Origin of the sequence: Agromyces sp. SYSU T00194 (genome assembly GCF_040496035.1) — a bacterium.
GTDB classification, from domain to species: domain Bacteria; phylum Actinomycetota; class Actinomycetes; order Actinomycetales; family Microbacteriaceae; genus Agromyces; species Agromyces chitinivorans.
In genome coordinates, this window is the sequence record NZ_JBEPJZ010000001.1 from 2,098,965 (window position 1) to 2,155,858 (window position 56,894).

The 56,894-nt window shown below is 73.3% G+C and carries 54 protein-coding genes, 1 tRNA gene and 1 other RNA gene (2 of these 56 cut by a window edge); 34 read left to right on the forward strand and 22 right to left on the reverse strand.

Annotated features, from left to right (window positions below; all coding sequences use genetic code 11):
- From ABZK10_RS09680 to ABZK10_RS09715, 8 genes are all read right to left on the reverse strand, one after another.
- Positions 1-176, reverse strand: partial view of an ABC transporter permease gene (locus tag ABZK10_RS09680; RefSeq protein WP_353808981.1) — the 5' portion only. Its footprint begins 709 nt before the window's first position; only the first 176 of its 885 coding nucleotides appear in the window; the start codon lies at positions 174-176; the stop codon falls past the left edge of the window.
- Positions 166-891 carry an ABC transporter ATP-binding protein gene (locus ABZK10_RS09685; protein ID WP_353809648.1) on the reverse strand — a complete coding sequence of 242 codons (726 nt, stop codon included), beginning with the start codon at positions 889-891 and terminating at the stop codon, positions 166-168. Before ABZK10_RS09685 ends, ABZK10_RS09680 begins: the two co-directional genes overlap by 11 nt.
- Before the next feature lie 119 nt (positions 892-1,010).
- Positions 1,011-2,393 carry a sulfate adenylyltransferase subunit 1 gene (locus tag ABZK10_RS09690; protein WP_353808982.1) on the reverse strand — a complete coding sequence of 461 codons (1,383 nt, stop codon included), beginning with the start codon at positions 2,391-2,393 and terminating at the stop codon, positions 1,011-1,013.
- Complete coding sequence (gene cysD, locus ABZK10_RS09695; RefSeq protein WP_353808983.1) at positions 2,393-3,352, reverse strand: sulfate adenylyltransferase subunit CysD; 960 nt, start codon at positions 3,350-3,352, stop codon at positions 2,393-2,395. The genes ABZK10_RS09690 and cysD overlap by 1 nt, the downstream gene beginning before the upstream one ends.
- Entirely contained in the window at positions 3,349-4,191 is an 843-nt protein-coding gene (locus ABZK10_RS09700; RefSeq protein WP_353808984.1) for a phosphoadenylyl-sulfate reductase, read from the reverse strand. Before ABZK10_RS09700 ends, cysD begins: the two co-directional genes overlap by 4 nt.
- Positions 4,188-5,957 (reverse strand): nitrite/sulfite reductase, encoded by a 1,770-nt coding sequence (locus tag ABZK10_RS09705; protein ID WP_353808985.1) that lies wholly within the window; start codon positions 5,955-5,957, stop codon positions 4,188-4,190. Before ABZK10_RS09705 ends, ABZK10_RS09700 begins: the two co-directional genes overlap by 4 nt.
- 140 nt (positions 5,958-6,097) lie before the next feature.
- Positions 6,098-6,928, reverse strand: a complete 831-nt coding sequence (locus ABZK10_RS09710; RefSeq protein WP_353808986.1) for a sirohydrochlorin chelatase — start codon at positions 6,926-6,928, stop codon at positions 6,098-6,100.
- A gap of 220 nt (positions 6,929-7,148) precedes the next feature.
- Positions 7,149-7,775: a hypothetical protein gene (locus tag ABZK10_RS09715; RefSeq protein WP_353808987.1), complete on the reverse strand. Its 627-nt coding sequence runs from the start codon at positions 7,773-7,775 to the stop codon at positions 7,149-7,151.
- Positions 7,776-8,055: 280 nt separating this feature from the next.
- Between ABZK10_RS09715 and ABZK10_RS09720 the strand changes: the two genes are divergently transcribed.
- From ABZK10_RS09720 to ABZK10_RS09820, 21 genes are all read left to right on the forward strand, one after another.
- A complete protein-coding gene (locus ABZK10_RS09720; RefSeq protein WP_353808988.1) occupies positions 8,056-8,979 on the forward strand; it encodes a DUF6807 domain-containing protein in 924 nt (307 codons plus the stop codon).
- Positions 8,976-9,761 carry a cupin domain-containing protein gene (locus tag ABZK10_RS09725; RefSeq protein WP_353808989.1) on the forward strand — a complete coding sequence of 262 codons (786 nt, stop codon included), beginning with the start codon at positions 8,976-8,978 and terminating at the stop codon, positions 9,759-9,761. The genes ABZK10_RS09720 and ABZK10_RS09725 overlap by 4 nt, the downstream gene beginning before the upstream one ends.
- Positions 9,758-10,849 carry a Gfo/Idh/MocA family protein gene (locus ABZK10_RS09730; RefSeq protein ID WP_353808990.1) on the forward strand — a complete coding sequence of 364 codons (1,092 nt, stop codon included), beginning with the start codon at positions 9,758-9,760 and terminating at the stop codon, positions 10,847-10,849. Before ABZK10_RS09725 ends, ABZK10_RS09730 begins: the two co-directional genes overlap by 4 nt.
- Positions 10,846-11,892 (forward strand): family 43 glycosylhydrolase, encoded by a 1,047-nt coding sequence (locus ABZK10_RS09735; protein ID WP_353808991.1) that lies wholly within the window; start codon positions 10,846-10,848, stop codon positions 11,890-11,892. The genes ABZK10_RS09730 and ABZK10_RS09735 overlap by 4 nt, the downstream gene beginning before the upstream one ends.
- Positions 11,893-12,177: 285 nt before the next feature.
- Positions 12,178-13,476, forward strand: a complete 1,299-nt coding sequence (locus ABZK10_RS09740) for an ABC transporter substrate-binding protein (protein WP_353808992.1) — start codon at positions 12,178-12,180, stop codon at positions 13,474-13,476.
- Between the two features lie 189 nt (positions 13,477-13,665).
- A complete protein-coding gene (locus tag ABZK10_RS09745) occupies positions 13,666-14,580 on the forward strand; it encodes a carbohydrate ABC transporter permease (protein WP_353809649.1) in 915 nt (304 codons plus the stop codon).
- On the forward strand, positions 14,577-15,488 hold the full coding sequence (locus ABZK10_RS09750; protein ID WP_353808993.1) for a carbohydrate ABC transporter permease: 912 nt from the start codon (positions 14,577-14,579) through the stop codon (positions 15,486-15,488). The genes ABZK10_RS09745 and ABZK10_RS09750 overlap by 4 nt, the downstream gene beginning before the upstream one ends.
- Positions 15,489-15,490: 2 nt before the next feature.
- Positions 15,491-16,150 (forward strand): hypothetical protein, encoded by a 660-nt coding sequence (locus ABZK10_RS09755; RefSeq protein WP_353808994.1) that lies wholly within the window; start codon positions 15,491-15,493, stop codon positions 16,148-16,150.
- Between the two features lie 73 nt (positions 16,151-16,223).
- Complete coding sequence (locus ABZK10_RS09760) at positions 16,224-18,197, forward strand: beta-galactosidase (RefSeq protein WP_353808995.1); 1,974 nt, start codon at positions 16,224-16,226, stop codon at positions 18,195-18,197.
- Between the two features lie 65 nt (positions 18,198-18,262).
- Positions 18,263-18,970 (forward strand): ThuA domain-containing protein, encoded by a 708-nt coding sequence (locus ABZK10_RS09765; protein ID WP_353808996.1) that lies wholly within the window; start codon positions 18,263-18,265, stop codon positions 18,968-18,970.
- Positions 18,967-20,097, forward strand: a complete 1,131-nt coding sequence (locus ABZK10_RS09770; RefSeq protein WP_353808997.1) for a glycerate kinase — start codon at positions 18,967-18,969, stop codon at positions 20,095-20,097. The genes ABZK10_RS09765 and ABZK10_RS09770 overlap by 4 nt, the downstream gene beginning before the upstream one ends.
- Before the next feature lie 180 nt (positions 20,098-20,277).
- Positions 20,278-21,552 carry a multidrug effflux MFS transporter gene (locus tag ABZK10_RS09775; protein WP_353808998.1) on the forward strand — a complete coding sequence of 425 codons (1,275 nt, stop codon included), beginning with the start codon at positions 20,278-20,280 and terminating at the stop codon, positions 21,550-21,552.
- Between the two features lie 93 nt (positions 21,553-21,645).
- A complete protein-coding gene (locus tag ABZK10_RS09780) occupies positions 21,646-22,410 on the forward strand; it encodes a phosphatase PAP2 family protein (RefSeq protein ID WP_353808999.1) in 765 nt (254 codons plus the stop codon).
- A 69-nt stretch (positions 22,411-22,479) separates the two neighbouring features.
- Positions 22,480-23,775, forward strand: a complete 1,296-nt coding sequence (locus ABZK10_RS09785; protein ID WP_353809000.1) for an aminotransferase class V-fold PLP-dependent enzyme — start codon at positions 22,480-22,482, stop codon at positions 23,773-23,775.
- On the forward strand, positions 23,772-24,239 hold the full coding sequence (gene sufU / locus ABZK10_RS09790) for a Fe-S cluster assembly sulfur transfer protein SufU (protein WP_353809001.1): 468 nt from the start codon (positions 23,772-23,774) through the stop codon (positions 24,237-24,239). Before ABZK10_RS09785 ends, sufU begins: the two co-directional genes overlap by 4 nt.
- A 55-nt stretch (positions 24,240-24,294) precedes the next feature.
- The gene (locus tag ABZK10_RS09795) at positions 24,295-25,329 is read left to right on the forward strand and encodes a LacI family DNA-binding transcriptional regulator (RefSeq protein WP_353809002.1); all 1,035 of its coding nucleotides are present in this window, start codon (positions 24,295-24,297) and stop codon (positions 25,327-25,329) included.
- Positions 25,330-25,465: 136 nt separating this feature from the next.
- Entirely contained in the window at positions 25,466-26,977 is a 1,512-nt protein-coding gene (arfA, locus tag ABZK10_RS09800; protein ID WP_353809003.1) for an arabinosylfuranosidase ArfA, read from the forward strand.
- Positions 26,978-27,075: 98 nt separating this feature from the next.
- Positions 27,076-28,338 (forward strand): FAD-binding protein, encoded by a 1,263-nt coding sequence (locus tag ABZK10_RS09805; protein WP_353809004.1) that lies wholly within the window; start codon positions 27,076-27,078, stop codon positions 28,336-28,338.
- A 16-nt stretch (positions 28,339-28,354) separates the two neighbouring features.
- A complete protein-coding gene (locus tag ABZK10_RS09810) occupies positions 28,355-29,182 on the forward strand; it encodes a hypothetical protein (RefSeq protein ID WP_353809005.1) in 828 nt (275 codons plus the stop codon).
- Positions 29,182-30,306 (forward strand): o-succinylbenzoate synthase, encoded by a 1,125-nt coding sequence (gene menC / locus ABZK10_RS09815; RefSeq protein ID WP_353809006.1) that lies wholly within the window; start codon positions 29,182-29,184, stop codon positions 30,304-30,306. Before ABZK10_RS09810 ends, menC begins: the two co-directional genes overlap by 1 nt.
- An 84-nt stretch (positions 30,307-30,390) precedes the next feature.
- A complete protein-coding gene (locus ABZK10_RS09820; protein WP_353809007.1) occupies positions 30,391-30,792 on the forward strand; it encodes a DoxX family protein in 402 nt (133 codons plus the stop codon).
- Between the two features lie 21 nt (positions 30,793-30,813).
- On the opposite strand, the gene ABZK10_RS09825 is transcribed toward ABZK10_RS09820, so the two are convergent.
- Genes ABZK10_RS09825 through ABZK10_RS09835 form a run of 3 tightly spaced genes read right to left on the reverse strand, consistent with a single transcriptional unit; the run spans position 30,814 to position 32,443 of the window.
- A complete protein-coding gene (locus tag ABZK10_RS09825; RefSeq protein WP_353809008.1) occupies positions 30,814-31,107 on the reverse strand; it encodes a YgaP family membrane protein in 294 nt (97 codons plus the stop codon).
- A complete protein-coding gene (gene trxA, locus ABZK10_RS09830; RefSeq protein ID WP_353809009.1) occupies positions 31,104-31,484 on the reverse strand; it encodes a thioredoxin in 381 nt (126 codons plus the stop codon). The genes ABZK10_RS09825 and trxA overlap by 4 nt, the downstream gene beginning before the upstream one ends.
- A gap of 47 nt (positions 31,485-31,531) precedes the next feature.
- Entirely contained in the window at positions 31,532-32,443 is a 912-nt protein-coding gene (locus ABZK10_RS09835) for an aminoglycoside phosphotransferase family protein (RefSeq protein WP_353809010.1), read from the reverse strand.
- 102 nt (positions 32,444-32,545) lie between these two features.
- On the opposite strand from ABZK10_RS09835, the gene ABZK10_RS09840 reads away from it, so the two are divergent.
- A complete protein-coding gene (locus ABZK10_RS09840) occupies positions 32,546-33,190 on the forward strand; it encodes a GNAT family N-acetyltransferase (protein ID WP_353809011.1) in 645 nt (214 codons plus the stop codon).
- Positions 33,191-33,199: 9 nt separating this feature from the next.
- On the opposite strand, the gene ABZK10_RS09845 is transcribed toward ABZK10_RS09840, so the two are convergent.
- A complete protein-coding gene (locus ABZK10_RS09845) occupies positions 33,200-33,823 on the reverse strand; it encodes a hypothetical protein (RefSeq protein ID WP_353809012.1) in 624 nt (207 codons plus the stop codon).
- 183 nt (positions 33,824-34,006) lie between these two features.
- Here ABZK10_RS09845 and ABZK10_RS09850 point away from each other — a divergent pair, with 183 nt between their 5' ends.
- Positions 34,007-35,032: a phosphotransferase family protein gene (locus ABZK10_RS09850; RefSeq protein ID WP_353809013.1), complete on the forward strand. Its 1,026-nt coding sequence runs from the start codon at positions 34,007-34,009 to the stop codon at positions 35,030-35,032.
- Between the two features lie 374 nt (positions 35,033-35,406).
- Here the strand turns inward: ABZK10_RS09850 and ABZK10_RS09855 are convergent, their stop codons facing one another.
- The 3 genes from ABZK10_RS09855 to ABZK10_RS09865 form a co-directional block, all read right to left on the reverse strand.
- Positions 35,407-35,934, reverse strand: coding sequence for a hypothetical protein (locus ABZK10_RS09855; protein ID WP_353809014.1), 528 nt, complete (start codon positions 35,932-35,934; stop codon positions 35,407-35,409).
- Positions 35,935-36,021: 87 nt separating this feature from the next.
- A tRNA-Ser gene (locus ABZK10_RS09860) sits at positions 36,022-36,109 on the reverse strand.
- Positions 36,110-36,203: 94 nt separating this feature from the next.
- Positions 36,204-36,854, reverse strand: a complete 651-nt coding sequence (locus tag ABZK10_RS09865) for an SDR family oxidoreductase (RefSeq protein ID WP_353809015.1) — start codon at positions 36,852-36,854, stop codon at positions 36,204-36,206.
- A gap of 85 nt (positions 36,855-36,939) precedes the next feature.
- Between ABZK10_RS09865 and ffs the strand changes: the two genes are divergently transcribed.
- The 4 genes from ffs (at position 36,940) to lepB (ending at position 41,209) form a co-directional block, all read left to right on the forward strand.
- Positions 36,940-37,036: signal recognition particle sRNA small type (ffs, locus tag ABZK10_RS09870), an RNA gene on the forward strand.
- A 60-nt stretch (positions 37,037-37,096) separates the two neighbouring features.
- Positions 37,097-39,235, forward strand: a complete 2,139-nt coding sequence (pta, locus tag ABZK10_RS09875; RefSeq protein ID WP_353809016.1) for a phosphate acetyltransferase — start codon at positions 37,097-37,099, stop codon at positions 39,233-39,235.
- The gene (locus ABZK10_RS09880) at positions 39,232-40,440 is read left to right on the forward strand and encodes an acetate/propionate family kinase (RefSeq protein ID WP_353809017.1); all 1,209 of its coding nucleotides are present in this window, start codon (positions 39,232-39,234) and stop codon (positions 40,438-40,440) included. The genes pta and ABZK10_RS09880 overlap by 4 nt, the downstream gene beginning before the upstream one ends.
- Before the next feature lie 55 nt (positions 40,441-40,495).
- Positions 40,496-41,209, forward strand: a complete 714-nt coding sequence (gene lepB / locus ABZK10_RS09885) for a signal peptidase I (RefSeq protein ID WP_353809018.1) — start codon at positions 40,496-40,498, stop codon at positions 41,207-41,209.
- Positions 41,210-41,412: 203 nt separating this feature from the next.
- On the opposite strand, the gene ABZK10_RS09890 is transcribed toward lepB, so the two are convergent.
- Genes ABZK10_RS09890 through ABZK10_RS09900 form a run of 3 tightly spaced genes read right to left on the reverse strand, consistent with a single transcriptional unit; the run spans position 41,413 to position 44,713 of the window.
- Entirely contained in the window at positions 41,413-42,402 is a 990-nt protein-coding gene (locus ABZK10_RS09890) for an NAD-dependent epimerase/dehydratase family protein (protein ID WP_353809019.1), read from the reverse strand.
- Positions 42,399-43,328 carry a bile acid:sodium symporter family protein gene (locus tag ABZK10_RS09895; protein ID WP_353809020.1) on the reverse strand — a complete coding sequence of 310 codons (930 nt, stop codon included), beginning with the start codon at positions 43,326-43,328 and terminating at the stop codon, positions 42,399-42,401. The genes ABZK10_RS09890 and ABZK10_RS09895 overlap by 4 nt, the downstream gene beginning before the upstream one ends.
- Positions 43,325-44,713 carry a flavin-containing monooxygenase gene (locus ABZK10_RS09900; RefSeq protein WP_353809021.1) on the reverse strand — a complete coding sequence of 463 codons (1,389 nt, stop codon included), beginning with the start codon at positions 44,711-44,713 and terminating at the stop codon, positions 43,325-43,327. The genes ABZK10_RS09895 and ABZK10_RS09900 overlap by 4 nt, the downstream gene beginning before the upstream one ends.
- Positions 44,714-44,884: 171 nt before the next feature.
- Here ABZK10_RS09900 and ABZK10_RS09905 point away from each other — a divergent pair, with 171 nt between their 5' ends.
- Positions 44,885-47,260, forward strand: a complete 2,376-nt coding sequence (locus ABZK10_RS09905; protein ID WP_353809022.1) for a DNA polymerase III subunit gamma and tau — start codon at positions 44,885-44,887, stop codon at positions 47,258-47,260.
- Positions 47,261-47,263: 3 nt separating this feature from the next.
- Positions 47,264-47,860, forward strand: coding sequence for a recombination mediator RecR (gene recR / locus ABZK10_RS09910; RefSeq protein ID WP_353809023.1), 597 nt, complete (start codon positions 47,264-47,266; stop codon positions 47,858-47,860).
- 35 nt (positions 47,861-47,895) lie between these two features.
- Here the strand turns inward: recR and ABZK10_RS09915 are convergent, their stop codons facing one another.
- From ABZK10_RS09915 to ABZK10_RS09925, 3 genes are read right to left on the reverse strand one after another with little or no spacing between them, the layout of a single operon-like run.
- Positions 47,896-48,651 carry an ABC transporter permease gene (locus ABZK10_RS09915; RefSeq protein WP_353809024.1) on the reverse strand — a complete coding sequence of 252 codons (756 nt, stop codon included), beginning with the start codon at positions 48,649-48,651 and terminating at the stop codon, positions 47,896-47,898.
- Positions 48,648-49,379, reverse strand: coding sequence for an ABC transporter ATP-binding protein (locus ABZK10_RS09920; protein ID WP_353809025.1), 732 nt, complete (start codon positions 49,377-49,379; stop codon positions 48,648-48,650). The genes ABZK10_RS09915 and ABZK10_RS09920 overlap by 4 nt, the downstream gene beginning before the upstream one ends.
- Positions 49,376-49,978, reverse strand: coding sequence for an acyl-CoA-like ligand-binding transcription factor (locus ABZK10_RS09925; RefSeq protein ID WP_353809026.1), 603 nt, complete (start codon positions 49,976-49,978; stop codon positions 49,376-49,378). The genes ABZK10_RS09920 and ABZK10_RS09925 overlap by 4 nt, the downstream gene beginning before the upstream one ends.
- Positions 49,979-50,197: 219 nt before the next feature.
- Here ABZK10_RS09925 and ABZK10_RS09930 point away from each other — a divergent pair, with 219 nt between their 5' ends.
- Both ABZK10_RS09930 and ABZK10_RS09935 read left to right on the forward strand, forming a co-directional pair.
- Positions 50,198-51,475, forward strand: coding sequence for an aspartate kinase (locus ABZK10_RS09930; protein ID WP_353809027.1), 1,278 nt, complete (start codon positions 50,198-50,200; stop codon positions 51,473-51,475).
- Between the two features lie 11 nt (positions 51,476-51,486).
- Entirely contained in the window at positions 51,487-52,551 is a 1,065-nt protein-coding gene (locus tag ABZK10_RS09935) for an aspartate-semialdehyde dehydrogenase (protein WP_353809028.1), read from the forward strand.
- 28 nt (positions 52,552-52,579) lie between these two features.
- Here the strand turns inward: ABZK10_RS09935 and ABZK10_RS09940 are convergent, their stop codons facing one another.
- On the reverse strand, positions 52,580-53,212 hold the full coding sequence (locus ABZK10_RS09940) for a MerR family transcriptional regulator (protein ID WP_353809029.1): 633 nt from the start codon (positions 53,210-53,212) through the stop codon (positions 52,580-52,582).
- A 142-nt stretch (positions 53,213-53,354) separates the two neighbouring features.
- Here ABZK10_RS09940 and ABZK10_RS09945 point away from each other — a divergent pair, with 142 nt between their 5' ends.
- From ABZK10_RS09945 to ABZK10_RS09955, 3 genes are all read left to right on the forward strand, one after another.
- Positions 53,355-54,833: a malate:quinone oxidoreductase gene (locus tag ABZK10_RS09945; RefSeq protein WP_353809030.1), complete on the forward strand. Its 1,479-nt coding sequence runs from the start codon at positions 53,355-53,357 to the stop codon at positions 54,831-54,833.
- A gap of 50 nt (positions 54,834-54,883) precedes the next feature.
- Positions 54,884-55,939 (forward strand): Rv2578c family radical SAM protein, encoded by a 1,056-nt coding sequence (locus ABZK10_RS09950; RefSeq protein ID WP_353809031.1) that lies wholly within the window; start codon positions 54,884-54,886, stop codon positions 55,937-55,939.
- A 66-nt stretch (positions 55,940-56,005) separates the two neighbouring features.
- On the forward strand, positions 56,006-56,894 hold the start of the coding sequence (locus ABZK10_RS09955) for a hypothetical protein (RefSeq protein ID WP_353809032.1). The gene runs 1,073 nt beyond the window's last position; only the first 889 of its 1,962 coding nucleotides appear in the window; its start codon is at positions 56,006-56,008; its stop codon lies off the right edge, out of view.

A 56,894-nucleotide genomic window follows, 5' to 3' on the forward strand; every position in this document is an offset into this window, starting at 1 on the left:
AGCACGACCGCCGCCTGCCAGGCGACGAGCAGCAGGGCGACGAACACGACCGGCGGCAGCGCCGACGCGGTGAACCGGCCGAGCGCGCTCGACGTGGCGGGCGCGCTCGTCTGCAGCCGGTCGAGTCCGGCCTCCAGGCGCCGATGGTCGTCGACCGTGGGGGTCTCACGCGGCATTGCGGCGGATCTCCCTGCGGAGGTGGTCGGTGATCTCGGCCGCGATCGCGCCGACCTCGGGCGACTCGATGCGCCGTCCCTCGGTGCGCCCGATGCGCCACTCGCGCTCGACGCGGCCCGGTCGGCTGCCGAGCAGCACGACCCGCTGGCCGAGCCGCGCCGCCTCGCGCACGTTGTGCGTGACGAAGACGATCGTGCGCCCGGTGGCGCGCCAGACCCGCTCGAGCTCGTCGTGCAGCACGTCTCGGGTGATCGCGTCGAGCGCCGCGAACGGCTCGTCCATGAGCAGCACGGGGCGGTCCTGCGCGAGCGCGCGGGCGAGCGCGACGCGCTGTCGCATGCCGCCCGACAGCTCGTGCGGCCGACGGTCGGCGGCGTCGGCGAGGTGCACCACGTCGAGCAGGTCGAGCGCGCGCCGGCGTCGCTCGGCACGGGCGACGCCACGCAGCTTCAGCGCGAGCTCCACGTTGCGGCGCGCGCTCAGCCACGGCAGCAGCGCGGACTCCTGGAACATCGCCGCCGCGCCGCCCGCAGGGGTCGAGACGGTGCCGACGGACGGAGCGTCGAGGCCCGCCAGCAGTCCGAGCAGGGTCGACTTGCCGCATCCGGATGCCCCCAGCAGGCAGACGAACTCGCCCTGCGCGACCTCGAGCGAGACGTCGTCGAGCACCAGCGGGCCGCGCCCGTAGCGCTGCGAGACGTGCTCGACGCGGATCGCGACCGGAGCCGGGCCGGCCTGCCGTGCGGGCGCGCCCTCGTCGAAGCTCGGCGTCAGCCGCACGGCCGCCGCGCCGCCGGGCGGCGACTGGGCCTGCGTCTCGGGGGTGCCCACGGTCAGTCCCGCACGGTGCCCGCGGCGAGGGTCGCGCCGTCGGCCGGGTGGATGACGAGGAACGACCCGCCGGCGCGGTGCCGGGAGTACGGCTCGACCGGCAGCGGCGCCGCGAGCACCAGCCGGGCGCGGCCGATGTCGTTCTGGGCCAGCGCCTCGGCCGGCTCGTGGGCCAGGGTCTCGAGGTCGCGTCGGGAGCGGACCTCGGCGACGATCGCCTGCACCGTCGTGGTGCCGTGCTTGACGAGCACCCGTGCTCCGGTCGCGAGCGTGCGCGGGTCGAGCTGGAACAGGTCGGCGTCGAGCTCGCGGCGCGGTTCGGGCAGGGTGCCGGCCACCGCGAGCAGCGTGCCGCGGGCGAGGTCGACGTCGTCGGCCAGGCGCAGCGCCACCGACTGCGGCGCGGTTGCCGCGCCGACGGGCGCACCCGCCGACTCGATGCCGGTGACGGTCGTCTCGATGCCCGACGGGAAGACCGCGACCCGGTCGCCGACGCGCACGGTGCCCGACGCGATGCGTCCGGCCGCCGCCCGGTAGTCGCGGTAGCGCTCGGCGGTCTCCGGGTCGTCGGCGAGGTCGGGCGCGAGCCCGCCCTGCGGGCGCAGCACGAGCTGCACGGGCAGGCGGAACGGCTCGGCCTCGGCCGCGAGCTCCTCGCGCGGCGGCAGCGACTCGAGCAGTTCGAGCAGCGCCGGGCCGTCGTACCACGGCGTGCGAGCCGAGCGCTCGACCACGTTGTCGCCCTCGAGCGCCGACACCGGCAGTACGTCGACGGCGGCGACGCCGAGCTCGGCCGCGACCCCCCGCACGTCGTCGGCGACGCGGGTGAACGCGCCCTCGTCGTAGCCGAGCAGGTCGATCTTGTTCACCGCGACGATCACGTGCGGCACGCGCAGCAGCGCCACGACCGCGAGGTGCCGCCGGGTCTGCTCGAGCACGCCCGAGCGTCCGTCGACGAGCACCACGACCGCGTCGGCCGTGGTCGCGCCCGTGACCATGTTGCGCGTGTACTGCACGTGGCCGGGGCAGTCGGCGAGGATGAAGCTGCGCTGCCCGGTCGAGAAGTACCGGTAGGCGACGTCGATCGTGATGCCCTGCTCGCGCTCCGCGCGCAGCCCGTCGGTGAGCAGCGCGAAGTCGAAGCCCGTGCCCTGGCCGAAGCCGCGCTCGCGCGAGGTGCGGGCGACCTGCGCGAACTGGTCGGCGAGGATCGCCTTCGAGTCGTGCAGCAGCCGCCCGACGAGGGTCGACTTGCCGTCGTCCACGCTGCCCGCGGTCGCGAAGCGGAAGAGCGTGGTCGTGCCGGCGCCCGGTGCGGCGGCCGCGGCGCTCGCCGGGGCATCCGTCGCGCTCGCGGGTGCGAGCACCGTCGTGGCATCCGTCATCAGAAGTACCCCTCCTTCTTGCGGTCCTCCATGGCCGCCTCCGAGAGGCGGTCGTCGGCGCGGGTCGCGCCGCGTTCGGTGATGGTCGACGCGGCCACCTCGCGCACGATGGCGGCGAGATCGGATGCATCCGACGCGACCGCGCCCGTGCAGCTCAGGTCGCCCACCGTGCGGTACCGCACCGTGCGGCGCTCGACCTGCTCGCCCGCACGGGGCGCCGACACGTCGCTCACCGCGAGCCACATGCCGTCGCGCGCATAGACGTCGCGCTCGTGCGCGAAGTACAGCGGCGGCAGCGCGATGCGCTCGCGCTCGATGTAGCGCCAGACGTCGAGCTCGGTCCAGTTCGAGATGGGGAACGCGCGCACGTGCTGGCCCACCGTGTGGCGCCCGTTGTAGAGGCTCCAGAGCTCGGGGCGCTGGTTGCGCGGGTCCCATTGGCCGAACTCGTCGCGCAGCGAGATGATGCGCTCCTTGGCCCTCGCCTTGTCCTCGTCGCGCCGGGCACCGCCGAAGACCGCATCGTGGCGGCCCGCGGCGATCGCGTCGAGCAGTGGCAGCGTCTGCAACGGGTTGCGGGTGCCGCCGGCGCGCTCCTGGAGGCGGCCGTCGTCGAGGTAGTCCTGCACGGATGCCACCTCGAGGCGGATGCCGTGCCGCGCGGCGGTCTCGTCGCGGAAGCGCAGCACCTCGGGGAAGTTGTGGCCGGTGTCGACGTGCAGCAGCGGGAACGGCACCCGTCCGGGCCGGAACGCCTTCGCCGCCAGGTGCAGCACGACGACCGAGTCCTTGCCTCCCGAGAACAGCAGCACGGGTCGCTCGAACTCCGAGACGACCTCGCGGATCACGTGGATCGCCTCGGCCTCGAGCGCGTCGAGGGTGTCGAGCGCGGGCGCCGCAGGCGGGGCGTCCGCTCGGGTCTCGGCATCGGCCGGCCGGGCGGTGAGCGTCTCGGTCATAGGTGCAACCCGCATTCCGTCTTGGCGAGGCCGGCCCAGCGGCCCGACCTCGGGTCGTCGCCCGCGGCGACGGGCTTCGTGCACGGCTCGCACCCGATCGACGGGTAGCCGTGCGACATGAGGAGGTTCACGGGCACCGCGTGCGCGCCCGCGTAGTCGAGCAGGTCGTCGAAGCTCCACGCCGCGACGGGGTTCACCTTCACGAGCCCGTTGCGCTCGTCGAACGTGACGAGCGGGGTCTGCGCGCGGGTCGGCGACTCATCGCGGCGCACGCCCGTGAACCACACCTCGTAGCCCGCGAGCGCCCGCTGCAGCGGTGCCACCTTGCGGCGCGCGCAGCACAGGCCCGGGTCGCGTGCGAACAGCTCGGCGCCGAACTCGGCGTCCTGCTCGGCGACGGTCTGCTCGGGGAGCACGTCGACGACCCGCACGTCGAGCTGCCGGGCGACCTCGTCGCGCGTGACGCGGGTCTCGGCGAAGTGGTAGCCGGTGTCGAGGAAGAGCACGTCGACGCCCGGCAGGTGCTCGGCGACCAGGTGCGGCAGTGCGGCGTCGGCCATCGAGCAGGCGACGGCCGCGGCATCCGTCGCGAAGTGCCGGGCGGCCCACGCGACGACCTCGGCGGGGGAGGCCTCGCGGTCGGTCAGGCTGCCGAGCGCGGCGTTCCCCGCCTCGGCGAGGGCGCGCAGGTCGTCGGGGGAGCGGCGGGCGGACGCCCCGGGCGCGAGGTCGGCCCAGGGGACATCCGCTGCTCGCGCCGGGGCGGTGGCGGATGCCGCGGGCGCGACGCCGGGCTCACGGGCATCCGTCGCCGTGCCGCCCAGGTTGCGCGCGCTCATCGCAGCGACTCCTGGTCGGCCCGGTGCGCCCACTGGGCGAACGTCTCGTCGGCTGCCGCGTCGCGCTCGTCGAGGAACCGCGTGACGACCCGCTCGACGTAGTCGGCGATGCCGTCGGCGGCGACCTTGAGGCCGCGCACGGTGCGGCCGAGTCCGGCCTCGTCGCGATCGCGCGACGCCAGCCCGCCGCCGAGGTGCACCTGGTAGCCCGGCACCTGCTCGCCGTCGATGGTGACGAGCTGGCCCTTCAACCCGATGTCCGCCGTCTGGATGCGCGCGCAGGAGTTGGGGCAGCCGTTCACGTGCAGGCTGATCGGGTGCGGCAGGTCGAACGCGTCGAGCCGCTCCTCGAGCGCGAGCACGGCCGCGGTCGCGTTGCCCTTGGTCTCGACGATCGCGAGCTTGCAGTACTCGATGCCGGTGCAGGCGATGGTACCGCGGCGGATCAGGCTCGGCCGGGCCTGCAGCCCGAGCGCGTCGAGGCCGGCGATGAGCGACTCGACCCGCTCCTCGGGGATGTCGAGGATCACGACCTTCTGGTGCGGCGTGGTGCGCAGGCGGCTCGACCCGTGCGCCTCGACGAGTTCGGCGAGCGCGGTGAGGGTCTCACCCGAGATGCGCCCGACGATCGGGGTCGCGCCGACGTAGTACCGGCCGTCGCGCTGGCGGTGCACGCCGACGTGGTCGCCGGTCGTCGACGGGGTCGGCGCGGCCGGCCCGTCGGGCAGCGGGGCGCCGAGGTACTCGGTCTCGAGCACCTCGCGGAACCTCGCCGCACCCCAGTCGGCGAGCAGGAACTTCAGCCGCGCCTTGTTGCGCAGGCGCCGGTAGCCGTAGTCGCGGAAGATCTGCGCGACCCCGTGCCACGCATCGGCGACCTGCGCGGGCGCGACGAAGACGCCGAGTCGCTCCGCGAGCCGGGGCGCGGTCGAGAGACCGCCGCCCACCCAGAGGTCGTACCCGATGCCCAGCTCGGGGTGCTCGACCGCGACGAACGCGACGTCGTTGATCTCGTGCACGATGTCCTGGCTCGGGTGGCCCGTGATGGCCGACTTGAACTTGCGCGGCAGGTTCGCGAGCGACTCGTCGCCGATGAAGCGGCTCGTGATCTCGTCGATCTGCGGGGTCGGGTCGATCAGCTCGTCGGCGGCGATGCCCGCGACCGGAGAGCCGAGCACGACACGCGGCACGTCGCCGCACGCCTCCGTGGTGCCGAGGCCCACCGCCTCGAGGCGCCGCCAGATCTCGGGCACGTCCTCCACGCGGATCCAGTGCAGCTGCACGTTCTGCCGGTCGGTGAGGTCGGCGCTGCCCCGCGCGAACTCGGTCGAGATGCCGCCGATGACCCGCAGCTGCTCCGTCGTCAGCTGCCCGCCGTCGATGCGGACCCGCAGCATGAAGTACTCGTCCTCGAGCTCGTGCGGCTCGAGCGTCGCCGTCTTGCCGCCGTCGATGCCGGGCTTGCGCTGCGTGTACAGCCCCCACCAGCGGAAGCGGCCGTGCAGGTCGGTCGGGTCGATCGACGCGAAGCCGCCCTGCGCGTAGGTCGTCTCGATGCGCTCGCGCACGGCGAGGCCCCCGTCGACCTGCTTCCACTCCTCGTTGGCGTTCAGCGGCGCGGTGCCGTCGACCTTCCACTGCCCGTGCGGGCGCGATGCCGGGCGCGGCGGGCGGGCCGGTCGATCACCCGCCGGCGTCCGGTCGCCGGGCGCGGGACGCGCCTCGCGCGGCGTGCGCCCCGCGGCATCCGTCGTCTCGATCGTCACGTTCACCCCTCCTGCCTGCGACCCCCGTCCGGGGGTGCGGTCCCGACGGTACGTAAGGTCGAGCGGATGCCGGTAGGGCGCCGTGTCACGCCGGGTCATGCGGGGTCACGCAACGCGTAACACACACGTCGCGGAGCGCGTCACGCGAGGGCGGCGGCGCCCGCGGCGTAGCGATCGAGCACGATCGCGACGAGCTCCGGCGGCGCGGGTTCGTCGTGGCGCAGCAGCGGCGCGGCCATGACGTCGGGCCCGCCGGCGGCGGCGAGGTCCTGGAAGTACCCGGGTGCGAGCAGGTAGCTCGCGACGGCGACCCGGCCCCCGGGGCGGGCCGCGTCGCGCGCCGCCCGCACCGCGTCGTCCAGCCGCGGCTCCGCCGCCGACAGGAACCCGATCGACACCGGGTGCGGTTCCAGACCCGTCGACTTCCTGCGCTTCCGCACGCGGAAGCGCAGTCTCCTGACGGGTCTCGGGGGTTCGGGCGCGGGAGCGGGGGAGGCCTGGGCGAGGCGGGCGGACATCACGCGGCACGCGTCGACCGCGCGGGCGTCGCTCGAGCCGGCGGCGGCGAGCACGACCGCGTCGTCGCCGCGGGCGCCCGCGGCCGCCAGGCGCCGTCGCAGCACGGGAACGAGCCGGTCGTCGGGCCCGAGCGCGTCGGCGACGGCGACGGGGCGGCCGTCGGCCCGGGACTCGGCGGCGGCCTCCGCGAGGTCGACGTGCACGTGGTACCCGGCCGAGAGCAGCAGTGGCACGAGCACGGCGGATGCACCGTCGGGCAGCGTCGCGAGCGCCGACGGCACGTCGGGCTGCTCGACGTCGACGTGGCAGAGACGCGCCTCAGGGGCATCCGCTCCCCATCGTTCGCGGGATGCCGCGACGACCGCGTCGAACAGCGCCCGCACCGCGGCGCGCCCCTCGGGCGACGACGTGCCGTGCGACACGGCGACGAGCGCGGGCGGACGTGGACTCACGCGCCCATGCTCGCACCACCGCCCGCGCCGCGGTCCAGATGTCTCGCCGCGTGACGCGCCCGCACCGCGCCGCCCCGACCGACCGAGTACGCAATGCGCGGAAACGCACGCGCGGTTTCCGCACGTTGCGTACTCGGTCGTGCGGCACGGGCGCCACCGAGTACGCGAAGTGCGGGTATAGGGGCGGGATTTCCGCAGTTCGCGTACTCGGAGCGTCCGCTCAGTCGTCGGAACGCAGGTCGACCGCCGCCGCGCCGAGCTCCACGCACTCGGCGAGGTCGCCCTCGAAGAACCAGATCGCGTATTCGTCGGCAGGACGGACCACGCGCGAGGCGCCGCTCGTCTCGACGCGCACGGCGACGGGGTTCCACCCCTGCGATCCGCACTCGACCATCTCGGCGCCGCCGTCGTAGCTCACGAGGGCGGTGAAGACCTGCGAGGTGCCGGCGGGAACGACGAGCCCGCCGAGGATCTCGAAGTGCGCGTCGAAGGCGTCGGGGGCCCGCGAGGACTGCTCCGGCCCGTTCGGGGAGACGTGCTCGACCCGCAGGCCGAGCACGTTGCCGCTCCCCATTCCGCTGAGCGAGATCTCGCGCACGGTCACGTCGGTCCAGCCGCCGTTGACCACGTGCACGCGCAACTCGCAGGTCATGCCCGGCGTGAGCTCGGCCATCGGCTGGAGGAACTCCGAGTTCCACGGGTCGGACGTCAGGTGCACCGCGCTGCCCTCGCAGCGCAGCGGCTCGGCGTCGGTGACGACCCGCACCCCGGCGAGGGCGCTCGCGCCGAGGCCGGCCCAGATCGCCCATGCCGCGAGTGCGGCGACGGCCAGGGTGCCGATGATCACGCCGGCGATGGTGCGGCCGCGGCCGCTGCCAGTGCCAGGGGCGGTGCGACCGCCGGGGCCGCCGCGACTGTCGCGTGGGGCGTCCGGCTCATCGCCCGATTCGGCGTCGCGCCCGGCCGGTTGCGCGCCCGCTTCGGGGGCGCCGATCATGGTCATGCGGTCATCATGGCAGTGCGGCGAACGCTCGACGGGCATTGCGCACAACGCGCGGGCGTGTACGCTGGATAACGCTTTCCCAACGGCGCGGACACGCGCGGATCGACACGAACCGAGGAGCCCGATGCCCGACCTCCGCATCGACCAGGCCGACGACCGCCTCACCATCGCCGACGGCGACGTCAACCTCGCCGAGTACGTCTTCCGCCCCGCGCACCCCACCTACGAGTCGCCCCGCCCGTACCTCAGCCCGATCCGCACCCGCGCCGGTCGCACGGTCTCGCTCTACCGCCCGCACGACCACGTCTGGCACAAGGGCATCGCATGGTCACTCCCGGTCGTCGGCGACGAGAACTTCTGGGGCGGCCCGACGTTCGTGCGCGGCGAGGGGTACGTGCAGCTGCCCAACAACGGCAGCCAGCTGCACCGGGGCTTCGAGCGAACGGATGCCTCCGGCGCCGGCCCGCGCGTCGTCGAGCGCCTGAGCTGGGTGACCGAGGCCGGCGAGGCGATCTTCGACGAGGAGCGCACGCTCGCGGCATCCGTCATCGCCGACGACGCCTGGCTCCTCGGCTTCGCGACCCGCATGACCAACCGCGCCGACCGGTCGATCCCGATCGGCTCGCCCACGACCCGCGGGCGCGAGAACGCCGGCTACGGCGGGCTCTTCTGGCGCGGGCCGCGCTCGTTCACCGGCGGCGACGTGCTCGCGCCCGGCGTGGTCGGCGGCGACGAGCTGCGCGGCACGCGCGCGCCGTGGATGGGGTTCTCCGGCCGCCACGACGAGGTCGACGGCGCCTCGACCGTGGTCATGGTCGACGACCCGGCGAACCTGCAGCATCCGCCGCAGTGGTTCGCGCGGAGCGCGGAGTTCGCCTGCCTGTGCCCGGCGCCCTTCTTCAGCGAGGAGCACGAGATCGCTCCGGGCGCGGCGATGTCGCTCCGCTACGGGGTCGTGATCGCCGACAGCGCGTCCGATCCCGAGCGGGCGGCGTCGCTCGCCGCAGCGGCGGGCGCACGGCTCGACGACCTGCTGGGGGAGCGATGACGACGGATGCTCCCGCGGGGGGCGACGCCCGCCCCCGCCCCGACTTCCCCGGCGGCACGTCGGTCTCCGAGCTCGACGTGTACGACGGGGTCGCGCCCGACGGGCTCGCGGGCGGCACGCCGCACCTGCACGCCGTCTCCACCGAGGCGTACGTCGTCGTCGCGGGCGAGGGTGCCGTGCAGACGATCGACGCGTCCGGCTTCCGCGAGACGATGCTCGCGCCCGGTTCCGTCGTCTGGTTCTCGCCGGGCGTGATCCACCGAGCGATCAATCGCGGGGGGCTGTCGGTTCGCGTGATCATGCAGAACGCGGGCCTGCCGGAGGCGGGCGACGCCGTGATGACCTTCCCCGACGAGGTGCTCGCCGACCCGTCCCGCTACGCCGAGGTCGCGGCGCTTCCGGGAGCGGATGCCCCCGAGGCCGACCGGATCGCCGCCGCGATGCGCCGCCGGGACCTCGCCGTCGCCGGATTCGCCGCGTTGCGCAGGACCGACGGCGGGGTCGACGCCGACGCACTCGCGCGCCTGTACGAACGGGCGGGTGAGCTGGTCGCACCGCGCGTGCCGGCCTGGCGGGCGCTCTGGGAGGCATCCGTCGCCCGCATCGCCGCGGCCAGCGAGGCGCAGTTCGACGCCCTCGCGGTCGGGTACGCCGACCATCTCGCCGACGGCCGCGTCGCGACCGTGCCGACGACGCCCGCGTTCGGCATGTGCGGCCGGCTCCGCCGCTTCGAGCCCGCCGAACTCGTCGACCTGACCGACCTCGAAGGGAACCACGCATGACCACGCTGCTCCGCGCCGCCATCGTCGGCACCGGCGCCATCGCCCACGCCCACGCGGAGGCGCTCCGCGCGCTCGGCGTGCCCATCGTCGGCGTCGCCGACCACGTGCGCGAGGCGGCCGACGCGTTCGCCGAGCGGTTCGGCGCCGAGGCCGTGTACGACGACCTGGCCGCCATGCTCGCCGGTGCGCGGCCCGACGTGCTGCACGTCTGCACCCCGCCCGGCGTGCATGCCGAGCAGGCGATCGCCGCGCTCGACGCGGGCGTGCACGTGGTGTGCGAGAAGCCGGCAGCGCTCTCGCTCGCGCAGCTCGACGAGATGACCGCCGCCGCCGACCGCAACGACCGGCGCCTCGTCGTGGTCTTCCAGCAGCGCACGGGCACGGCCGCCGCCCACGTGCAGTCGTTGCTCGCCTCGGGCGTGTTCGGCCGCCCGCTCGTCGCGACCTGCCAGACGCTCTGGTACCGCGACCCCGCGTACTTCGCCGTGCCGTGGCGCGGGAAGTGGGCGACCGAGGGCGGCGGTCCGACGCTCGGGCACGGCATCCACCAGATCGACCTGCTCGCCTGGCTGCTCGGCGACTGGACGAGCGTGCGCGGCGACCTGTGGCGCCTCGACCGCGAGACGCAGACCGAGGACGTCTCGACCGCGACGATCGGCTTCGCCAACGGGGCCGTCGCGCAGGTGATCACGAGCGCGGTCTCGCCGCGGGAGACGAGCTCGATCCGCATCGACACCGAGCGGGCGACCATCACGGTCGACCACCTCTACGGCCACGGGCACGAGCACTGGCGCATCACGCCCGCGCCCGGCGTCGACGAGGCCGAGGTCGCCGCTTGGGCGCTCCCCGACCTGGAGGAGGCGAGCGATCACCTGCCGTTCCTGCGCGACGCGTACGCGTCGTTCGCGCCGGGCGCCGCGCCGGCGGCGACGCTCGCCGCGCCCGCGCGCTCGTTCGAGCTCGTCACCGCGATCTACTCGTCGGCCGCGCACGACGGGGCGCGGGTCACGCCCGCGACCCTGAGGGAGGATGCCGCGCGGCTCGCGAGCCTCGAGAGCCACGTGACCGAACGCCGACCGGGACCGTGAGCGTGGGGCCGGGCGAGGCGACGGGCGGGACGCGGGGCGCCGGGCGCGGCGGGAGCGCGTCGTCGGCGTCGGCGGCCGGTCCGGCATCCGCACCGGGCGTGTTCCCGGGCGAGCCGCTGTCGTACCACGACCCGGTCACGGGCGGCCCGACCGATCCGGCGGTGATCCGCCACGAGGCATCCGGCCAGTGGTGGATGTTCACCACCCAACGGCGCCCGTGCGCCGACGAGCCCGGCGTCGCCTGGGTGCACGGCAGCCGCATCGCGGTCGCGCACTCCGACGACGGGGTGCACTGGGCGTACGTCGGCACGCTCGACGGGCTCGACGCGCCGGGCGATCCGGCGGGCCCGAACACGCATTGGGCGCCCGAGGTGATCTTCGACGGAGAGCGCTATCGCATGTACCTCACGGTCATCGCGGGCGTGCCCGATCGGTGGGAGGGGCATCCGCGGCGCATCCGCGAGTACCGCAGCGACGACCTGCGGCACTGGACGGCGGTCGGCGACCTCGCGCTCTCGAGCGACCGGGTGATCGACGCCGCGGTCGCGCGGTGCCCCGACGGCCGCTGGCGGCTCTGGTACAAGGACGAGGCCGACGACTCGACCACGTGGGCGGCCGTCAGCGACGACCTCGGCACGTGGCGCGTCGAGGGCCGGGCGATCGGCGGTCGACCGCACGAGGGCCCGAATGTCTTCGCGCTCGGCGGCTCGTGGTGGATGCTCGTGGACGAGTGGCGCGGCATGGGCGTGTACCGGTCGGACGACGCGGTGGACTGGGAACGGCAGGGTGGACTCGACGCGGTGATCCTGGCCGAGCCCGGGCCGCACCCGGAGGACCGCACCGTCGGCCGGCACGGCGACGTCGTCGTCGACGGCGACCGCGCGCTGCTCTACTACTTCACGCATCCGTGGTGGGACGGCGGCGAGGTGGCGGCTGCGGATGCCCCTGCGGCGCGCCTCAGCACGGTGCACGCCGCGACGCTCACCGTGGTCGACGGGCGGCTGGAGTGCACCCGCGGCCCGGTGCATCCGCTCATCGGCTGAAGACGGGATGGGCGATTGAGGGCGGGCTCTTCGGCCGAGGGCGGAATCTTCGGCTGAGGGCGAAGATTCGTGCCTCAGCCGAGGAATAGGGCCTCGAACGGCCCGGCCGCGCCTCGCGCGACGCTCACGGCTCGGCAACGAAACCGTGAGCGTTCCCAATTCGCGGTTGACCGTTTGAATCGTCTCAGCTACCGTAGGGGAAACGCTTTCCCACAAGCGTTCCGACCGGACCGAACCGGTCGGATCAGGCACCAGGCAGACAGAGACGTTTCCGGGAGGACAACGATGTTCAGCATTCGCAAGCGCCGCGGGGTGTTGGCCGCAGCGGCCATGACCGCCGCAGCCGGCCTCGCACTGACGGGCTGCTCCAGCGACGACGGCGCAGGGGAGTTCGACCCGAACGAGGAGGTCACCCTCGACTTCGCGTTCTGGGGCAACGACGTGCGCGCCGACCTCTACGACCAGGTCCTCACGGCGTTCGAGGAGGAGTACCCGAACATCACGGTGAACTCCACCTTCCTCGGCTTCCCCGAGTTCTGGGAGAAGCGCCAGACCGAGGCGGCCGGAGGCGGCCTGCCCGACGTGATGCAGTTCGACTACTCGTACCTGCGCCAGTATTCCGAGAACGGGCTGCTGCTCGACCTCGACCCGTACCTGGGCGACCTCATCGAGACCGAGCCGCTGAGCGACAACATCCTCTCGATCGGCGTGGTCGGCGGCACCACCTACGGCATCCCGACCTCGACCAACGCCTGGGGCATGTACACCAACCCCGTGCTGCTCGAGCAGGCCGGCGTCGACGAGTTCGCCGGCGGCTCGTGGGCGGACTACAACGACTGGATGGCCGAGGTGACGGATGCCTCGGGCGGCGCCGTCTACGGCGGCACCGACTGGACCGGTCGCATCCAGAACTTCGAGGTGCAGCTGCGCTCCGAAGGCTCCTACGTCTTCAGCGACGAGGGCGAGCCCGGGTTCGACGAGGCCCGCCTCGCCGAGTTCTGGGAGTCGGGTGCGGACATCCGGGACAGCGGCGCCGTCATCAGCCAGCAGGAGCTCGAGGAGATCTACCCGGTCTCGGGCTTCGACTCGGCGAAGACCGCGAGCGAGTTGACCTGGGACAACTTCGGTGCCGGCTACCTCGGCAACCTCGGCGAGGACTACACCGAGCTCGGCCTCATCGCTCCGCCGGTGACGGTCGAGGGTGCGCAGGACCTGTACCTGAAGCCCTCCATGCTGCACACGATCGCGGCGAACACCGAGCACCCCGAGGCATCCGCGACGCTGGTGAACTTCCTCATCAACTCGCCGCAGTCGGGTGAGATCTTCGGCACCAACCGCGGCCTCCCGGCCTCGACCACGGCCCTCGAGGCGGCGCAGCTCGACGACCTGAGCCAGCAGATCGCCGACTACGAGGCGTCCATCGCCGACCGCCTCGGCGACGCCCCGCCCGTGCCGATCGTCGGTTACGGCACCCTCGAGGAGAAGTTCCGCCAGATCGGCACCGAGCTCGGCTTCGGCACGCTCACCGTCGACGAGGCCGTGAGCCAGTTCTTCGCCGAGATGGACGTCGTCCTGAACCAGTAGCCGGTGCACTCCCGGGGCCGCGATCAGGCACGCGGCCCCGGGAGCCCCGCCCCGCGGACAGGCCCGCGGAACGGGGTACCCTCGCCACATCCAGTACCGGGAGACATCGTGAGCAACACCACCACACGCGCCGTGATCACGGCGGAGGCCGAGGAGCTCGGCGCCGCCGCGCCGCGGCGGACGCAGAAGATCCCGCATTCTCCGGGCCGCCGCAGGGCGCGGCGCCGCGAGGCGTTCGCCGGGTACGGGTTCCTCGCGCCGTGGCTGGTCGGCTTCTTCGGGCTGACCATCGGCCCGATGATCTACTCGCTGTACCTGTCGTTCACCCGGTACAACCTCTTCCAGGACCCGCGCTGGATCGGCTTCGACAACTACGTGCGCATGTTCACCGAGGACCCGGTGTACGTGCAGTCGGTGACGATCACGCTCGTCTACGTGCTCGTGGGCACCCCGATCAAGCTCGCTGCCGCGCTCGGCATCGCGATGCTGCTGAACTACCGCGATCGCGGCGCCGGGTTCTTCCGGTCGTCGTTCTACGCTCCGTCGCTGATCGGCGCGTCGGTGTCGGTCGCCATCGTGTGGCGCGCCATGTTCTCCACCGACGGTCCCGTCGACAACGGACTGAGCTTCCTCGGCATCGACATCGGCGGCTGGGTCGGCAACGTCTCGCTCGTCGTGCCGATGATGATCCTGCTCGCGGTCTGGCAGTTCGGTGCACCGATGGTGATCTTCCTCGCCGGCCTCAAGCAGGTGCCGCGCGAGCTCTACGAGGCGGCCGAGGTCGATGGCGCGGGCCCGTTCCGCAAGTTCGGGTCGGTGACGATGCCGATGCTCTCGCCGGTGATCTTCTTCAACCTGCTGCTCGAGCTGATCGCCGCGTTCCAGGTCTTCGCGTCGGCGTACATCATCTCGAACGGGTCGGGCGGCCCGGCCGGCATGACCAACTTCTACACTCTGTACCTCTACAAGCGCGGCTTCGCCGACCTCCAGATGGGCTACGCCTCGGCGATGGCCTGGGTGCTGGTGATCGCGGTGGCGATCATCGCCGCCATCCTGTTCCGCACCTCCAGGGGCTGGGTCCACTACACGGGAGACAACCGATGAGCACCGCGACCGACGTCCCCAAGGTCGAGTTCGGCGAGGCCGCGACCGAGCCCCAGCCGCGCCGGCGCATCAAGCGCAAGACCGTCAACACCCTGATCTGGTTCGTCGTGCTGGCGATCCTGACGATCATCGTGCTCTACCCGATGGTGTGGCTGTTCGTCTCCACGTTCAAGCCGAACGCCGAGTTCGGGCAGAACCAGGCGCTGCTGCCCGAGAACCCGACCGTCGACAACTACGTCAAGGTGCTCGAGGGCATCGCCGGGGTGCCGCTCTGGCGGTTCTTCGCGAACAGCCTGTTCATCGCGGTCATGGCCACGATCGGCACGCTGCTGTCGTCGTCGATGGCCGCGTACGCGTTCGCCCGGGTGAACTTCCGCGGCGTCGGCATCTTCTTCGCGGCGATGATCGGCACGCTGCTGCTGCCGTTCCACGTCGTGATCATCCCGCAGTACATCCTGTTCAACAACCTCGACATGATCGACACGTACTGGCCGCTGATCCTGCCGAGGTTCCTCGCGACCGAGGCGTTCTTCGTCTTCCTCATGGTGCAGTTCATCCGCGGCATCCCGCGCGACATGGACGAAGCCGCGCGCATCGACGGGGCGGGGCACATCCGCACCTTCGTGTCGATCACGATCCCGCTGATCCGGCCCGCCCTGATCACCTCGGCGATCTTCTCGTTCATCTGGACCTGGAACGACTTCCTCGCGCCGCTGCTGTACGTGTCGAGCCCGGAGAAGTACCCGCTGCCGATCGCGCTGCGCCTGTACAACGACCAGACCTCGACCAGCGACTACGGCGCCACCGTCGCGGTCTCGTTCCTCGCGCTGATCCCGATCCTGCTGTTCTTCCTCGTGTTCCAGCGGTTCCTCGTCTCGGGCGTGGCCACCCAGGGGCTGAAGGGCTGAGCATGGACCGGAGAAGCGCACGCGCGGCACGGCGGGACGACCTCTCGGGGGCCGGCCCGACGCTCGGCGACCGTCCCATCGCGCGCTTCCCGGGCGCCACCGGCGCGTTCGGGCTGCTCGGCGAGGTGCTGCTCGTGGGCGTGCTCGTCGCGGTCGCGTCCCTGCCGCTCGTGACCCTCCCTGCGGCGTTCGCGGCGGGCGTCGGCCACCTCCGCCGCTACCTGAACGCCGAGGACTCGCGCATCGCCGGGTTCTGGCGCGACCTGCGCGACTCCCTCCGCGGCGGCGTCGTGGTGGGCCTCGTCGCGGCCCTCGTCGCGGCGCTGCTCGTCTCCGACCTCGCGCTGGTCGCCACCGGCGCCCTGCCGGGCGGCGACCTCATCGGCGTCGTCGGCTGGATCGGCCTCGTCGCGCTCGCCCTCGTGCTCTGCATCGCCGCCGGCGAATGGACGCGCAGCGGCGGCTGGCGCGCCGCGGTCCGCGCGGTGCCCGGCTACGTGCGCACCGACGTGCGCGGCGCGCTCTACCTCGTCTGCGCGGTCGGATTCGTCGGCGTGATGGCGTGGACCCTGGTGCCGCTGGTCGTGCCCGCGCTCGGCTGCGCGGTGCTCGCCATCGTCGCAGTGCCGGAGCGCCCGCGGCGCGACGACGACGACCAGTAGGCCCGGCTCCCGCACGATCGGCCCGCCGGCGCACGACCGCGCCATCATCCCTTCCAGCACCCGAGGAACCGACATGCACTACGGCGGCGACTACAACCCCGAGCAGTGGCCCGAGGAGGTCTGGCCCGACGACGTGGCCCGCATGCGCGAGGCCGGCGTCACCATGGTCAGCCTCGGCATCTTCGCGTGGTCGCGCATCCAGCCCGCCGAGGGCGAGTTCGACTTCGGCTGGCTCGATCGCGTGATCGACCTCCTCCACGAGGGCGGCGTCGCGGTCGACCTCGCGACGGCGACCGCGTCGCCTCCGCCGTGGGCCACGACCGCGTACCCCGAGATGCTCCCGGAACTCGCCGACGGCACCGTGCTCGGCCCCGGCAGCCGGCAGCAGTACGCACCCAGTTCGCCCGTCTACCGGCGGCTCGCGTCCGAGCTCGTCACCGCCATCGCCGAGCGCTATGCGCGGCATCCGGCCGTCGTGCTCTGGCACGTCAACAACGAGTACGGATGCCACGTGCCGGCCGACTACTCCGACAACGCGCGCGACGCGTTCCGGCGCTGGCTCGCCGACCGGTACGGCACCGTGGACGCGCTCAACACGGCGTGGGGCACCGACTTCTGGTCGCAGCGCTACACCGCGTTCGACCAGGTGCTGCCGCCGCGGGCGGCCCCGTACAGCCACAACCCGGGGCAGCTGCTCGACTTCCAGCGGTTCACGAGCGACATGCTGCTCGAGTGCTACCTGATGGAGCGCGCGATCATCCGCGGGGCCGGCGCGACCCAGCCCATCACCACGAACTTCATGGGGCCGTTCAAGCCCGCCGACTACTCGCGCTGGGCGGAGCACGTCGACGTGGTCACCGACGACGCCTACCCCGACCCGAACGACCCCGAGTCGTTCCGCGACGCCGCCTTCCAGCGCGACCTGGTCCGGTCGCTGAAGCCCGGGGTGCCGTGGCTGCTCATGGAGCAGGCCACGAACGCGCTGAACTGGCGGCCGGCGAACGCGCCGAAGGCGCCCGGCCAGATGGCCGCGCTCTCGATGCAGTGCGTGGGGCGCGGCGCCGACGGCATCCTCTTCTTCCAGTGGCGCCAGTCGCGCGCCGGTGCCGAGAAGTTCCACTCGGCGATGCTGCCCCACGCGGGCACGGGCACGCGCACCTGGCGCGAGGTCACCGCGCTCGGCGCCGCGCTCGCCGCCCTGCCCGAGCTGCCGGCGGGGGGACGCGACGCGCGCGTCGCGCTCGTCTTCGAATGGGAGAACTGGTGGGCCGTCGAGGCGCCCGACCACCCCTCGAACCGCCTCGACTACCTCGCCGTCGTGCGGCGCTGGTACCGGGCGCTGCACCGCCGGCACATGCAGGTCGACATCGTGCCGCCGGAGCGGGTGGACGACCGGTACGACCTGGCCGTCGCGCCGCTGCTGTACCTGCTGCGCGATGCGGGCGGGGCCGCCCTGACCCGGTTCGTCGAGGGGGGCGGGCACCTGCTCGCGGGCCCGTTCACCGACGTCGTCGACGCGAACGACCGGCTCCGCGACGGGGGCTACACGACCCTCCTCGGCGACGTGCTCGGCCTGCGGGTGGAGGACTTCGGTGCCCTGGTGCCCGTGGACGACCCCGGCCCGGGCGCGCGCACGGCACTGGTCGACGCGACGTTCGGGGCCTTCACCGGCACCCTGCTCGCGGAGGAGCTGCTGGTGGAGGAGGCATCCGTCGTCGCGCGCTACGCGGACGGCCGGCTGCGTGGTGCGCCGGTGCTCACCCGTAACGACGCCGGCGCGGGCTCCGCCTGGTACATCGGGACGGTGCCCGACGAGGCCGGTGCCGACCTGGTCGCCGGGCACGTGCTCGCGGCGGCGGGGGTCGAGCCCGTGGTGCCCGGCCTGCCGTCGACCGTCGAGGCCGCACGCCGGGGCGAGCTCGTGACGCTCGTCAACTTCGGCGACGCGACGGTGCGGATCGCGGTCGACGGCCGTGAGCTCGCCACCGGCGACGAGGTCGCCGAGGTGGTGCTGGAGCCATTCGGCTCCGCGCTGCTCACCCGGTGAACGCGGGCCCCGCCGCGGGGGTGCAGAATACGGAGTACGCATCCCTGGGCGAGAGGAGGACGGGCATGCCCACCGCGGTGATCCTGTCCGGGCACGGACGCTACGACGACCCGTTCCACCCGTTCATCGACACGTCGCAGGCGCTGGCCGACCTGCTGGTCGAGGAGGGCCTGACCGTCGAGATCGTGCACGACACGGATGCGCGGCTGGCCGCCGGCCTCGACGGCGTCGACCTGCTGGTGGTGCACACCGGCGACCCGTGGCGCTCGCTGGTCGACGCGACCCTGCTGCCCGAGCGCGAGCGACGCACCCCGGCGCCCGAGGTGCTCGAGGCGGAGCGGGCGAACCTGGCCGCGGCGGTCGAGCGCGGCATCGGGCTCCTCGGCATCCACGCGGCCGCGGCGTCGCTGCGCGACCTGCCGCAGTGGCGCGAGCTGCTCGACGGCGAGTGGAACTCCGAGGTCTCCTTCCACCCGCCGCTCGGCGTCGCCGAGCTGCACGTGCACCGCGACGCGCACCCGATCGTCGCGGGCGCCGACGACTTCTCCCTCGTGGACGAGCGCTACACCGACCTGGTGCTCGGCGAGCACGTGGAGCCGCTCGTCGAGCACACCTACGACGGCGAGCGGCATCCGCTCGTCTGGGCGCGCGAGACCGGGCGCACGCGCCTCGTCTACGACGCACTCGGCCACGACCTGCGCTCGTACGAGAGCCCCGAGCACGTCGCCCTGCTGCGCCGTGCCGTGGCGTGGCTGCTGGAGGAGCGCGCGTGAGCCGTCGGATCGTGCTCGCGCCCGACTCGTTCAAGGGCACCGCGACGGCGGCCGACGCGGCCGCGGCCCTCGCGGACGGCTGGCTGCGCCGCGCGCCCGGCGACGAGGTGCTCGCGCGCCCCATGGCCGACGGCGGCGAGGGCACGATCGACGCGCTCGCCGCGGCCGACCCGGCCGCCGAGCGCGTGCCGGTGCGCGTCACCGGGCCCGACGGGCGCCCGGTCGACACGGCGTGGCTGCGCCTGACCGGGCCCGAGGGCGAGCAGGTCGGCGTCGTCGAGCTGGCGAGCGCCTCGGGCATCATGCTGCTCGATCCGCTGCGACCGCTCGACGCGCACACCATCGGGTTCGGCGAGGCGATCGCGGCCGCGCTCGATGCGGGCGTCGACCGGCTGCTGCTGGCACTGGGCGGCAGCTCGTCGACCGACGGCGGGCTCGGCGCGCTGACGGCGCTCGGGGCCCGGGCGACGGATGCCTCGGGCGCACCGGTCGCGCCCGGCAACCGCGGTCTCGGCGACCTCGCCCGCATCGACCTCGACGACCTCCGGCCGCTCCCGCCCGGAGGAGCGGTGATCCTCTCCGATGTCACCAACCCGCTGCTCGGACCGGCGGGCGCCGCCGCGGTGTTCGGCCCGCAGAAGGGCGCCGACCCCGCGGCGGTGGCGCGGATGGACGCGAACCTCTCGCGCCTCGATCGCGTGCTGCGCGCGGCGAGGGGCGGCGCGGGCGCGCCCGGCGCCGACACCCCGGGTGCCGGTGCGGCAGGCGGCACCGGGTACGGGCTGCTCGCCTGGGGCGCCGTGGCGGTGAGCGGCGCGGCGGCCGTGGCCGAGGCGGTCGGGCTCGCGGCGGCGGTCGACCGCGCCGACCTGGTGGTCACGGGGGAGGGACGCTTCGACGGCCAGTCGGAGGCGGGGAAGGTCCCGTCGGAGGTGCGTGCCACGGCGCTCGCCGCGGGCGTGCCGGTCGCGCTCGTCGCCGGCGCGATCACGGCCGAGACCGGCGAGTTCGCGGCATCCGTGTCGCTCACCGACCTGGCGGGCAGCGGTTCCGAGGCGATGGCGCACCCCCTCGCGTGGCTCGAGGAGGCCGGTGCGCGGCTCGCCGCGGAGGCGCTCGCCGGCTGACGTGCGGGTTTCGGCGCGTCGGTTCCCGGCGCTAGACTGATCGCACGCATCGAATCGATTCGAGATCGCGCCGCGATCCGGTCGGTCCGCCGGCGCGGCCAGTCGCCCGCCGATCTCCCCTTCCGCCCCAGACGGTGCCCGACGGCGCGCATCGCCCGTGACCCCTCCGACAGGAGCGCAGTGACCGCGACCAGCCCCATCCCGATCATCCTCCCGGGCGACGCCCGGACCCCGCACGCCGGTGACGCGCTGACGCGTCGCCAGCGGCTGACCTACGTGTTCGTGCTCGGCGCGCTGACCGCGCTCGGCCCGTTCACGATCGACCTCTACCTGCCCGCGTTCCCCGCGCTCGAGGGCGACCTCGGGGTCACCGCGGCGGCGGTGCAGCTGACGCTCACCGGCACGATGGTCGGATTCGGGTTCGGCCAGCTCGTGGTCGGTCCGTGGAGCGACAAGATCGGCCGACGGCTCCCGCTCATCCTCACCACCGTGCTCCACGTGCTCTCCTGCGTCGGCGCCGCGCTGTCGCCCGACATCTTCTGGCTCGGCGCGTTCCGCCTGCTGATGGGCTTCGGCGCGGCCGCCGGCGCGGTGGTCGCGATGGCCATGGTGCGCGACCTGTTCGGCGGCAAGCCGCTCGTGCGCATGCTGTCGCGCCTCGCTCTCGTGTCGGGCCTTGCCCCCGTGATCGCGCCCGTGCTCGGGTCGCAGCTGCTGCTGGTGACCGACTGGCGCGGCATCTTCTGGGTGCTGGCCGGCTACGGCGCCGCGGTGCTCGTCGCGGTGCTGGTGCTGCTGGTCGAGACCCTGCCGCGCGAGCGTCGCCACCAGGCCGGGCACTCGACCATCGGCCAGCGCTATCGCGCGCTCTTCACCGACCGCATCTTCATCGGCGTCGCACTGATCGGCGGCATGAACTTCACCGCCCTGTTCTCGTACCTGTCGGCGTCGTCGTTCGTCTTCCAGGACGTCTACGGCTTCGACGCCCAGCAGTACGGCCTGCTCTTCGCCGCCAACTCGATCGGCGTGGTCGCGGGCGTGCAGACCTCCTCGCGCCTCATGTCGAAGCTCGACGTGGGGCCGCAGTGGATCCTCGCGACGACCACGATCGTGCAGCTCTCCATGGCGATCGCGATCGTCGTGCTCGACCAGGCGGGCACGGGGCTCTGGGGCGTGATCATCCCGCTCTGGTTCTTCATCGCGGCCTGCGGCTTCAACTTCCCGGCCGTGCAGGTGCTGGCGCTCGCCCACCACGGCTCCGAGGCGGGCACCGCCGCGTCGCTCCTCGGCGCGCTGAACTTCGGGCTCGCCGGCCTCATCTCGCCGCTGATCGGCCTGCTGGGCGTCGCCTCGTCGACCCCGATGGGCGCCGTCATGGGCATCGCGATCGCCGTGGGCATCCTCACCCTCTGGGTCGTGGTGCGCCCGCGCACCGTCCCGCCGCTCTCCGACTGACCCCCCCCGAGACCCGTCGAAACGCTGCGCTCTCGCACCCGGGAGCGCAGGAATTCGACGGGTCTCGGCCGCGATGGCGGGTAGCGTGGCGGGATGGGCGGGGGAGCAGGTCAGCACGACGACGACGGGCGAGCGGATGCCCCGGGCCGTGACGGGCGAGCGGATGCCACGGGCACGACCGAGGCGGTGGCCGACGCGCGCGTGCGGCGCCGTCGCATCCCGCTGCTGAGCGGCATCGCCGCGGTGCTGCTCGCCGCGGGCCTGGGCCTGCTGATCGCGGCCCGCTTCGACGGCCTCCCGGTCGAGGTCGACGAGGAGTGGGCCGAGGAGATCCTCGAGATCCGTGGGCCCGCCGGCATCTGGCTCGCGACGGTGATGGATCGCCTCGGCGGCGGGCTGATCGGCGTGTTCGTGGTGCCGATCGTCACGATCGTGGTGCTGCTCCTGCTGCGCCGCCCGTGGGGCGCGGGCTACTACCTCGCGGCGACGATCGCGAGCGCAGGGCTCGTCCAGCTGCTGAAGCAGCTGTACGGGCGCGCCCGCCCGGAGGACATGCTCGTCACGAGCGACTTCGGGTCCTTCCCCTCGGGGCACGTGGCGAACGCCACCACGATCGCGGTGACGCTCGGCGTCATCGTGCCGCGCGTCTGGGTGTGGGCCACGGGTTCGGCCTACGTGGTGCTGATGCTGGTGAGCCGCACCTACCTGGGGGTCCACTGGCTGACCGACACCATCGGCGGCGTGCTCGTCGGTGCGGGGGTCGCGCTCATCCTCTGGGCGCCGTTCGCCCGGCCACTCGAGCGGGAGCGACTGGCGTGGCGACCGCCGTGGCGACATGAGCCGGCCGCTGCCGGCTGAACCCCGCCGCACGTCGGCGGATCCGCAGCGAGCGGCCGACCTCCCAGCGCGGGCGCGTACCCTGTCAGGGTGACTTCCGCGCCGCTGACCGAGGCCGAGCTCGACGGTATCCGGGCGCAGTTCCCCATCCTGCGCACCGAGATGCACGGGCATCCGCTCGCCTACCTCGACTCCGCCGCGACGGCCCAGAAGCCGCTGCGAGTGCTCGACGCGGAGCGCGCCTTCTCCGCCGAGGCGAACGCGGCCGTGCACCGCGGCGCGCACACGCTCGCGGCGGAGGCGACCGAGCGCTACGAGGAGGCCCGCGCGACGGTCGCGCGTCACCTCGGCGCGCCCGAGCACGAGGTGGTCTTCACCGGCAATGCGACCGAGGGGCTCAACCTGCTCGCGACCGCGATCGGCCATGCGAGCACGGGTCGCGGCGCGGGCGCCGACTTCCCGCGCCACGCGCTCGTGCCGGGCGACGAGATCGTCGCGACCGAGCTGGAGCACCACGCGAACCTCATCCCGTGGCAGGAGCTCGCGGCACGCACCGGCGCCCGGCTGCGCATCGTGCCGGTGGACGACGACGGGGTCATCGACGCGGATGCCGCGGCCGACGTGATCACCGACCGCACGCGCATCCTCGCGGTCGCGCACGTCTCGAACGTGACGGGCCGCGTCTCGCCGCTCGAGGCGCTCGTGCCCCTCGCCCGGGCCGTCGGCGCGCTCGTCGTGCTCGACGCCTGCCAGTCGGCGCCGCACCTGGAGCTGCGCCCGGCGGAGCTCGGCGTCGACGCGGCCGTGTTCAGCGCCCACAAGGTCTACGGGCCCACGGGCATCGGCGTCGTCTGGGGGCGCCGGGAGCTGCTCGACGCGCTTCCGCCGCACCTGTACGGCGGGTCGGCGATCACGACGGTGACGCTCGAGAAGGCCGAGTTCCTGCCGGCACCGCAGCGCTTCGAGCCGGGCACCCCGCGCATGGCGCAGGCGATCGGGCTCGCCGAGGCGCTCCACTTCGTCGACGAGGTCGGGCTGGAGCGCATCGCGGCGACCGAGCACGCGCTCGCGGCCCGCCTGCACGACGGGCTCGCCGACATGCCGGGCATCCGCGTGCTCGGCGGCACGGGTGCCGAGGGACGCGTCGCGGTGGCGAGCATCGACGTCACGGGGGTCCACGCGCACGACGCCGGCCAGGTGCTCGACGACCTCGGCATCGCCGTGCGGGTCGGCCACCACTGCGCGCAGCCGCTGCACCGCCGCCTCGGCCTGAGCGCGAGCCTGCGCATCAGCGCCGGCGTCTACACGACACCGGCCGAGATCGACCGGGCGCTCGACGCGGTCTCCGGCATCCGGGGCTTCTTCGGCGTGGAGAGTGCGGCATGAGCGGGCTCGAGCAGCTGTACCAGCAGATCATCCTCGACCACTCGAAGCGTCCCCACGGTCGCGGGCTCGAGGACGGCGAGGAGACCAGCCACCAGCTCAACACGACCTGCGGCGACGAGGTGACCCTCGCCCTGCGTCGCGACGCGGGCGGCGACCGCATCGTCGGCGTCGGCTGGGAGGGCCAGGGCTGCTCGATCTCGCAGGCCAGCGCCTCGATGCTCGCCGGGCTCGTCGAGGAGGAGCTCGCCGACCGCGGGGGACTGGGCGACGCGGAGCTGACCGGCCTGATCGACGAGTTCCGCTCCGTGCTGCGCTCGCGCGGCACGCTCGAGCTCGACGAGGAGCGGTTCGGCGACGCCGCCGCGCTCTCCGGCGCCTCGCGGTACGTCGCGCGGGTCAAGTGCGCCATGCTGCCCTGGGTGGCGGCGGAGGACCTGCTCCAGCGGCGCGCGGCGCGCGCCTGAACCGGCGTGGAGTACAACGTTGTAGGGTGATCCCACCGATCGGGAGGAGCCCGCGATGGCGACGACGCTGCACGACGTCGCCCGGCTCGCCGGGGTGTCGATCAAGACCGTCTCGAACGTGATCAACGGGTACCCGCACGTGCGCCCGGCCACCCGCGACCGCGTCGAGCAGGCGATCGCCGAGCTCGGCTACCGGCCGAACCTCTCGGCACGGAGCCTGCGCTCGGGGCGCACGGGCGCGATCGCCCTCGCCGTGCCCGACCTGCGGCTGGCGTACTTCGCCGAGCTCGCCGACTCGGTCATCACCGCCGCCGAGCAGGCGGGATTCGTGACCCTGGTCGAGCAGACCGGCGGCGACCGACGGCGCGAGCTCGACCTCCTCCGCAGCCCGCGGCGGGGCATGACCGACGGGTTGATCTTCAGCGCGCTCGGCATGGGGCCGGCGGATGCGGCGGAGCTCGCCGTGCCCTACCCCCTCGTGCTGCTCGGCGAGCGCATCCTCGACGGGCCGACCGACCACGTCACCATGCGCAACGTCGAGGCGGCGCGTGCCGGCACGGAGTACCTGATCCGCTCCGGGCGACGGCGCATCGCGGTGCTGGGCGGGGACACCGACGAGGGCTACGGGTCATCGGGGCTGCGGCTGCGCGGCTACCGTGAGGCGCTCGAGGCGCACGGCATCGCCCATGACCCGCGCCTGCTCGTCGCGGAGACGCTGTGGCGCCGCGCGGACGGCGCCGCCGGCATGCGCGAGCTGCTCGCGCGCGGCGTCGGCTTCGACGCGGTGTTCGGATTGAACGACACCCTCGCGCTCGGTGCGGTCCGCGCGCTGCAGGAGGCCGGGCTCCGGGTGCCCGGCGACGTCTCCGTGCTCGGATTCGACGACCTCGACGAGGCGGCGTACTCGCTCCCGTCGCTGTCGAGCGTCGACCCGGGGCGGGAGTGGATCGCCCGCACGGCCGTGGAGCTGCTCGTCGGCCGCATCGACGGGAGTCGGGTGGGGTCCGAGCCGCCGAGCGTGCGCCTCGCGGACTTCGCGGTGGTCGAGCGGGAGTCCGCCCCCGCGGCGGCGCCGGTCGCCGGGCCGTGAGGGCGCGGCACCGGCCGCTCGCGACGCGGTCGGCGCGCGTTGACATGATCGTCCCGAACGTCCAGACTCGTCTCTACAACGTTGTACTCCAACGTTGTAGAGACGTCTCGAGCTGCGACCGAACGGAACCCGCACCATGGCCACCGCCCACCTCACCATCGACCCGCACTTCTCGGTCGGCCCGATCGACCGGCGCCTCTTCGGCGGCTTCGTCGAGCACCTCGGCCGGCACGTGTACGACGGCATCTACGAGCCGGGCCACGCGAGCGCCGACGCCGACGGCTTCCGCCAGGACGTCATCGATCTCGTCAGGGAACTCGGGGTCACGACCATCCGGTACCCCGGCGGCAACTTCGTCTCCGGGTTCCGCTGGGAGGACTCGGTCGGGCCGCGCGAGGAGCGCCCTCGGCGCCTCGACCTGGCGTGGCACTCCACGGAGACGAACGAGGTGGGCCTGCACGAGTTCGCCGACTGGCTCGACAAGGTGGGCAGCGATCTCATGCTCGCCGTGAACCTCGGCACCCGCGGCACCCTGGAGGCGCTCGACCTGCTCGAGTACGCGAACATCGCCGGCGGCACGACCCTGTCGCAGCGCCGCATCGACAACGGGCGCACCGATGCGTTCGGCGTGAGGATGTGGTGCCTCGGCAACGAGATGGACGGGCCGTGGCAGCTCGGCCACCGCTCCGCGGACGACTACGGCAAGCTCGCCTCGCGCACCGCGAAGGCCATGCGGCAGCTCGACCCCGACGTGCAGCTCGTCGTCTGCGGGTCGTCGGGTGCGACCATGCCGACCTTCGGCGAGTGGGAGCGCACCGTGCTCCACCACACCTACGACGACGTCGACTACATCTCGTGCCACGCGTACTACGAGGAGCGCGACGGCGACACCGGCAGCTTCCTCGCCTCGAGCGTCGACATGGACCGCTTCATCGAGACCGTCGTCGCCACCGCCGACCACGTCAAGGCGGTCCGGCGCAGCGACAAGACCATCGACATCTCGTTCGACGAGTGGAACGTCTGGTACCTCCAGCGCTTCCACGGCGTCGACAAGATCGAGGGGATCGACAACTGGCCCGTCGCCCCGCGCCTGCTCGAGGACCGGTACTCCGTGCTCGACGCGGTCGTGTTCGGCAGCCTCATGATCTCGCTCCTGAAGCACGCCGACCGCGTCACCAGCGCGTCGCTCGCGCAGCTCGTGAACGTGATCGCCCCGATCATGACCGAGCCGGGCGGCCCCGCCTGGCGCCAGACGACCTTCTTCCCGTTCTCGATCACCTCGCGCCTCGCGCAGGGGCGCGCGCTCGAGGTGAAGATCGAGTCCGACCGCTACGAGACGACCACCTACGGCACCGTGCCCCTCGTCGACGCGGTGGCCACCCACGACGACGAGTCGGGCCGCACTGCGATCTTCCTGGTGAACCGCGCCCAGGAGGGGGAGTCCACCGTGACGATCGACCTGCGCGTCCTCGGCGACGTGGCGGTGCTCGAGACGCACACGCTCGCCGACGACGACATCCACGCCGCGAACACGCTCGAGCAGCCCGAGCGCGTCGGGGTCGCGCCGAACGACTCGGTCGCCCTCGACGGCGGCACCCTCACGGTGACGCTGCCTGCCGTCTCGTGGACGGCGATCGCCCTCGGCTGATGCACGGCTCCGAGCCCGCGACCGCGGGCCGGTCGTAGAGTGATGAGGATGCCCGCCGTGCACGGACCCGCGGGCGCGGAGTTCGGGGAGGAACGCGCATGACCACGGTGGACGAACGCAACTGGGCGGGGAACCTCGCATACGGGGCCGAGCGACTGGTCGCACCGGCATCCGTCGACGAGCTCGCCGACGTGCTCCGGTCCGCGGACCGGGTTCGCGCGCTGGGAACGCGTCACTCGTTCAATCGCATCGCCGACACCGACGGCGTGCTCGTGTCCACGGGCGCACTGCCGGCCGAGATCGCGGTCGACGCCGATCGCCGCGTGGTGCGCGCCTGCGCGGGCATCCGCTACGGCGAGCTGGGCGCCGAGCTGCAGCGACAGGGCTGGGCGCTGGCGAACCTGGCGTCCCTGCCGCACATCTCCGTCGGCGGCGCGATCGCCACCGGCACGCACGGCTCCGGTGATCGGGTGGGCACGCTCTCGAGCGCGGTCGCGTCCCTCGAGCTCGTCACCGCCGACGGCGAGCGGGTGGTGCTGCGCCGCGGTGACGCGGACTTCGCCGGGGCCGTCGTCGGCATCGGCGCACTCGGCGTCGTCACGCACGTCGAGCTCGACATCGAGCCGACCTACGACGTCGCCCAGACGGTCTTCCAGCGGCTCCCGATGCACGCGGTGCTCGCCGACCTCGATGCGGTCACGGGCCTCGGCTACAGCGTCTCGATGTTCCACTCCTGGCGCGACCCCGACGTGGTCGACCAGGTCTGGGTGAAGCGGCGGGCGGATGCCGCGGGCGAGCTGCCCGACGAGCTGCTCGGCGCACCCCGGGCCGCCGTCAAGGTCGACCCCCTGGGGTCGACCGACGCCGACCACTGCACCGAGCAGCTGGGCGTGCCGGGGCCGTGGATCGACCGCCTGCCGCACTTCAAGCTCGGGTTCACGCCGTCCAGGGGCGAGGAGCTGCAGTCGGAGTTCCTCGTGCCGCGTCGCCATGCGGCGGCGGCCCTCGACGCGGTGCGCCGGCACGCGGCATCCGTCGCCCCCCTCGTGTTCGTCACCGAGATCCGCACCATGGCCGCCGACGACCTCTGGCTGTCGCCCGCGGCCGGCACCGGCGCCGTCGGCATCCACTTCACCTGCCGACAGGACCAGCCGGCCGTCGAGGCGATGGTGCGCGAGCTGGGCGAACTGCTCGCGCCCTTCGCGGCGCGCCCGCACTGGGGCAAGCTCTTCGACCTCGCGCAGTCCGCGCCGCGCATGCCCGAGCTGTACCCGCGCTGGGCCGACTTCGCCGCCCTCCGCGAGCGGTACGACCCGCGCGGCGTGTTCCGCAACGACTTCCTCGCGCGCCTCGGCCTCTGACCACTAGCGTCGAGGCATGCCCACCGACGTCTCCGCCACCGAGGTGCTGCGCGCCGCCGTCGCGCACGCGGGGGCGGCCTGCGCGGCGGCCGGCGTCGAGGTGCACCCGGCGGCGCCATCCGACCTCGACGACGTCATCGGCGTGTTCACGACAACCTGGGGCCCCGGGCGCAGCCCGGACTGGCCGCACCTGCGCGCGATGCTGCAGGCGGGCGCGACCGTGCTGGTCGCACGCGACGCCGACGGCCCGGTCGGCGCGACCTACGGGTTCCTCGGCTGGAACGGCGGGCTGCACCTGCACTCGCACATGAACGCGGTGCTGCCGCGCGCCCGTGGGCGCGGCGCCGGGCTCGCGCTGAAGCTCGTGCAGCGCGCCGACTGCCTCGAGCACGGCGTCGACGAGATGCGCTGGACGTTCGACCCGCTGATCCGCCGCAACGCCCGCATGAACCTCGTGCGGCTCGGTGGCGAGGTGGTCGAGGTGCTGCCCGACTTCTACGGCGAGTTGCGCGATGCGATCTCGGGCACCGACCACAGCGACCGGTTCGAGGTGCGCTGGCGGCTCGCGTCGCCGCGCGTGCGTCGTGCGCTCGACCGGGTGCCGCCGCCCGCGTGGCACGGCGACACCGGCTTCGCACTCGTCGCCGACTACGAACGGCTGCGGGCGGATGCCCCCGCGGAGGCGGCCCGCCACCGCGACGCCGCACGCGAGGCCTTCGCCGCCGCCGTCGACGCGGGCCTGCGACCCGAGCTCGACGCGCCCGGCGACTACGTGTTCACCGCCGACGACCCCGACCGGGCCGCGGGCGCCGACGACGAGCCCACCGCTCCGGAAGGATCCTGATGCGCATCGAACAGGTCGAACTGCACCGGGTGGCGATGCCGCTCGTGCGCCCCTTCGAGACGTCGTTCGGCACCCAGGTGGCGCGCGACGTGCTGCTGGTGCACGTGCGCAGCGACGTCGGCGAGGGGTGGGGCGAGTGCGTCGCCGGCGCCGACCCGCTGTACAGCTCGGAGTACGTCGAGGGGGCTGCGCACGTGCTGCGCACCTACCTCGGGCCGGCACTGCTCGCGCAGGAGGAGGTCACCGCGGAGTCGGTCGCCGAGACGCTCGCCTTCGTCGCGGGCCACCGCATGGCGAAGGCCGCACTCGAGGCCGCGGTGCTCGACGCGCAGCTGCGCGCCGAGGGCATGTCCATGGGCACCTACTTCGGCGCGGAGCGCGAGTGGGTCGACTGCGGGGTCTCGGTCGGCATCGCCGGTTCGGTCGACGAGCTCCTCGACGAGGTCGCCGGGTACGTCGAGGAGGGGTACCGCCGCATCAAGCTCAAGGTGAAGCCCGGCTGGGACCTGCTGCCCGTGAGCGCCGTCCGCGAGGAGCTCGGGCGCGACCGCATGCTGCAGGTCGACGCGAACAGCGCGTATCGGGCGGTGGACATCCCGCTGCTCGCCGAGTTCGACGCGTTCGGCCTCGTGCTCATCGAGCAGCCGTTCCCCGAGGAGGACATCGCGACGCATGCGGCGCTCGCCGCGGAGATCGACACGCCGGTGTGCCTCGACGAGTCGATCCTCGACGCCGACGTCGCGCTCGACGCGATCGAGCGCGGGGCGACGAGCGTGGTGAACATCAAGGCGGGCCGCGTCGGCGGCTACCTCGAGGCGGTGCGCGTGCACGACCTCTGCCGTGCGGTCGAGGTGCCGGTCTGGTGCGGCGGCATGCTCGAGACCGGCGTCGGTCGCGCGGCGAACGTGGCGCTCGCCGCGCTGCCCGGCTTCACGCTTCCGGGCGACACGTCGGCGTCGCGCCGCTACTTCGCCGACGACCTCACCGAGCCGTTCGAGCTCGGCACGGGGGAGCACCGCGGGCAGCTGCGCGTGCCCGACGGACCCGGCACCGGCGTCACGGTGCGCGAGGACCGGTTGCGGGAGTGGGCGATCATGGATCCGGAGGTGCTGCGCCGCAGCTGAGGCGCACGCACGAGGCATCCGGATTTCTGCATTCACTGCAGATTCACGGGTTCACTCGGCGGGGTCGGCTGCTTGACTGGGTGCATGGCCCAGACGAACTCGGTTCCCCGCACCATCGCCCGCGTGCTCCTCGGGGGCATGCTCGTGTTCGCCGGCGCGACCCACCTGACGGTCGCCCGCGAGGAGTTCCGCGCCCAGGTGCCGCCCTGGGTGCCCATGGACGCCGACGGCGTCGTGGTGGCGTCCGGCGTCGCCGAGATCGGCCTGGGCGCGGCCCTGGTCGCACTGCCGAGGGAACGTCGGCGCATCGGCTGGGCCACCGCCGCCTTCTTCACGGCGATCTTCCCGGGCAACATCGCCCAGTACGCCGAGCGGCGCGACGGGTTCGGGCTCGACACCGACCGGAAGCGCTTCGTGCGCCTCTTCTTCCAGCCGGTGCTCGTGGCGTGGGCGCTCTGGTCGACCGGGGCGCTCCGCCGCGGCTGAACCGCCCGGGCGCGGCCGCGTTCAGCGCCGGGCGCCGGCCTCCTCGAGCAATGGCTGGCGCGCCTCGGGGTAGCCGAGGGCGTTCGGCTCGACGTCGCGCCCCATGCGCAGCAGGTCGTCGGGGCACCAGCCGGTGATCGCGCCGATCGCGAGCAGCACCGCGCAGATCGCCGCGGGCACCGCGCACCAGGCGTTGGGCCAGAGGCTCACCGCCACGGCGGCCACGAAGCCCGCGCCGACGCCGCGCAGCAGGCGGTCGAGCGGCCGGGCCGCGCAGCGGGTCGTGCGGAGCGCCCGGCCGACGCGCGAGGTCACGCCGTCTGCTCGCGCTCGGCGCGCGCCGACTCCACTTCGGCCCGCACGGCGTCCATGTCCAGCTCGCGGACGCCGGTGATGACCTGGTCCAGCTGCGCCGCGTTCAGCGCGCCGGGCTGGGCGAACACGATGATCCCGTCGCGGAAGACCATCAGGGTCGGGATCGACGTGATGCGGAAGGCGGCCGCCAGGCCGCGCTCGGCCTCGGTGTCGACCTTGCCGAAGACGATGTCGGGGTGCTGCTCGGCGGCGCGTTCGAAGACGGGGGCGAAGGCGCGGCACGGGCCGCACCAGGCCGCCCAGAAGTCGAGCAGGACGATGTCGTGGTCGCGGATGGTCCCGGTCAGGTCGGCTTCGGTGATCGTGGTCGTGGGCATGTCGACGAGTGTACCAGATACCCCGGGGGTATAGATTCGGACCGTGCTCAGTCGGCGTCGAGCACCGTCGCCGCGTGTGCGCCGATCGCCGCCACCGTGGTCGCATGGGCGGGGTCGTCGTCGAGCGTGAACCAGGTGGACGACAGGGCGCACCACGCCACGACCCAGCGCAGGATGCGGCGCGGGCGCAGCCCCGAGGCATCCGCCACCACCTTCAGGGTCGCCTCCAGCCGCCCCCGGGCGAGGGGCACCACGAGCCCCGGGTTGCAGAACACGTTGCAGTACTCGAAGGCGCGATCGCCGAGGAGTCCCTTCGGGTCGATCGCGAGCCAGCCCGCGGCGCCGAAGTCGAGCACGTTGCCGTGGTGCAGGTCGCCGTGCAGCGCGACCACGTCGCGCTGGCGGTCGAGCAGCTCCGCGGCGAGCGCGGCCCCGCGGCGGTGGAACGGGCCCAGCGTGTCGGCCTGCGCCGTCAGGTCGCGGAACCAGCGGGAGAGGGGCACGAGTCGCTCGCCCGCGGCGTCGCGCACGGCTGCGGATGCCCCGTGCAGGCGCGCGGCCGTCGCGCACAGCGCGCGCGTGGCCGCCTCGTCGCGCCCCGACTCGACCATCGTGACGAGGTTGCGCCCGCCAGTCGCGCGCACGAGCAGCAGCGCTTCGTCCTCGATGCGCAGCACCGCGGCGGCGCCGACCCCGCCCCAGGCCGCCAGCACGTGCGCGCCGCGCCGCTCCTCGTCGGTGCGGCTGAGCTTCAGCATCGCGACCCGGCCGTCCTCGGTGCGCACGGGCAGCAGGCGACTCGTGCGGGTCTCGATCGGCAGGCCGTCGGCCGCGAGCCGCCAGCGCTCGAGCCACGGCTCGAGCACGGCGTCCGCACGGCGCACCGGGGAGCCGGCGAGTCGGCGCAGCGTCGCCGCGCCGACCGAGGTCGGGCGCATGGGCGAGGGGGTGGCCGCCATGTGGCCAGTATCGCCCCCGAACGGCACCTCGGGCGCCCGCCGTCCCGATTCGTGGGATTCGTGCCCGTGGGACATCCCCGCGGTCCGTGCGAGGATCGATCGATGAGCGAACCCGCCTCGGCCCCGCGCCCCGCGCTGCGGATCCGCGCCTACCGGCCCGGCGACCGCGCCGACGTCGCGGACGTGTGCGTGCGCACGGCGCTCGCCGGCGGCGATGCCCGCGGGGCGTACTCCGACGACGCGCTCATGCCCGACGTCTACGCGCTGCCGTACCTCGCCCACGATCCGGGCCTCGCCCTCGTCGTCGACGACGGCGAGCGCGTCGTCGGGTACGTGCTCGGCACGGCCGACACCGACGCCTTCGTGCGCTGGTGGCGGGTGGAGTGGCTGCCCGGCTTCGACGCCCGCCACCCGGAGCCCGCCGCGCCGACCCGGCGTGCGCCGGCCTACACGGAGTCCCAGCTCGTGGCCGACGGGCGGAACCCGGAACGCATGCGCATCCCGGAGCTCGACGCGTACCCGGCGCACCTGCACATCGACCTGCTGCCGGAGGCGCAGGGGGGTGGGCTCGGGCGGCGGTTGATCGATGCGTTCCGCGAGCTGCTCGCCGCGCGCGGCGTGCCCGGCGTGCACCTGTCGATGGACGCCGCGAACGCGGGCGCCCGGGCGTTCTACGACCGGCTCGGCTTCATCGAGCTGCCGTCGAGCCGGCCCGATGCGCCGTTGCTCGGCATCGCGACGCGCTAGCGTCGCCGCTCAGCCGCGCCGCGGTCGCTTCTCGAACCAGTACAGGAGCTCGGGCCGCGTCGTGCGCAGCTCGTCGAGGGTGAGCGGCTCGTCGTGCCGGCGCTCCGGCACCTCGAGCGTGGGTGCCACGACGTCCATGGCCGACGCCTCCCAGAAGTCGCCGCGCATGCGCACCAGCGCCCGGCCGTCGCGGTCGACGACGAACAGCTGCGGATTCGTGTCGAGCGTCGGGCCCGCGTACAGGTCGAGTCGCACGACGTGGTCGATGTCGCGTCGCTGCGCGTGACGCAGCGAACCGAAGAAGCCGCGCTCGGTGATGCCGGTGGAGTCGACCCAGATCGCGACGCGGTGGAACATCAGCCACACCGCGGACAGGCCCAGGGTCACGATGGCGGCCCCCAGCGCGATCGGGCGCCAGTCGCCCTCGGGCAGCGTCGTCCAGAGCAGGACGCCCACGACCGGGATGCCGATGCCGACGACCGGGGTCGTGATGCTCCGTATCACCGCGGACTTCGGGCGCAGGGTGCTGACCCGCACGGGGCGGTCGTCGCCGGCGAGTCCCGGGTCGGAGGCGGGTGCGGCGGAACGGTTCGCGAGCTCTGCGCGTGCGGTCCCGGCGCCTCCGTCATCCATGCGTTCGATCCTGATGGAACGCGGGTGCCGACCGCTATCCGCATTAAGGGGGACAGTCGCCCTCGCGCCCGGGCGCGCCGGGCCGGGCGGGGGTCGGCGTCGGCGCGGGGAGGCCGCGCGACGCGGCCGCTGCTAGGCTCGCCCCGCCGGTCCCCGGCCGCACCTGACGAGGGGACGGGCTCGATGGAGAGCATCACCAAGAACCGCCAGCCGATCTCCGTGCTGCGCACCCTCGTCGAGCGCGCCTTCGGCCACGACCGCGTGCCGGCCGGCGACGACTTCGCCGACGAGATCACCGAGGGGTGGTTCAACGTCGCGTACCGCATCACGCTGCGCGACGGCGAGCGCGTGGTGCTGAAGATCGCCCCGCCCGCGGGCGTCGCGGTGCTCACCCGCGAGGTCGGCATGATGCGCGCCGAGCTCGAGGCCATGCGACTGGTCTCGACGCGGACGTCGGTGCCGGTGCCACGCATCGACCACGTCGACCTCTCGCACGACGTGGTCGACGCGGACCTGTTCTTCATGGAGTACGTCGATGCCGAGAACTTCGGCCTCGCGGCCGAGGCCGGTCGGCTGGATGCAGGGGTCGTCCGGGCCGCGACGCGCGAGCTCGGTGCCCTCAACCGCGAGATCAACTCCGTCATCGGCCCCCACTTCGGCCCGCTGCTCGGCCCGGGGCACGCGACCTGGCGCGAGGCGTTCACGACCTTGGTCGAGGACACCCTGGTCGACGGCGAGCGGGTGGGCATCGACCTCGGCCGGCACCCCGACGACCTCCGGGCGGTGCTCGACGCCCACTCCGGCACGCTCGACGCCGTCACCGTGCCGCACCTGGTCGAGGTGGACCTCTGGGCCAAGAACTCGATGATCCGCGACGGGCGCATCGTCGCGGTGCTCGACCACGAGCGCGCCATCTACGGCGACCCGCTGATGGAGGCGGGCCTCACGGGGCTCGACATGCCCACGTTCGGCGACCCGTCCGACTTCATGGCCGGGTTCGGCATCGACCGCCTGACCCCCGACGAGCGGACGCGCCGGCGCCTGTACTCGCTGTACCTGGCGCTCATCATGGTCGTCGAGACGAAGTATCGCGGGCACACCGACACGCAGGTCTACGACTTCGGACGGCGCGAGCTCGACGCGCTCATGGGGCGCTTCGGCGCGCTGCAGCCCGCAACATGGCGACGTACGGGGGGAGATGCACCGTGAGCGTCGTCCAGAACACGTCGTCGTTCATCGAGCGATCGCCCGCGTGCGACACCTCGATCCGTACGGGCTCGTCGGCGGCCGTTGACTGAGAGCTGGGCGACGCGGGTCGTGGCGACGATCCGTGGCTGTCCGATCACATGCCGTACGACCCCACGGAGGACGGAGCGCGGGGTCTCCACGCTCGTGGGCACGCGCCTCGCGCCGGGGGAGACGATCTGCACGGTGGTCGTGACCGACGACGACGACCTGATCGCACGAGGGCACCCGCTCGTCACGCTGCGCCGCCCGAGCAGGCTGGACATGGACGAGTTCCTGGCTCGGTTCCACCGCGGGGAGCGCGTGGGCTCAGCTGACTCGGACGCCCGGAACGCCGATCACTGCAGCACGCTGCAGGACCATGCGAAGTTCTGGAACGACTTCTCCACCTCGGCGATCGTCTTCCCCATGATGGGTCCGGACGACAACGACAGTTGGGCGGTGACGGTGGCGGAGCCGCTCTCGACGATTCCGGTGACGGACGCGCCGAACGTGCCGTCGGCAGTGCCGTCGGCCTGCACCGTGGTCGTGTAGGACCGCGTGTTCGCGGTGAAGGTGCCGAGCACCCAGCCCGCAGGGCTCGTGGTCGACAGGCCGCCGTCGCCCGTGCGCGTGAACAGCATCGTGACGGTGGCGCCCACCGGAGCCGACGACAACTGTGCGGCGAACGACGCGGTATTGCCCGAGCCGCAGGCGGCGACCACCTGGCCGCTGGGGAGGGGCTCGCTGGCCGCGAATGCAGGCGCGGTAACGGCGACGGCGACCGCCGGGATCGCCCATGCGGCGGACGTCACGACTCCGCGACGCGAGAGGGACGGGGTGGTGGGCTCGACCTCGACCTCGTCGGGGGAACACGAGTTGTCCATGCGGGCAGCCTAAGGTGACGTGCACGCCGACGGAAGGAGTACGACGTCCACGCGACTCAGGTGTCACCTCTGTCGCGACTCATCACATGGCGGAGGATAGGGGATTCGAACCCCTGAGGGCTTGCACCCAACACGCTTTCCAAGCGTGCGCCATAGGCCACTAGGCGAATCCTCCAGGGCGGGCGTGAACCCGGCCGCAGATCATCGTACCCGACACCGGCCGCCGAGCCCGCATCGGGCGGATCGGGGCCGGACGCGCGGCGGGCCGCCTACCGCAGCGCCGCGACCGCGTCGCCCACCGGCGTCTCGCCCGACACCAGGTCGAACTGCCAGCGCACGCCGGCTCCCGAGGTCAGCAGCTCGGCGATCACCGCGGCGACGTCGTCGCGGGGCACCTCGCCGCGGGGAAGCGACTCGCCGATCTCGACGCCGCCGGTCGCGGGCTCGTCGGTGAGGCGGCCCGGGCGCACGATGGTCCAGTCGAGGTCGGTGTCGCGCAGCTGCGCGTCCGCCTCGCTCTTGGCCTGCAGGTAGATCTGGAAGATGTCGTCGGAGCCCGCCTCGTAGCGGTCGGCGCTCATGGCCGAGACCTGCACGAGCCGGGGCACGCCCGCCTGCACGGCCGCGTCGGCGAGCAGCACGGATGCGTCGCGGTCGACCGTGCCCTTGCGCTCGGGCGTGCTGCCCGGCCCGGCGCCCGCGGCGAACACGGCGGCGTCGGCGCCGTCGAGCACGCGGGCGAGCGTGTCCTGGTCGGTCGCCTCGAGGTCGAGCAGCACGGGCACGGCGCCCGCGGCGACGACGTCGGCCTCGTGGTCGGGGTTGCGGATGAGGGCGACCGGCTCGTGCCCGGCGTCCGCGAGACGACGCTCGAGGAGCAGGGCGATCTGGCCGTGGCCGCCGGCGATGACGATGCGCATGGGCCCCAGTCAACGTCGCGGGCGGATGCTCCGCAAGGGCCTCCGCCCGCGGCGAACAGCACGCCCGGGCTCGGGTAGACTGTTCTCCGGCTCCCCGCGTGGCGCCATCCAGGCCAACTCCCCCAGGGCGGAGACGCAGCAAGGGTAACCGGGCTCTGGCGGGTGCGCGGGGAGTCTTCGCATGTCCGGGCGCCGTCGGCCCGTCGCTGTCGGCCGGCGACGATCCTCCGTAGGCTGGGGTCGTGGCGCACAGCATCTTCATCGGTTCGGCGGAGGGCAACACCGGGAAGTCGACCATCGCGCTCGGCGCGGTCGACACCCTCAGTCGGCGCGTGGGCAGGGTCGGGGTCTTCCGGCCGGTGGCCCGCTCCACGAGCGAACGCGACTACGTGCTCGAGCTGCTGCTCGCCCACGAGGCCGTCGACATCTCGTACGACGACGCGATCGGCGTGCGCTACGACGACGTGCACGCCGACCCCGAGCGCGCCCTCGCGACGATCGTGAGCCGGTTCAAGGCCGTCGAGGCGCGCTGCGACGCGGTCGTCATCGTCGGCTCCGACTACACGGACGTCGGCAGCCCCACCGAGCTCGCCTACAACGCGCGCATCGCCGCGAACCTGGGCGCCCCGATGCTGCTGGCCGTCGGCGGACGCCTCCCGCAGGGCACCGACGACGGCGAGCGCCTCGGCTACGTGCACGCGCGCACGCCCGACGAGGTCGCCCAGCTCACCGAGCTCGCCCTCGAGGAGCTGCATGCGGAGCACGCGACGCTCCTCGGCATCATCGTCAACCGCGCCGACCCCGAGCGCCTCGAGGAGCTGATCGCGGCCGTGCGCGAGGTCGTCGGCGCCGCGGCCGACCCCGCGGTGTGGGCGATCCCGGAGGACCGCTACCTGGTCGCCCCGACGATGGGCTCGATCATGGCCGCCGTCGACGGCACGCTGTACGCGGGCGACCCGCAGCTGCTGAACCGCGAGGCCCTCGGCGTGGTCGTCGCCGCGATGAGCCTCGTGAACGTGCTGCCCCGGCTCATCGAGGGGTCGGTCGTGGTCGTGCCGGGCGATCGCGCCGACGTGCTGCTCGGCGTCCTCACCGCGCACGCGTCCGCGACTTTCCCGTCCATCTCGGGCATCGTGCTGAACGGCGGGTTCGAGCTGCCCGAGCAGATCGAGCGGCTCGTCGACGGCCTCCACACCGACCTGCCCATCATCCGCACCGGCCTCGGCAGCTACGACACCGCGGTGCGCATCACCCACACCCGCGGCAGGCTCGCCGCCGAGTCGCAGCGCAAGCGCGATACCGCACTGCGCCTGTTCGAGCGCCACATCGACACCACCGAGTTCCTCGATCGACTCGACGTCAGCCACGCCGACGTCGTGACGCCCCTGATGTTCGAGTACGGGCTGCTCGAGCGCGCCCGGCAGGCCGACAAGCACATCGTGCTCCCCGAGGGCGACGACGACCGCATCCTGCGCGCCGCCGCGACGCTGCTCGCGCGCGGGGTGGCGCGCCTGACCATCCTGGGCGAGTCGATCGAGGTGCGCTCGCGCGCGCTGAGCCTCGGCCTCGACATCGCGGGCGCCGAGGTCGTCAGCTCGCACGACGCCGTGCTGGGCATGAAGTTCGCCGAGGAGTACCACCGGCTGCGGCAGCACAAGGGCATGACCCTCGAGCGCGCCCGCGAGCGGGTCACCGACGTGTCGTACTTCGGCACGATGATGGTGCACCTCGGCCTCGCCGACGGCATGGTCTCGGGCGCCGCGCACACCACCGCGCACACGATCAAGCCGTCGTTCGAGATCGTGAAGACCAAGCCCGGCGTCTCGGTCGTCTCGAGCGTGTTCCTGATGGCGCTCGCCGACCGCGTGCTCGTCTACGGCGACTGCGCGGTGAACCCCGACCCGACGGCCGAGCAGCTGGCCGACATCGCGATCTCCTCGTCGCAGACGGCCGCGCAGTTCGGCATCGACCCGCGCGTGGCGATGCTGTCGTACTCGACCGGCACGTCCGGCGCGGGCGCCGACGTCGACAAGGTGCGCACCGCGACCGCGCTGGTGCGCGAGCGCATGCCGCACCTGCCCGTGGAGGGGCCGATCCAGTACGACGCGGCCGTCGACGTCGCGGTCGCCGCCAGCAAGCTGCCCGACTCCGAGGTCGCCGGCCGCGCGACGGTCTTCATCTTCCCCGACCTCAACACGGGCAACAACACCTACAAGGCGGTGCAGCGCTCCGCCGGCGCGGTCGCGATCGGCCCGGTGCTGCAGGGACTGAACAAGCCGGTCAACGACCTCTCGAGGGGGGCGCTCGTGCAGGACATCGTGAACACCGTGGCGATCACCGCGATCCAGGCCGCGGAAGCCGACCTCCCGGTGACGTCGTGAGCCCGATCCTCGTCGTCAACTCGGGTTCGTCGTCGTTCAAGTACCAGCTGATCGACGTCGAGGACTCCGCGACGCTCGCCTCGGGACTCGTCGAGCGCATCGGCGCCGACACCGGCGGCCACGCCCGGCACTCCGTGCACGAGGCATCCGGCGCCGTCTCCACCACCGAGCTCGAACGCGAGATCGCCGACCACACCGCGGGCTTCGGCGTGATGCTCGACGCGTTCGCCGCGCACGGCCCGTCGCTCGACGCGCACGCGCCGATCGCGGTCGGGCACCGCGTCGTGCAGGGCGGCGCGCGGTTCTTCGAGCCGACGATCATCACCGAGCTCGTGCGCATCAACATCGACGAGCTCTCGGCGCTCGCCCCGCTGCACAACCCCGCCAACCTGGCGGGCATCGTCGCCGCCCAGCGCGCGTTCGCCGACGTGCCGCACGTCGCCGTGTTCGACACGGCGTTCCACCAGACCTTGCCGCCGGCCGCCTACACGTACGCGATCGACGCGGAGGTCGCCGAGAAGCACCGCGTGCGCCGGTACGGCTTCCACGGCACCTCGCACCGCTTCGTCTCGCGGCACGCGGCGGAGTTCCTCGGCAGGCCGGTCACCGAACTGAAGCAGATCGTGCTGCACCTCGGCAACGGCGCGTCGGCGTGCGCGGTCGACGGCGGCCGCTCGGTCGAGACGAGCATGGGCATGACCCCGCTCGAGGGGCTCGTGATGGGCACCCGCTCCGGCGACATCGACCCGGCGGTGCTGCTGCACCTCTCGCGCCGGGCGGGCATGTCCGTGGACGAGCTCGACACGCTGCTCAACTCCCGCAGCGGCATCCTCGGCCTCTCGGGCCACTCCGACATGCGCGACCTGCACGACGCGATCGACGCGGGTGACGAGCGGTCGCGCGTCGCGTTCGACGTCTGGGCGCACCGGATCCGCGGGTACGTGGGCGCGTACGCGGCGCAGCTCGGCCGGGTGGACGCGATCGTGTTCACCGCGGGCGTGGGCGAGAACGACGTGCGCGCGCGGGCCGCGGTGCTCGAGGGCCTCGAGGGCTTCGGAGTGGTGCTCGACCACGAGCGCAACGCGGCCCGCGGTCGCGGCGCGCGGCGCATCTCGGCCGACGACTCGCGCGTCGAGGTGCTCGTGGTGCCCACGAACGAGGAACTCGAGATCGCGCGCCAGGCCTACGCGGTCGTCACCGACTGAGGGCGCGGGTGCGCGGATGCTCCGCCGGGAGCGTCGCATGCCATAGCGTGTTGCCGTGGAGCGCAGCCGACGAGACCGCATGCGACGGCGCCGTCGCGCCGACGAGTCGACGAGCCGGCTCCCGTTCTGGGTGGGTCCGGCCATCGCGCTCGTGCTGGTGCTGCTCGTGCAGGCCCTGGTCGTGAAGCTGTACTCGGTGCCGAGCGGCTCGATGGAGCAGACGCTCGACGTCGGCGACCGCATCCTGGTCGAGCGGGTCGTGCCCGCGCCGCCGGAGCGCGGCGACGTCGTCGTGTTCGAGGCGACGCCGGAGTGGGGGAGCCTCGGCCCCGTGACCGATCCGATCGACGGCGTGCTGCGCGTGATCGGCACCGTCACCGGACTGGGCCCGGGGGCGCCGTACTCCCTCGTGAAGCGCGTCATCGGGCTGCCGGGGGAGGAGGTCGCCTGCTGCGACGCCGAGGGGCGGGTCACGGTCGACGGCGAGCCGCTCGACGAGCCGTACGTGTTCGAGGACCCGGCCTTCGAGCCCGGCACGCTCGACTGCACGACCGAGCAGCGCTCGCTGCGCTGCTTCGGCCCGGTCGTGGTGCCGGAGGCGTCGCTGCTCGTGCTGGGCGACCACCGCGGTGCGTCGTCGGACTCGGTCGTCGCGTGCCGCGGCGCGCCCGAGGGCGCCGACTGCGCCCGCTACGTGCCCGAGCAGCAGGTCGTCGGCATGGCCTTCGCGCGCATCTGGCCGCTCACCCGCATCGGCCCGATCGACTGACGCCCGCCCGCCCGATTCCAGACCCGTCGAAATGCTGCACTCTCGCGCGCGGAAGCGCAGTTCCTTGACGGGTCTCGGAGTCCGAGCCCGTGTGCGCATATCCGATTGTGCACTGAGGGCCGTTTCTTGGCCGGAGGGCGATAGGTACGGCCCTCAGCCCAAGAAACGGCCCTCAGGCGAGACCCGCGAGGTCGATCCGCCGGTCAGGCGGGAGCGGCGAGCCGCTCCGCGCGCGCGACGAGGTACGCGTCGAGCGCCTCGCGACTCGTGCGCGCCGGCACGTAGCCGAACACGTCCTTCAGGGCGTCGTTGGCGAGCACAGGCCGGTAGCGCAGGAACGCAAGCTGCTCGGGGCCGTGCACGGTCATGCGCATCGCGTGCCCGATGCGCAGGCCGACCGACAGCAGCCACGCCGGCACGCGGCGCGTGCGCTTGCCCATCGCGGCGGCGATCTCGCGCACCGTCACGACGCCGTCGCCGGCCACGTTGTACGCCCCGGCGGGCCCGCCGTCGGCGACCGCATGCACCATCGCGCCCACGACGTCGTCGACCCACGCGAACACGAACGGGCTCGCCGCACCGCGGATCTCGAGCGGCCGGTCGGCCTCCCAGAGCGCGGTGATCTGGTTGCCCACGGTCGGCCCGAGGATCGTGCCGATGCGGAAGATCACCTGCTCGAGCTCGGGGTGCGAGACCCGCGCCTCGGCGAGCATCTCCTCGACGAGTCGCTTGTGCCGCGAGTACGGGAACGTGTCGTTGCCGCGGAGCGCATCGGTCTCGCGCAGCGGCACCGGGTTGTCGGCGTGGTAGCCGTACGCGGCGCCGCTCGACGAGACCACGAGCCGCCGCACGCCGGCCTCGACGCACGCGTCGAGCACGTGACGCGAGCCGGCCACGTCGACCGCGTACTCCTGCTCGACGGTGGTGGAGGCGCCCGGGTTCACGATCGACGCCAGGTGCACGACCGTGTCGATGCGGTGGTGCGCGAAGCGCGCGGCGATCGTGCCGTCCTCGGTGACGTCGCCGTGCTCGACGACGACGCCGGCGATCGGATGCCTCGGAGGCCGCAGGTCGCCCGACACGACGAGCTCCACGCCGGGGTGCGCGGCGAGCGCGGCGACGACGTTCGAGCCGAGGAACCCGCTGCCGCCGGTCACGTAGACGCGACGCCCGCCGGGAGCCGTCGGGCTCACGCGGTCACCTCGGCCGCGGCATCCGCCTGCTTCCGCTTCGTGTGCCGCGCCCAGAGGCCGGCCACGACGAGGCCCGCGACGATGTCCCAGATGCCCCACCAGCCGGCGACGATCGCCATGCCGCCGAGGCCGCCGAAGAACGTGAAGACGAGGCCCAGGCCGAGGCCCGCGTTGCGGATGCCGACCTCGAACGTGATGGCCTTGCGCTCGCGCACCGCGAGGCCGCCTACGCGGGCGCTCGCGTAGCCGATGCCGAGCGCGATGGCGTCGTGCAGGGTCACGGCGAGCAGCACCACGCCGATCCACGCGATGAAGTACGAGAAGTTGCCGACGAGCGCGGCGACGATGAAGCCGAGCAGGCCGGCGAGGCTCACCCAGCGCATGGTGGGCTGCACCTTCGCCGCGAACCTCGGCCACACGGTGCGGATCGTGAGGCCGAGCGCGAACGGCAGCCCGATCACGAGCAGGATCTCGAGCATCATCTGCCAGCCGTCGAGGCTGACCGCGCGCATCAGCTCCGAGCCGGTCGGGTGCAGGTTGCCCCAGAACGACAGGCTGAGCGGCAGCAGGAAGATGTAGAGCACGTTGGCGACCGCGGTCATCGAGACGCTGAGCGCCACGTTGCCGCCCGAGCGGTAGGTCAGCACCTGCGAGACGTTGCCCGGCGGGCAGCACGCCACGAGGATCATGCCGAGCGCGATCGAGCCCTGCACGTTCAGCAGCAGCGTGAGCCCGAACGTGATCGCCGGCAGCAGCACGATCTGCGCGATGAGCGCGACGATCATCGGCTTCGGGGCCTTCGCGACGGCGCGGAAGTCGTCGATCGAAGTGTCGAGCGCGATGCCGAACATGATCAGCCCGAGCACGACGCTCAGCGCGACGAGCGAGCCCGGCGCGAAGTTCAGCATGACGTCGTCGATGTTCACGCGCGCGCTCCCGTCGTCTCGGGGGCGGTGGTGGCGGATGCCGCCGAGCCGGACGGCCCGCCCGGCGCATCCGTCGTCGCGGCCGGCGCCTCGCCGAACGCCGCCAGCGAGCGGCGCACGACGCGGCGGTACGCGTCCTTGTTCACGTAGTACGACATGCGCTCGAGCGCCAGGTAGCGGTACCCGCCGGTGAGGTCGGGCCACGGCCCCGAGGCATCCGCCCGCAGCTTCGCGGCCTTGAGCGGGTCGCGCGCGTCGGCGGCGAAGTACGCGGCCACGAGCTCGGCCTGCTCGGCCCGGCCCTGCCAGCCGATGCCGGATGCCTCGATCATGCCGAGCACCGCGAGCCCGTTGAAGCTCGGCGGGAAGATGTTGAGGTACAGCCTCGGCGAGAAGCCCTCCCAGTTCAGGTCGGCGCGGTCGACGAACGGGTAGTCGAGCGTGTAGCCGGTCGCGAGCATGACGAGGTCGTAGTCGCCGTGGGTGCCGTCGCGGAAGTGCACGCGCTCGCCGTCGAACCGCTCGATGTCGCCCCTGATCGAAAGGTCGCCCTGGCCGAGGTGGTTGAGGATCAGCGTGTTCACGATCGGGTGCGACTCGTAGAGCTTGTAGTCGGGCTTCGGGAACCCGTACCGGGTCGGGTCGCCCGTGAACGCGCGCAGCACCGGGGTGTCGACGGCCTGCTTGATGCGCGCCGGCAGCGGGCGGCCCTGGTTGAGGGTGTCGCTCGGCTTGCCGAACAGGTAGCGGGGCACGAAGTAGTAGCCGCGGCGCACGCTCATGTCGACGGATGCCGCGCGGTGCACGGCGTCGACCGCGATGTCGCAGCCCGAGTTGCCGGCGCCGATGATGAGCACGCGCTTGCCCTCGAAGAGCTCGGCGTGCTTGTACGCGCTGGTGTGCAGGATCTCGCCGGTGAACTCGCCCGGGAAGCTCGGCACGTTCGGGTGCGCGAGGGTGCCGTTGGCGATCACGACGCCCGTGTACTCGTCGGTGGTCTCGCCGTCGGGGCCCGTCGCGTGCACGAGCCAGGTGCCGTCGGCCGTGCGCTCGACGCGGTCGACCCGGGTGTCGAAGCGGATCAGCCCGCGCAGGTCGAAGTGGTCGGCGAAGTCGTCGAAGTAGCGGCGCAGCTCGCGGTGGCTCGGGTAGTCGGCCGTCGAGCGCATCGGGAACTCGGCGAACTCGGTGGTCGTGCGGCTCGAGATGAGGTGCGCCGACTCGTACATCGTGCTGCGCGGGTTGTCGATGTTCCAGAGCCCGCCGACGCCGTCGGACGACTCGTAGCCGGTGACGTCGAGGCCGCGGCGCTGCATCGCGCGGAGGCCCGCGAGGCCCGATGGTCCGGCGCCGATGACGGCGTAGCGGGGGGTGCTGGTCGGCATGGGTGGTGCTCCTTCGTACCCGCGGCGCCGATCGGGGTACGCGGCGACGCGCCCGCACAGCATACGCGAGCGCCGCTCGGGATTCGAACCTCCGACGGACGGCTGGGGACGCCGTCGGCGGGCTGCGGGGAACCCGGCCGGGCTGTCGGATGCGCCGACTAGTCTGGACGCGTGGTCACCGCCCTCTATCGCCGCTACCGGCCCGAGACGTTCGCCGAGATGATCGGCCAGTCCCAGGTGACGGAGCCGCTGATGACCGCGCTCCGCGCCGACCGGGTCAACCACGCCTACCTGTTCAGCGGTCCGCGCGGCTGCGGCAAGACGACCTCCGCACGCATCCTCGCGCGCTGCCTGAACTGCGCCGAGGGGCCGACCGACACCCCGTGCGGCACGTGCCCGAGCTGCGTCGAGCTGTCCCGTTCGGGGGGCGGCTCGCTCGACGTCGTCGAGATCGACGCGGCCAGCCACAACGGCGTCGACGACGCCCGCGACCTGCGCGAGCGCGCGGTGTTCGCCCCGGCGCGCGACCGCTACAAGATCTTCATCCTCGACGAGGCGCACATGGTCACCCCGCAGGGCTTCAACGCGCTGCTGAAGCTCGTCGAGGAGCCGCCCGAGCACGTCAAGTTCATCTTCGCCACGACCGAGCCCGAGAAGGTGCTCGGCACCATCCGCTCGCGCACGCACCACTACCCGTTCCGCCTCGTTCCGCCCGGGCCGATGCTCGAGTACGTGCAGCAGCTGGCCGAGAGCGAGCACGTGCAGGTCGACGCCGGTGTGCTGCCACTGGTCGTGCGGGCCGGCGGCGGGTCACCGCGCGACACGCTCTCGCTGCTCGACCAGCTCATCGCCGGCTCCGAGGGCGACCGCGTCGACTACGAGCGCGCGGTCGCGCTGCTCGGCTTCACGCACGGCGCGCTGCTCGACGAGGTCGTCGACGCGATCGGCGCACGCGACGCGGCGGCGGCATTCGCCGCGGTCGACCGCGTCATCCAGACCGGACAGGACCCGCGCCGCTTCGTGGAGGACCTGCTCGAGCGCCTGCGCGACCTCATCGTCGTGGCCGCCTCCACGCCCGAGGCCGCCGCTGCCGTGCTGCGCGGCATCCCCGAGGACGAGATCGCGCAGATGGGCCGGCAGGCCGCCGCCTTCGGCCAGGCCGAGCTCTCGCGCACCGCCGACATCGTGAACGCGGCGCTCACCGAGATGACCGGCGCCACCTCGCCCCGGCTGCACCTCGAGCTCATGCTCGCGCGCACCCTGGTGCCGTCGAGCGACGACAGCTCCCGCGGCGCGCTCGCCCGCGTCGAGCGTCTCGAGCGCCGGGTGGGGGTGACGGATGCCCCGGGCGGCGACGCACCCGTCGCCGCGATGCCCACGGCCGCGGCGCCCGCCGCGGCACCGCCCGTCGCCGCTCGTCCCGCCGCGACCGCACCGGCGACGCCGGAACGCGCCGCCGGGCCCGCCGTCGCCGATCCCGCCGCCGCGTCGTCCGCCCCGGCAGGGCCGAAGACCGCCGCGCAGCCCGCCGCGGCCGAGCCTCCGACCCCTGCGCCGGCGCCGAAGCCGACCGGTCCGGTCACGGTGCAGCAGATCCGCGACGCCTGGCCGGAGGTGCTCTCGGCGGTGCAGGCCGTGCGCCGCAGCGCGTGGATGGTGCTGTTCACGGCGCAGGTGCGCGAGTTCCGCGACGGCCGCGTACTGGTGCTGGGCTTCCCGAGCCAGTCCGACGTCGAGCAGCTCAAGCAGCAGGCGGCGCCGGGCCAGGGCGTCGGCGACCTGCTCAAGCGCGCCGTGCACGACCAGCTCGGCGTCGAGGTCGCGCTGATCGCCCGCGTCGACGGCGCCGACGACGCCGCACCGGCCCGCGATGCCGGGCGGCCCGCAGGGGACCGCGGTTCCGCCGCGGCACCCGGCACCGACAGCGCGGAGCCGGCAGCGTCGGGGCCCCGCGACGCCGAGCCCGCCGGTGCGCGCGTCGCCGAGGCGCGTGCGGCCACGAGCACCCGTGCCGAGCGCACCGCACCGAAGTCGGCGCCGCCGAAGTCGGCGCCGCCGAAGTCGGTCCCGCCGACCTCGGTCCCGCCGACCTCGTCCGAACCCACGTCGGGCCCGCCCGCTCCGCGGTCGAGCGCCCCCGCGGCGCCCGTGGACTCGTGGGACGTCGTGCCGATCCCGAGCGACGACGACGTGCCGCCGCCCGACGACGAGGAGCCCGCGCCGCCGCCCGAGGAGATCGCTCCGTCGCGGGCGCCCGCCGCGCCGGTGAGCGCTGGTCCGTCCGGTGCCGCCGCCGCGCCTGCGGACGACGGCAGCCCCGAGGCATCCGCTCCCGCGCGTTCCCGGCCGGCCCCGAGCGAGCCCGCCGCGGCGCCCGCGCCGGAGGCTCCCGCCCGTTCGACGCCGGTCCGCCCCGCGGCATCCGCCCCCGCCACCCGCGGCGGCGCCCAGCGCTACGGCGAGGCGGTCGTGCGCGAGGTGCTCGGGGCGACCTTCCTCGAGGAGGAGCAGCTCCGCGACCCGCGCTCCGGCGTCGAGGGGGGCTGACCCGTGTACGAGGGCATCGTCCAGGACCTCATCGACGAGCTCGGCCGGCTGCCCGGCATCGGGCCGAAGTCGGCGCAGCGCATCGCGTTCCACATCGTGCAGACCGAGAGCTTCGACGTCTCGCGGCTCGCCGAGATCCTCACCGAGGTGCGCGACAAGGTGCGCTTCTGCGAGATCTGCGGCAACGTCGCCGAGCAGTCGACGTGCGCGATCTGCCGCGACCCGCGTCGCGATCCGGCCGTCATCTGCGTGGTGGAGGAGGCGAAGGACGTCGTCGCCATCGAGCGCACCCGCGAGTTCCGCGGCCGCTACCACGTGCTCGGCGGCGCGATCAGCCCGATCGACGGCATCGGTCCCGAGGAGCTGCGCATCCGCCAGCTCATGGAGCGGCTCGCCGACGGCGTCGTGCAGGAGGTCATCATCGCGACCGACCCGAACCTCGAGGGCGAGGCCACCGCGACCTACCTGAGCCGCATGCTGACGACCCTCGGCATCCGCATCACGCGCCTCGCCTCGGGCCTGCCGGTCGGCGGCGACCTCGAGTACGCCGACGAGGTCACCCTCGGCCGCGCCTTCGAGGGCCGCCGCGTCATCAGCTGAGGCATCCGCCCGCTGCCGCGGGCTCCCGCCCGCAGTCAGCGGTCGAGCTGCAGGCGGTGCCAGGCGAGCGCGGTGAGGGCACCGAAACCCAGGGGCACGACCGCGACGAGCGCGAGCTGCGCGCCACCGACGGTGCCGGGCTCGATCGCCCACAGCGCGGGCGCCGTGAACGGGAACCAGCCGCCGACGCCGGCGACGGCCATGACCTGGCTCACGACCACGATGCCGATCGTCGTGGCGATGCCCGGCAGCAGCCCCCGCCCGAGCGTCGCGGCCCACGCGGCGGGCGTCGCGATGCACCCGGTGAGCACGCCGAGCAGCAGCTGCCTGCCCAGGGCGGCGGCGGATGCCCCGTCGAGCGCACCGGCGCCGGTGAGCGCGCCGACCGCCCAGACCGCTGCGACGAGCAGCACCGAGGTCGCCGCGACCCACGCGAGGTGGACCAGGAGCTTCGCGAGCGCGATCGCCGCGCGCGGCACCGGCAGCGCGAACAGCCCCGGTACCGTGCCGTCGGCGAACTCCCGACCGAAGACCCAGCTGAGGGCGACGCCCATCGCGACGAGTGCGCCGGCGCTCGTGACCTGGGCGGCCATCGCGGTCACCGCGGCCCAGCCCTCGAGCCCGGCCACCTGGCCGAGCTTCGCGACGACCTGCGGGTCGCCCGCGCGCACGGCGAGCGTCATGCCGCCGACGATGAGCGCGAGCCCGGCGACGACGAGCAGCGTCGTCCAGCGCAGCACCCGCGACGCGAGCGCCTTGCGCACCTCCGCGTGCAGGGCGATGCCGATCACGACGCACGCTCCGCGTCGTCGGCGAGCACGAGCTCGAAGAACGCGCGCTCGGGGTCGTGGCCGCCCGGCGCCATCGCGCCGATGATGCGCCCCGCGTTCATCACCGAGATGCGGTCGGCGACCCGCGCCACCTCGTCGAGGTGGTGGCTCGAGACGAGGATGCCGGCGCCGGCGTCGGCACGCCGGCGCAGCGCCGAGCGCAGCAGCAGCACGCCCGACGGGTCGAGGCCGTTGCCCGGCTCGTCGAGCACCACGACGCCGGGGGAGTGCTGCAGCGCGGCCGCGAGGCCGACCCGCTGCCGGTTGCCCAGCGAGAGGCGGCGTGCCCGCACCGAGGCGTAGCGGTCGAGGCCGAGTTCGTCGAGCACCGCCGCGACCGTCGCGGAGACGGCGCGGCGGGGCACCGCGTGGAGCCGGGCGGCCAGCTCGAGGTTCGCCCGCGCGGTGAGCTCGGGGTAGGTCGGCGGCGTCTCCACGAGGTGGCCGACGCCGGCCCACGCCCGCGCCGCGACCTCGGGGAGCGGCACGCCGCCCAGCAGCACCTCCCCGTCGTCGGGCCGCAGCATGCCGAGCAGCAGGCGCATCAGCGTGGTCTTGCCCGCGCCGTTCAGCCCGACGAGCGCGTGGATCTCGCCCGGCTCGACGCGGAGGTCGACCCCGTGCACGCCCGCACCGCCGCCGAACTCGCGGCGCACGCCCCGCGCCTCGAGCGCCGCCCCGGCGGTCACGACCCCGCCGCCTCAGGCTGCTCGAGCACGTCGAGCGCCCCCAGTACCGCGTCACCGAGGGTGCCGTCGTCGGCGTCCGCCCAGGCGAGGAGCGAGGCGAGCAGCGCCGCCATGACCGCAGCCGCCGCGATCCGCGCGACCACCGGGTCGGTCGTGCCGGGCGGTGTCGCCAGCGCCTCGGCGATGGCCTCCTCGGTCGCGGCGGTGTTGCCGCGCATCGCGGCCTGCAGGCTGGGCGTGCGCGCGGCGATGCGCAGTCGCCGGCGCACCTCGCCGGTCTCGGGCTCCGGCAGCGCGCTCCAGGCCTCGCGCACGCCGTGCGTCGCGCGCAGCACCGGCGGCAGCGCCGCGGGAGCGGCCGCGACGTGCCGTGCGATCACCGGGTCGTACGGATCCTCGACGAGTGCCCGCTCCTTCGACGCGAAGTGCCGGAAGAAGGTCATCTCGGTCACGCCCGCCGCCGCGGCGATCTGCGCCGCGGTCGTGGCGTCGTACCCCTGCCGCTCGCAGAGGTCGAGGGCCGCCTCCATCAGTCGTCGCCGGGTGCGCGCGCGTCGCCCGCCCGCATCCGTCGCCCTCGGGGGCATCCGCTCGCTCACCCGCCAAATGTTAGTCACTCACATTCCTGCCCGCAAGTTCCCGGGACCCGTCGACCTCCTGCGTACCCAGCGCTGGGAACGCCGGACGTCGACGGGTCCCGCACCGGGCCGCGGGCGTCCCCGCGCGCCGTCGTCACATGGGCGGGGGCGCATCGAGGCGCACGTATGATGGATCCGGCGAAATCCCGCCGTCGCAATCCACCCGGGAGTACCAGCACCGTGAGCCTGATCGTGCAGAAGTACGGCGGGTCGTCCGTCGCCGACGCGCAGAGCATCAAGCGCGTGGCGAAGCGCATCGTCGAGACGCGCAAGGCCGGCAACGACGTCGTCGTGGCCGTGTCCGCGATGGGCGACACGACCGACGAGCTGCTCGACCTCGCCAACGAGGTCACCCCCATCCAGGCGCCCCGCGAGCTCGACATGCTGCTCACCGCGGGCGAGCGCATCTCGATGGCGCTGCTCGCCATGGCCATCAAGGCGATGGGCTACGACGCCCGGTCGTTCACCGGCAGCCAGGCCGGCATGATCACGGATGCCACCCACGGCGCCGCCCGCATCGTCGACGTCACCCCGGTGCGCCTGCGCGAGGCGCTCGACGACGGCTCGATCGTCATCGTCGCGGGCTTCCAGGGCTTCAGCCGCGACACGAAGGACATCACGACCCTCGGCCGCGGCGGGTCCGACACGACCGCCGTCGCGCTCGCCGCGGCGCTCGACGCCGACGTCTGCGAGATCTACACCGACGTCGACGGCATCTTCACGTCCGACCCGCGCGTCGTGCCGCTCGCGCGCAAGATCGACCGCATCACCAGCGAGGAGATGCTCGAGCTCGCGGCGTCCGGCGCCAAGGTCCTGCACATCCGCGCGGTCGAGTACGCCCGGCGCCACGGCGTGACCCTGCACGTGCGGTCGTCGTTCAGCAACAACGAGGGCACCATCGTCTACGACCCGACGAGCCTGCCCGAAGGAGAGGTTCCCATGGAACAGCCGATCATCTCCGGCGTCGCCACCGACCTGAGCGAGGCCAAGATCACCGTCGTCGGCGTGCCCGACGTGCCCGGCGCCGCCGCGAAGATCTTCCGCATCGTCGCCAAGACCAACGCCAACGTCGACATGATCGTGCAGAACGTCTCGGCCGCCGCGACCGGCCGCACCGACATCTCGTTCACGCTGCCCAAGCCCGAGGGTCAGGGCGCGCTCACGGCGCTGCGCAACGAGCAGGCCGAGCTCGGCTTCGAGAGCCTCCAGTACGACGACCAGATCGGCAAGCTCGCGCTCGTCGGCGCCGGCATGCGCACGAACTCGGGCGTCTCGGCGAAGCTCTTCGAGGCGCTCTACGAGACCGGCATCAACATCGAGATGATCTCCACCAGCGAGATCCGCGTCTCGGTCGTGACGCGCGCAGACATGGTGAACGAGGCCGCGCGCGCCGTGCACACGGCGTTCGGGCTGGACAACGAGATCGAGGCCGTCGTCTACGCCGGCACGGGCCGCTAGGAAGGCATGACATGGGTGACACCACCGCAGTGAACATCGGCGTCGTCGGCGCGACCGGCCAGGTCGGCGCGGTCGTGCGCCGCCTGCTCGAGGAGCGCGACTTCCCGGTCGCGACGATCCGCTACTTCGCATCGGCCCGTTCGGCCGGCACGACCCTGCCGTTCCGCGGCGAGGACGTCGTCGTCGAGGACGCGGCGACCGCCGACCCGACCGGCCTCGACATCGCCATCTTCTCGGCCGGCGCCACGCTCTCGAAGGCGCAGGCGCCGCGGTTCGCCGCCGCCGGCGTCACGGTCATCGACAACTCGTCGGGCTGGCGCATGGACCCCGAGGTGCCGCTCGTCGTCAGCGAGGTCAACCCGCACGCGATCGCCGAGGCGCGCAAGGGCATCATCGCCAACCCGAACTGCACCACCATGGCCGCGATGCCGGTCATGAAGGCACTGCACGAGGCCGCGGGCCTCGAGCGCATGGTCGTCTCGACCTACCAGGCGGTCTCCGGCGCCGGCCTCGCGGGCGGCGAGGAGTTGCTCGAGCAGGCGAAGGCCGCGCTCGAGCAGGACACCATCGGCCTCGTGCACGACGGCGCCGCGGTCACCATGCCCGAGCCCGTGAAGTTCCCGAAGCCGATCGCGTTCGACGTGGTGCCGCTGGCCGGCTCGATCGTCGACGACGGCGACGAGGAGACCGACGAGGAGAAGAAGCTCCGCAACGAGAGCCGCAAGATCCTCGAGCTGCCGGGCCTGCGCGTCGCGGGCACCTGCGTGCGCGTGCCGGTCTTCACCGGGCACTCGCTCTCGATCGCGGCCGAGTTCGCCAACCCGATCACGCCCGACCGTGCGCGTGAGCTGCTGGCGGATGCCCCGGGCGTCGCGCTCTCCGACGTGCCGACGCCGCTCGAGGCGGCCGGCACCGACCCGTCGTACGTGGGCCGCATCCGCCAGGACCAGTCGGCGGTCGACGGCAAGGGCCTGCTGCTGTTCATCTCGAACGACAACCTGCGCAAGGGCGCGGCCCTGAACGCCGTGCAGATCGCCGAGCTCGTCGCGGCGAGCCTGGTGCCCGCCGGGGCGTAGCCGCGAGCGGCGCGGCCGTCGCCCCGACTCAGTCGGCCGGCGCCTCGCCGCCCAGCGTGCGCCGCGCCACGTCGTGGTGCGCGAGCCGGCGCAGCGCGAGCAGCACCGGTTCGTAGAGGGCGGTGCCGACCACGGTGTACTCGACGGCGGCCGCGGGGTCGCCCACGGGCATCCGCCCGATGTCGAACGCCGCCATCTCGTGCACCGAGGCGCCGTAGGCGTCGAGCCGGTCGTCGCTCATCGGCAGTCCCGCCGACTCGGCGGCCGCGAGCGAGGCCTCGAGCTGGGCCACCGCCGCGTAGTCGGGGTCGTACGCCCAGCCGAGCCGCGCGATGGCCGCGTGCGCGCGGGGGTACGGGTCGGCCGCGTCGGCCGCTTCGTCGACCGACGGCGGCAGGGCCTCGATCGCGCGCCCCAGCGTCGCGAAGAGGTCGGGACCGGGCTCGTCGACGAGCTGCAGGATGACGCGGGCCTGCGCCGTCGAGAGGCCGACCGAGCCGGTGAGCGCCCGGATCAGCCGGACGCGCCGCTCGTGCGTCGCGTCGTAGTCGGCCTGGGTCGCCCCGCGCGCGGCACCGGGGTGCAGCAGCCCCTGCCTGAGGTAGAACTTGAGCGTCGCGACCGGCACGCCGGTCGCTGCGGCGAGTTCCGAGATGCGCATCGGCGCGGCCTTCCCTCGATCGGTGGATACTGCGACTATCCAACCACGTGGGGCATCCGCGGCGTGGCGGGCGGCGCGCGCGTCCCCAGCCGCATCCGCTCACGATTCGGGCCCCGCGCGCCCGCTCACTAGACTGTCCGTCGTGCAATCCGAGGAGACCGTCGACGTCGTGCTGATCGGCGGGGGCATCATGAGCGCCACCCTCGCGACCCTCATCCGGGAGCTGCAGCCCGACTGGTCGGTCGTCGTGCTCGAGCGCTTGGGCCAGGTCGCCGAGGAGAGCTCGAACCCCTGGAACAACGCCGGCACCGGCCACGCCGCCCTGTGCGAGCTGAACTACATGCCCGAGCAGGCCGACGGAACCGTCGACCCGGCCAAGGCCATCAGCATCAACGAGCAGTTCCAGGTCAGCCGCCAGCTCTGGGCGCACCTGGTCACCACCGGCGCGCTGCCCGACCCGTCGAAGTTCATCAACCCGACCCCGCACATGACGTTCGTGCGCGGCGCCGAGAACGTCGAGTACCTCCGCCGACGCTACGAGGTGCTGAAGGACGAGCCGCTCTTCGCCGGCATCGAGTTCACCGACGACATCGACGTCATCGCCGAGTGGGCGCCGCTGCTCGCCAAGAAGCGCAACCGCCGGCAGAAGGTCGCCGCGACCCGCATCGCCTCGGGCACCGACGTCGACTTCGGCGAGCTGACCAAGCTGCTCTTCGGCTACGTCGAGACGCACGGCGCCCGGGTGCGCACGAACCACGAGGTCACCGGCATCCGTCGCCGCAAGGACGGCGGCTGGCGGCTCAAGGTGCGTCACACGGTCGGCAACACCCCGAGCACCATCAACGCGAAGTTCGTCTTCGTCGGCGCGGGCGGCGGCGCGCTGCCCCTGCTGCAGCGGTCGGGCATCCCCGAGATCCGCGGCTACGGCGGCTTCCCGATCTCGGGCCAGTTCCTGCGCACGCGCAACCCGAAGATCGTCGCCCAGCACCACGCGAAGGTGTACGGCAAGGCCGCCGTCGGCGCACCGCCGATGTCGGTGCCGCACCTCGACACGCGCGTGGTCGACGGCGAGGCATCCGTCATGTTCGGCCCCTATGCCGGGTTCACGCCCAAGTTCCTGAAGCGCTCGACCTGGTTCGACCTGCCGTTCTCGGTGCGCTGGCACAACCTCGGCACGATGCTGCAGGTCGCGTTCCGCAACTTCGACCTCGTGAAGTACCTGGTCGGCGAGCTGCTGGCGAACCGCGAGGCGAAGATGGACGCGCTGCGCGTGTTCATGCCGACGGCGAAGACGGGCGACTGGGAGCTCATCACGGCCGGCCAGCGCGTGCAGGTCATGAAGCACGATCCCGAGAAGGGCGGCGTGCTGCAGTTCGGCACCGAGGTCATCACGGGCGGCGACGGCACGATCGCGGGGCTGCTGGGCGCCTCGCCGGGTGCCTCGACCGCGGCGCCGATCATGTTCGACGTGCTGAAGCGCTGCTTCCCCGACCTCTGGGACGCGTGGGAGCCCCGCATCCTCGTCATGGTGCCGAGCTTCGGCAGCCGCCTGTCGGACGACCCGAAGAAGGCGGCCACCTCGCTCGCGCGCACCGCGAAGGCGCTGAAGCTGCCCGCGTAGCGCGGCGCGCCGCACTGGCGCATCGTTCGAACATGTGTTCGAATGTCGGCATGCGGTGGAACGGGCAGGAACTGGGCGTCGACGACGCGTCCGCCCTGCCCGGCCTCGGCCGGCTCGACGGACTCGTCCGCACGGTGCAGACGCCCGAGTTCCAGGGCATCACCTTCCACGAGGTGCTCGCGAGGTCGGCCCTGAACCAGGTGCCGGGGCCGAGCCGCATGCCGTTCGGCTGGACCATCAACCCCTACCGCGGCTGCAGCCATGCATGCAATTACTGCTTCGCCCGGCCGACGCACGAGTACCTCGACCTCGATGGCGGGGACGACTTCGACCGTCAGATCGTGGTCAAGGTCAACGTCGGCGACGTGCTGCGCCGGGAGCTCGGGCGCGCGGGGTGGCAGCGGCATCCGGTCGCCCTCGGCACCAACACCGACCCGTACCAGCGTGCGGAGGGCCGCTACGCGCTCATGCCGCGCATCATCGACGAGCTCGCCGCGAGCCGCACGCCGTTCAGCGTGCTCACCAAGGGCACGCTGCTGCGGCGCGACCTCGACCGGCTGGCGGATGCCTCGCGGCACGTGCCCGTCGACCTCGCCATGTCCATCGCCATCTACGACGACGAACTGCAGCAGTCGGTCGAGCACGGCACGCCGAGCGCCCCCGCGCGGCTCGCGACCGTGCGCGCCGTGCGCGAGGCGGGCCTCGACTGCGGCGTGTTCCTGATGCCGATCCTGCCGTACCTCACCGACACCCGTGCGCACCTCGACGAGGCGCTGCGGCGCATCCGCGAGGCGGGGGCCACGAGCGTCCTCCACACGGCGCTGCGCCTGAAGCCGGGCGTGAAGGAGTGGTACCTGCAGTGGCTCGGCCGGGAGCATCCCGAGCTGCTGCCGAAGTACCGGGCGATGTACCCGGGGCGCGCGGCCGACGCCCCGAAGGAGTACCGCCGATGGCTGGCGGCACGCATCCGGCCGCTCGTGCGGGCCCATGGCCTCGCCGCGGGGGAGGAGAGCCCGGTCACCGGGGGCCCGGCGCATAGTACCCCCGAGCGCACCCTGTGGGAACCCGATGTGCCTTCGGGTTCACTTCCGCCTACGCTGTTCTGAACCCACCCGAAGCGGGCGGATGCTCCCCCAGGGCGCCGACCGCACCCCGAACCCGACCGGAACCGAATGCCCCCTCGCGTCCCGGCGGCCGAACCCGTGTTCGCGCGCGCCGTCAGCTCGGCCTCGCTCGCCGCCTCCGCCGCGTGCGTGGCGGCCATCACCGTCATCGCGGTGCTGTCGGTCGTGTTCCGATCGGGCGAGTGGGCGCTCGTCGCCGTCGCAGCCGTCGGGTGGTTCCTCGGTCTCGGCGTCGCGGTCGCCCTCGTGGCCCTCCGGCCGAGCGCGCTGCACCGCGTCGTCCTGCTGGTCGTCGGGACCACGGTCGTGTACGCCGCCACCGACGCGGTCATGACCCTCGACGCCGCGATGGCCGACACGAACACGCTCCGGACGGCACTGCCGGGAACGGCCATGCTGCTCGCCGTCGGTGCGACCCGGCGCTCGATCGCGTCGATCGCCTGGACGACCGCCGGCTACCTCGCCACCGGCGGCGCGACGCTCGTCGCAGCCCACCTCGGCGGATTCGCCTTCCACGTGAACGTCGGGACCACCGCCGTCTTCGTGCTCGTCGTCGCGCTCCGGCTCGTCCAGCGCGTCGCGGCACGCCGACGGCCCGAGGGGGCGGTGCTCCGGCGCGAGCGCGCGGAGCAGGCGCTGACGCGGGTGTACGAGCGGTCGCAGGCACGCCTCGCCGCGATCGCCGCGGCCACGCCGGGCCGGCTTCCCCGCACCGCCCGTGCGCGCATCGCCGAGGACGCCGCACTGCTCGTGCGCACGGACGCCGCACCGAGCGCTGCCGCCGCCGACCCGGCAGGCGGGCGAGTCGCCTGGTGGGCGCTGTGCGGGGGAGGCGTCGTCGCGCTGGTCGTGGCGACGACGACCATCATCGGGCACCGCGACGAGATGCGGCTCCCGGGCGCCGCGGCACTCGCCGCGGTCCTCCTCGCCGCCGCCT

Coding starts and splice junctions, on each gene's coding strand:
- ABZK10_RS09690 (WP_353808982.1), bottom strand. CDS start 2,393: ATGACGGATGCCACGACGGTGCTCGCACCCGCGAGCGCGACGGATGCC.
- cysD (WP_353808983.1), bottom strand. CDS start 3,352: ATGACCGAGACGCTCACCGCCCGGCCGGCCGATGCCGAGACCCGAGCG.
- ABZK10_RS09700 (WP_353808984.1), bottom strand. CDS start 4,191: ATGAGCGCGCGCAACCTGGGCGGCACGGCGACGGATGCCCGTGAGCCC.
- ABZK10_RS09720 (WP_353808988.1), top strand. CDS start 8,056: ATGCCCGACCTCCGCATCGACCAGGCCGACGACCGCCTCACCATCGCC.
- ABZK10_RS09725 (WP_353808989.1), top strand. CDS start 8,976: ATGACGACGGATGCTCCCGCGGGGGGCGACGCCCGCCCCCGCCCCGAC.
- ABZK10_RS09730 (WP_353808990.1), top strand. CDS start 9,758: ATGACCACGCTGCTCCGCGCCGCCATCGTCGGCACCGGCGCCATCGCC.
- ABZK10_RS09740 (WP_353808992.1), top strand. CDS start 12,178: ATGTTCAGCATTCGCAAGCGCCGCGGGGTGTTGGCCGCAGCGGCCATG.
- ABZK10_RS09750 (WP_353808993.1), top strand. CDS start 14,577: ATGAGCACCGCGACCGACGTCCCCAAGGTCGAGTTCGGCGAGGCCGCG.
- ABZK10_RS09755 (WP_353808994.1), top strand. CDS start 15,491: ATGGACCGGAGAAGCGCACGCGCGGCACGGCGGGACGACCTCTCGGGG.
- ABZK10_RS09760 (WP_353808995.1), top strand. CDS start 16,224: ATGCACTACGGCGGCGACTACAACCCCGAGCAGTGGCCCGAGGAGGTC.
- ABZK10_RS09765 (WP_353808996.1), top strand. CDS start 18,263: ATGCCCACCGCGGTGATCCTGTCCGGGCACGGACGCTACGACGACCCG.
- ABZK10_RS09780 (WP_353808999.1), top strand. CDS start 21,646: ATGGGCGGGGGAGCAGGTCAGCACGACGACGACGGGCGAGCGGATGCC.
- sufU (WP_353809001.1), top strand. CDS start 23,772: ATGAGCGGGCTCGAGCAGCTGTACCAGCAGATCATCCTCGACCACTCG.
- ABZK10_RS09795 (WP_353809002.1), top strand. CDS start 24,295: ATGGCGACGACGCTGCACGACGTCGCCCGGCTCGCCGGGGTGTCGATC.
- arfA (WP_353809003.1), top strand. CDS start 25,466: ATGGCCACCGCCCACCTCACCATCGACCCGCACTTCTCGGTCGGCCCG.
- ABZK10_RS09805 (WP_353809004.1), top strand. CDS start 27,076: ATGACCACGGTGGACGAACGCAACTGGGCGGGGAACCTCGCATACGGG.
- ABZK10_RS09810 (WP_353809005.1), top strand. CDS start 28,355: ATGCCCACCGACGTCTCCGCCACCGAGGTGCTGCGCGCCGCCGTCGCG.
- menC (WP_353809006.1), top strand. CDS start 29,182: ATGCGCATCGAACAGGTCGAACTGCACCGGGTGGCGATGCCGCTCGTG.
- ABZK10_RS09820 (WP_353809007.1), top strand. CDS start 30,391: ATGGCCCAGACGAACTCGGTTCCCCGCACCATCGCCCGCGTGCTCCTC.
- trxA (WP_353809009.1), bottom strand. CDS start 31,484: ATGCCCACGACCACGATCACCGAAGCCGACCTGACCGGGACCATCCGC.
- ABZK10_RS09835 (WP_353809010.1), bottom strand. CDS start 32,443: ATGGCGGCCACCCCCTCGCCCATGCGCCCGACCTCGGTCGGCGCGGCG.
- ABZK10_RS09840 (WP_353809011.1), top strand. CDS start 32,546: ATGAGCGAACCCGCCTCGGCCCCGCGCCCCGCGCTGCGGATCCGCGCC.
- ABZK10_RS09845 (WP_353809012.1), bottom strand. CDS start 33,823: ATGGATGACGGAGGCGCCGGGACCGCACGCGCAGAGCTCGCGAACCGT.
- ABZK10_RS09850 (WP_353809013.1), top strand. CDS start 34,007: ATGGAGAGCATCACCAAGAACCGCCAGCCGATCTCCGTGCTGCGCACC.
- ABZK10_RS09855 (WP_353809014.1), bottom strand. CDS start 35,934: ATGGACAACTCGTGTTCCCCCGACGAGGTCGAGGTCGAGCCCACCACC.
- ABZK10_RS09865 (WP_353809015.1), bottom strand. CDS start 36,854: ATGCGCATCGTCATCGCCGGCGGCCACGGCCAGATCGCCCTGCTCCTC.
- ABZK10_RS09900 (WP_353809021.1), bottom strand. CDS start 44,713: ATGCCGACCAGCACCCCCCGCTACGCCGTCATCGGCGCCGGACCATCG.
- ABZK10_RS09935 (WP_353809028.1), top strand. CDS start 51,487: ATGGGTGACACCACCGCAGTGAACATCGGCGTCGTCGGCGCGACCGGC.
- ABZK10_RS09940 (WP_353809029.1), bottom strand. CDS start 53,212: ATGCGCATCTCGGAACTCGCCGCAGCGACCGGCGTGCCGGTCGCGACG.
- ABZK10_RS09950 (WP_353809031.1), top strand. CDS start 54,884: ATGCGGTGGAACGGGCAGGAACTGGGCGTCGACGACGCGTCCGCCCTG.